We start from the raw sequence: 57,671 nt of genomic DNA, 5'->3' as shown, positions 1-57,671 counted from the left end.
TACTTGGTGCGCTTACGCGTACACATGGTGACCAAAAGTGACGGCTGCCGCGGATCGTGCAGGGAGCAGTGGGGGAAGGCCGCTGCGAAGGGGCGTCCGAGCCACCCGGAATGGTGATGACGCCCGTATTAATTTGTGGCGGTTGTCTCATGTTGGGCTGGCTGAAAGATCTACTTCCGGTAAAGTCGCGAGTCGCGGCGCCCGGCAGGGCCGGTGAGCCCCCGGTGCCGATGCCCGGAGAGGACGCGTCCGCGCTGACCGTCCCCGAACCGGGCGAGGACACCATGTCGCCTGCCGGACGGAGTGAAACCCCCGTGTCGAGCTTTGAGCGGGACGGAATCCATGGCGAGGCCGAGGGGGGACGTCCGGCTCCGGGGGGCCTCCATCGCCGTACCTCCACTGACGGGCCGGAGCGGATACCCGTCCCCCGGTACCGTCCGGGGAGCGGCGACGGCCCGGTGGACGCGCTGGAGGCCGAGAAGTTCCTGCGTCTCTACTACACCGAGAACCCCTCCGCCGGGGACCTATGGCGACGGCTGCGCCAGGTGACGAGCGAGATCGCCACCACCGGCACCTACACCCACACCGCCGACGAACTCGCCTACGGCGCCCGCGTGGCCTGGCGCAACAGCAACCGCTGCATCGGACGCCTGTACTGGAAATCGCTGCGCGTCCGCGACCGCCGCCAGGTCGACGGCGCCGAAGGCGTCGCCGTCGAGTGCGTCGAGCACCTGCGCGAGGCCACGGGGGACGGCCGGATCCGCCCGACGATCACCGTGTTCGCCCCGGACCGTCCCGGCCGTCCCGGCCCGCGGATCTGGAACGGACAGCTGATCCGGTACGCCGGATACCGTGGCGCCGACGGTGACGTCGTGGCCGGGGACCCGGGCAACGCCGACCTCACCGACAAGGCCCGCCGGCTCGGCTGGTTCGGCGGCCGTGGCACCCACTTCGACGTGCTCCCGCTGGTGATCGAGGCCCAGGGCAAGCCGCCCCTGCTCGCCTCCGTCCCGGGGGACGCCGTGCTGGAGGTGCCGATCGCCCACCCGTCGTACCCGTGGTTCGCCGAACTCGGGCTGCGCTGGCACGCCGTGCCGGTGATCTCGAACATGTGCCTGGAGGTCGGCGGCGTCTGCTACCCCTGCGCCCCCTTCAACGGCTGGTACATGGGGACGGAGATCGGGGCGCGCAACCTCGCCGACACCGACCGCTACAACTGCCTGCCGGTGGTCGCCGAGCGGCTCGGCCTCGACACCTCCCACGACCGCACCCTCTGGAAGGACCGGGCCCTCGTCGAGGTCAACGTCGCCGTCCTCCACTCGTTCGAGCAGGCGGGCGTCACGATCACCGACCACCACACCGAGGCGCGCAGGTTCATCTCGCACCTGGAGCGCGAGGAGCGTTCGGGGCGGACGTGCCCGGCCGACTGGACGTGGATCGTGCCTCCCATGTCGAGTTCGACCACGCCGGTCTTCCACCGGTACTACGAGGACACCCAGCTGTCGCCGGCGTTCGTCCAGCATCCCCGTAAGAGCTACTACGACTGGTGAGTCCTCTAGTGTAGAACCTTGTTCGGTAGCGGTCTCTGCTGGAGGTGCCATGTCCGAGCTCGTGCTCTCGTCGCTCGACGGCGGCGTGCTGACGCTGACGTTCAACCGGCCCGACCGGCTGAACGCCTGGATCGACGCCATGGGACGCCGCTACTTCGACCTGCTGGAGGAGGCCGAGCGCGACCCGGACGTCCGGGTGATCGTCGTCACCGGCGCCGGCAAGGGGTTCTGCGCGGGAGCCGACTTCCAGACCCTCGGCGCCCTGCGGGACGGTTCCTACGACGAGGAGCCCGACAAGCGGCCCACCACCCACCCCACCACCATCCGCAAGCCGATCCTCGCGGCCGTCAACGGCGCGTGCGCCGGGCTCGGCATGGTGCACGCACTGGTCTGCGACCTGGTGTTCACCGCCGCCGAGGCCAAGTGGACCACGGCCTTCGCCCGGCGGGGGCTCATCGCCGAGTACGGCCTGGCGTGGATCCTGCCGAAGCTCATCGGGCAGGCCAAGGCGATGGACATCCTGCTCTCCGGCCGCACCTTCACCGGCGCCGAGGCGGGCGAGCTGGGCCTGGCCAACCGCGTGGTCCCGGGGGAGCGGCTGCTGGAGGAGACCCTGGCGTACGCCCGGGAACTGGCGGTGCACAGCTCGCCCGCCTCCATGGCGGTGATCAAGAGACAGGTGTGGGGCGACTGGCAGAAGTCCCTGGACGACTCCGCCTCCGAGGCCGTGCGCCTGATGCTGGAATCCTTCGCCCGCCCCGACTTCGCGGAAGGGGTGGCGAGCTTCGTCGAACGCCGTCCCCCGGCCTTCCCGCCACTGACCTGACCCGTCGCTCGCGTGAGGGCCGGTGTACGCCGTCTGTTCGCCCGTGTGCCACCCCTGCGTTCGCTCTGGAGGGGAGTCATGGTGTTGAATGAGAGCGGTTGTAGAGGTTCGTTAACGTGTAAGCGCCTGCGGAGTTCTGACAGCGGGCGTTCCACCATGCGAAGCCAAGGGCTTTCAAGGGGCGGTCGGTCGCTAGCAACCCGGGGATCCACGTCCGTGGCCTCGTAGATCGTCTCATGAGGAGATCAGTTTTATGGCTCAGGGAACCGTCAAGTGGTTCAACGCCGAAAAGGGCTTCGGTTTCATCGCTCCTGACGACGGCAGCGCCGACGTCTTCGTCCACTACTCGGCGATCCAGTCGAGCGGTTACCGCAGCCTCGAGGAGAACCAGCGCGTCGACTTCGAGACCGTCCGCGGTCCGAAGGGCCCCCAGGCCGAGTCGGTCCGCCCGGTCTGAACCATCGCTCAGCGGGCCGTTCGCGCGACCGCTGACGGAGGCCGTCCGGCCTCCACGGCGCGTGCGGCGGTGCGGTCCGTACCGAGCGGCGGCGGAGCAGGTCGTGCCGATGCCGCCAGTTGAAAGACCGAGCCGAGAGGCTCTTTTGAGCGCGGCGGCGCCGCGCTCAACCTAGGACGCATGTCCGGGCGGTTTGCGTCATCGTGAGCCGCCCTACGCGTCCAGCGATTGGAGGTCCGCGATGGACCTGTCCGTGACCGTCCGCGCCGACGCGACCATCTGCCGGGTCAGCGGGGACGTCGACATCTCCAATTCCCCCCTTCTGCGCCAGCATCTTCTGGCCGCCATCGATCGATCACACGCCACGATCGTCCTGGACCTGTCAGAGGTCACCTTCATGGACGCCAGCGGAGTGAGTGCCCTTCTGGCCGCCCGGCGCCGCTCCGTGCGCCTCGGTGGGGGCGTGCGGCTGGTGGCCCCGTCCTCCTCGGTGTGCCGGGTGCTCGAAGCGGCCGGCCTGCATTCCCGCTTCCCGATCGTCGTGCCGTAGCCCGTCCCGCCCGGGCCCGTGACCCCGGGCCGTGCGGCCGGCCGCCGTGATCGGCGCCTCCTTTCCCGACAGTCCTCGTCGTCATGCCTTACGATTGCCTTGACAATTATCCATGTAATTCCTACCGTCTAAATGGGTAATCTGGGAGGCGACGGTGACGGGTTCGATCTGCGTGGTCGGCACGGGGCCGGCCGCGACGTGCCTGATCGAGCGGATATGCGCGCACGCTCCTCAGGTGCTGGGGCGGCGGCCGCTCGACGTCCACCACGTCGCCACGCCCGGCGACGCCCGGGCCGGCCTGGAGGCGCGGGCACCGGGCGTCCGGGTCCACCTCCACGGGGCCAGGGCGGTCGACCTGGCCGGGCGGTGGCTCGTGCTCGACGACGGCACGCGCATCGGCGCCGACGCCGTGGTCCTCGCCCAGCCGCGCCTGGAGGTCCTCCCGACCCCACGCGAGCAGGAGTTACGCGGCTTCGCCCGCGACCACGGCCTCCACTACCTGCCGTGCGGGCGGGCGGACGATCTCTCCCTCGACCATGTGCCCGGCGGGCAGCCTGTCCTGGTGCGCGGCCTCGGCCCCGGGATCGCCGAGGTGGTCGAGCGGCTCACCGTCCGCCGGGGCGGCCGTTTCCGGCGCGAGCGCGACGGCGAGCCGACCTACCTGCCCAGCGGCCGGGAACCCCTCCTCTACGCCGGCTCCCGCAGGGGCGTGCCGCACCACGCGGCGGCCGGGCACCCCTCGCCGGCCGGGCCCCCGCCGCCCCCGGTGTTCGTCGCCGGCCTCGCCGACCGGGTGCGGGACTTCCGCCGGGAGGTGTGGCCGCTGGTGGCCAAGGACCTGGCGTTCGCGTACTACCACGAGCTCCTCACCGCCCACCCTGAGCGAGCCCGGATGAGCTGGGCCGACTTCGCCCTCGCCTACGCGCCCGAGCCGTGGGACGGTACGGCGATGCGCGCCCTGATCCGCAGGGCGGTGCCCCGTTTCGAGGACCGCCTCAACCTGCCCCGGCTCGATCACCCCCTCGCCGGCATGCGCTTCGGGGACCTGGCGGGGCTGCAGAAATGGATGCACGGCTACCTCGCGGCGCACCTGGCCCGGCGCTCCGACGCCGCCCACAGCGCCGACGTGGCGCTGACGCACGCGCTGCGCGGAGTGCGCGGCGCGATCGCCGGACGGGTGGCGCCGGACCCGTGGTTCGAGGGGTTCAGCGACCACCTCACCGACACGCTCCCCGCCGAACGGCTCGCCGAGATCCGGGCCATCGCCAAGGCGGGGGTCGTCACCTTCCTCGGGGCGGACCTGAGGGTCGATCCCCACGACCCCGCCCCCGCCGACCGTCCTCGGCCCCGCACCCCGGACGGGGCCGGCCGTCCCGGAGAGGGCGTACGGCGGGCGGAGGGGGCGCGGCGGGTGGCCGGAGGCGGGGTCTGGCGGGCCGTCGGCGGGTCGGTGCCGGGAGCGGTGACCGCCAGGGCGTTCGTGGACGCCACGCGCGTGGGGCCCGGCCTGGACCGCACCCTGGACCCTCTGGTGGAGCGGCTCTACGGGCGAGGCGAGTGCGCCGAGGAGCGGGGGCTGCTGAAGGTGCGGCTCCCCGACCGCCGCATCGTCGACCGGACGGGCACGGCGCATCCCCGGAGGTTCGCCTTCGCCCCCTGGACCACCGGCGGCACCGCCCATCCGGCCATTCCCGACAACCGCCTCGTCCACGAGGCCGACACCCTGACCGGCATCCTCCTCACCGAAACCATCCTCCACCTCACCCCCAAAGTCGCCTGAACCCCCATCCAGAGGGCCAGAAGACCACGTTCCCCGCCGTAGGAGGGCGCCGACTTCGCCGTACCTCGCCTCGCCGTACCGGCGCCCTCGCATGGCCATGCAGCCCTGGGGGAATCGAGGGCGCCGCCTGTCCCGCCCGTCGGGTTGTGTTCCCTTGGGATGCTTGCTCCGGCCGTTTGGGGTCAGGTGAGGCGGTGGGCGCCGGGGGCGGGGGTGGCGGGGAGGAAGCGCGGGGGAGCCCAGCCCTGCTGCTCGTAGGCCTTCTCGACCTCGCGGCGGACGTCCGCCATGCGGTCGTCGGCCACCAGGGCGATGGCCGAGCCGCCGAAGCCGCCGCCGGTCATGCGGGCGCCGCGCGCGCCGCCCCGGACGGCCGCCTCGACCGCCACGTCGAGCTCGGCGCAGGAGACCTCGTACTGGTCGCGGAGGGAGATGTGGGAGGCGTTGAGCAGGGCGCCGATCTCCCGGACGGCTCCGGCGCGCAGCAGCCCGATCAGCGCCTCGACCCGGTGGTTCTCGGTCACGACGTGCTGCACGCGCTTGCGCTCGTCGCCCTCGAGCACCGCCAGCGCCGCCGCGAGGTCGGTGACGTCGCGCAGGGCCTTCACCCCGAGCCGCTTGGCCGCGCTCTCGCAGTCGTGGCGGCGCCGGGCGTACTGCCCGTCGGCCAGCTCGTGGTGGGCACCCGTGTCGATGATCAGGATCTGCAGGCCCTCGGCGGCCAGGTCGAGCGGGACGGCGCGGGTCGCCAGGCTGCGGCAGTCCATGAACAGGGCGCGGCCCTCCTCGCTGAGGGCGGAGGCGGCCTGGTCCATGATGCCGCAGGGCATGCCGACGAAGTCGTTCTCGGCCTTCTGCGACAGCAGCGCGAGGTCGAGCCTGCTCAGCCCCAGCTCGTAGAGGTCGTTGAGGGCCATGGCGACGACCACCTCGAGCGCCGCGCTGGAGGACAGCCCGGCCCCCCGTGGCACGTCGCCGTCGATCACGATGTCGGCGCCCCTCACGGCGTGCCCCGCCTGCCGCAGTGCCCAGAAGACGCCGACGACATAGCGGGTCCACCCCTCGGCCCGCTCGTAGTCGGTGATCGCCTGCGGCTCGGAGCCGCCCTGGAGGGAGAGCAGGCCGATGGTGTCGTCGTCGCGACGGTGGACGGCGGCCGTGACCCCCCACGGCACGGCGAACGGCAGCACGAACCCGTCGTTGTAGTCGGTGTGCTCCCCGATCAGGTTCACACGCCCGGGGGCACGCCAAACACCCTCGGGCTCATGGCCAAATGCCGTGCGGAAGGCCTCGGCAGCACGCATGACGGCGTCTCCTCGTATTGGGGGTCGGCCAGTAGCCTACCGAGCCCCGCCGTGGTCACCGCCATGTCAAGCTGGCCCTGTGGACAACCGCGTGACGACCCCCGGCGGTCTCGTGCTGCGGCTCCCCAGCCCGCTCACCGAGGTCCGGGACGACCGGCTGGGCGGCGTCCGCCTGTTCCTGAAGCGTGACGACCTGATCCACCCCGAGCTGCCGGGGAACAAGTGGCGCAAGCTGAAGTACAACCTCGCCGAAGCGCGGCGGCAGGGGCGGCGTACGCTGCTGACCTTCGGCGGCGCCTACTCCAACCACATCCGCGCCACCGCCGCCGCGGGCCGTCACTTCGGCTTCGCCACGGTCGGCGTGATCCGCGGGGAGGAGCACCTGCCGCTAAACCCGTCGCTGGCCTACGCCGTGTCGCGCGGGATGCGGCTGACCTACCTCGACCGGACGGCGTACCGCGCCAAGCAGGACCCCGGGGTGATCGCCCGGTTGAGGGAGGAATGGGGGGACTTCTACCTCGTGCCCGAGGGCGGCAGCAACGCCTGTGCCGTCCGGGGCTGCGCCGAGCTTCCCGCCGAGGTGGACGCGCAACTGGACGAGCTAGGTCACCCCGGGTTCGACGTGATCTGCTGTCCGTGCGGTACCGGGGGCACGCTCGCCGGCCTCTCCGCCGGACTGGCCCCCGGACGTGCCGCGATCGGGTTCCCGGTGCTCAAGGGCGGGGAGTTCCTGGCCGGCGAGGTCGAGCGGCTGCAACGCGAGGCCTGCGGCCGCTCGTGGCCGAACTGGAGCCTGCGGCCGGAGTTCCACTTCGGCGGGTACGCCCGGCGTACGGCTGAGCTCGACGCGTTCGTCGACGACTTCGCCGCCCGGCACGGTGTCCTGCTGGAGTGGGTCTACGTCGCGAAGATGATGTACGGGATCTTCTCCCTGGTGCGGGAGGGAGCGTTCGAGCCCGGCACCCGTCTCGTCGCGGTCGTCACGGGCGGCCCCGAGGTGGCGCCGGACGTGTAGCCCCGCCCGCGGTGTCCGCCGGATCGGGGCCCGGCTACCCTGATCCCCGATCGGAAGGGAATGTGGACGTGACGAAACGAGCTTTGGTGCTGGGCGGAGGCGGCGTCGCGGGCATCGCCTGGATGACGGGCGTCCTCACGGCACTGGCGGAGGGCGGGCTCGACTGCCGTACCGCCGACAAGATCATCGGTACGTCGGCCGGCGCCACGGTCTCCGCCCAGGTGACCAGCGGCCTGTCCTTCGACGAGCTCTACCGGCGCCAGGTCGATCCCGCCCTGCAGGCCAGGGAACTGCCGAGCGGGGTGCCGTTCCAGGAGCTGGTGGCCGTCCTGGAAGGCCTCTACCGGGACAGCCAGGACCTCGGCGAGATCAGGCGGGCCGTCTGCCGGGTGGCGCTGTCGGCCAAGACCGTCTCCGAAGAGGCGCGGCGCGAGGTGATCGCCGGGCGGCTTCCCCGCCACGAGTGGCCCGAGGCCGACATGGTCCTGGTGGCCGTCGACACCGCCACCGCCGAGCATCGCCTCTTCGACCGTTCCTCCGGGGTGGATCTCGTCGACGCCGTCGCGGCCAGCTGCGCGGTGCCGGGCGTGTGGCCCCCGGTGACGATCGGGGACGTCCGCTACACCGACGGCGGCGTCAGGTCGAGTGTCAACGCCGACCTCGCGGCCGGTCACGATCGCGTGCTGATCATCGCGCCTATGGAGGATCCGCAGCTCGCGGAGCAGATCGCCTCCCTGGGCGCGAACGCCGAGGTCGAGCTGGTCACCCCCGACGAGGCGTCCGTCGCCGCCATGGGGTCGGACCCCCTCGACCCCTCCACCCGCACCCCCACCGCCGAGGCGGGCCTCGCCCAGGGCCACTCGGTCGCCGCGCGCCTGGTCAAGTTCTGGAGCTGATCCACAGCCTCGGCCCGCCGGGAGGGGCGCCCCTCCTGCGGGAGACCACCCGCAGAGATCCCCACAGCACGAAAGGCAGGTCGGCGATGCCGTCCGATCGTCGGATCCTCTTCGTCCACGCACACCCCGACGACGAATCGATCGGCACCGGGGCCACCATGGCCAAGTACGCGGCCGAGGGGGCCTACGTCTGCCTCGTCACCTGCACGCTGGGCGAGGAGGGGGAGGTGATCCCCGCCGAGCTGCGGCACCTGGCCGCCGACCGCGACGACCGGCTCGGGGAGCACCGCGTGGGCGAGCTGCAGCGGGCCTGCCAGGCGCTCGGCGTCGCCGACCACCGGTTCCTGGGCGGAGCCGGGCGCTGGCGTGACTCGGGGATGATGGGCGCGGCGACCAACGACGATCCCCACTGCTTCTGGCAGGCCGACCTCGACCTGGCGGTGGCGGAGCTGGTCGGCATCGTCCGCGAGGTACGGCCGCAGGTGATCGTCACCTACGACGACAACGGCTACTACGGCCACCCCGACCACATCCAGGCGCATCGGGTGGCGTGGCGGGCGTTCGAGAAGGCCGCCGACCCGGCGTTCGGCGACGGCGAGCCGTGGTCGCCGTCCCGGTTCTACGCCACGGCGACGCCGCTGTCGGTGCTGGAGCAGGCCGTGGACGCCGGGCCCTTCCAGCGGCTCTCGTCGGTGGAGGAGTTCGGGTTCGGCGTCCCGGACGCCCAGGTGACCACCCGCGTCGACGCCACCGCCCAGGTCGAGGCCAAGATCGCCGCCCTGCGCGCCCACCGCACGCAGATCAGCGTGGAGGGCCGGTACTTCGCGCTGTCGAACGGCGTGGGCCAGCCCGTGCAGGCCGTCGAGTACTACACCCGCCTGGCGGGGGAGCCCGGCCCGGCCGGCGAGGACGGCTACGAGAGCGGCCTGTTCGGCCCGCTGGACCGGCAGGACACCTGACGGGTGCGATCTGGCACGCTGTGCCCGTATGGTCCCTGTGGTGAGAGGTTCCCCCCATGATGTCTGAGCAGGTCGCGCGTGCGGATCTTCCCGTTGAGCTGCGGTTGAGCGGTTACGGGCTAATCCTGCGTGAATGGACCGAGGACGACCTCCCGGCGATGACGAAGCTGTTCGACGACCCGGACGTGGCCTACTGGACGCCCCTCGTCGCCCCGTTCGACATGACCGCCGCGCGCAACCATCTCAGGAGGGTGCGCCGGGGCCGTCTCGCGGGTGAGCGGATCCATCTGGCCATCACCACCGACGGGCGCGAGGCCAAGGGCGAGGTGCTGCTGAGCCGGACCGGCTGGGAGCCGGGGACCGGGAGCCTGGGGTACGCCATCGGCGCCGGCCACCGCGGGCAGCGGCTGGCGGTGCGGGCGGTGGAGGTGATGACCCACTTCGCCCAGACGGTGGCGGGCCTGTCGAAGGTCTTCCTGGAGATCGAGAAGGAGAACGAGGCCAGCGAGCGGGTCGCGCGCGCGGCGGGGTTCCGTCTCACCGACGCGCCTCCCCGCGTGGTCGAGGAGAAGGGCCGGACGCTGAGCCTTTTCGTCTGGGTGCGCTGACCCCGGGTGCGACAAGCCGGTGACCGGCACGCCGCGGCGCGCCGGTCACCGGGGTCACGTGGGGTGAGGAGTACGGCCCGTGGCCGTCCCGGTGCCGGGCGCGGGTCAGTGCCGCTGGTCTTCGACGTGGAACGAGATCCCTCCCTGGGCGTCGATGTCGGCGTCGAGGGACTTGTCGTCGAGCACGGTCGCCGCCACGGGGTCCAGGAACACCTTCGCTCCCTCGCTCTCGACGACCTGGTCGGTGCTTTCGGGCCCGTCCGCGACGGAGAGCATCAGGGAGCTCGCGTCCTCGCCCTGCGACGAGATCCGGATGCCCTTGTCGGCCGATTCGCCCGACCGGGTTTTGAGGTCTCGGATCACCTTGGCGGCGGTGTCTGTCAGCGTGAGCATTGCGTCTCCTCGCCAGGGGTTGATTGTCCCAACAGTTCGGCCGTTGCCAGCTCTGAGGAGATATAAACCGATTTGTCCGGACTTGACGAGTCGAATCTGACTAATGACCCGTTGACCCGCTGTGCCGGACCTCGCCACGCCTGGCGGACGGTGACCCGCCACTTCTCCTCCGGCAGGGGAAATCGTGGCCAAGAGCCTCGGGGGCCGTCATAGTGGAGCGGCGGGGGCGATGGGGAGAACCTGACTAGGGGAGCGGTCATGGTCGTTGTGGGCACCTGGAACCTGGAGAACCTCTACCGTCCCGGCGGCGAGTACGGCCCGCGCGACGCGGCGGCGTACCAGGCCAAGATCAAGGCGATGGCCGGCACGATCGCCGGAATCGCCCCGGACGTCCTCGGCGTCCAGGAGGTCGGCCAGCCGGAGGCCCTGGCGGACCTGGTCGGCGCGCTCGACGGTGAATGGCACTCGGCCCTGTCGGCCTACCCGGACGCCCGCGGCATCCGCACCGGCGTGATCAGCAGGCTCCCGATCACCACGCTGGAGGACGTCACGACGTTCGCCGCCCCGCTGGCCGCCGTGCAGTGCGCGGACGACGGCCCGGCCACCGACCAGACCAGCCGCGGCATGCTCGCCGTCCGGGTCGAGCCGGCCCCCGGCGTCACGCTGGACGTGGCCGTCTGCCACCTGAAGTCGAAGCTGCTGAGCTTCCCCGGAGGCAGGTTCCAGGCGCGTGACGAGGGCGAGCGGGCGCGGTACGGCGCGTACGCGCTGTACCGGCGGGCGGCGGAGGCGACCACGCTGCGCGGCCTGGCCGACCGGCTGACCGGCGGGCACGGGCGGGAGCGCGCGGTGGTGGTGCTCGGCGACTTCAACGACGAACCCCTGGCCGCCACGACCCAGATCGTCCTCGGCCCGCCCGGGTCCGAGCTGGGCACCTCCGGGGCGCTCCGGCCGGACCGGGGCGACGGCTGGCGGCTGTGGAATCTCAACTCGCTCATGCCCGCCGGGGAGGACTACTCGCGCGTCCAGCACGGCCGGGGCGAGCTCATCGACCACGTCATGGTGAGCCGGGCCCTGATCGAGCGGGTCGAGGACGTCCGGGCGGTGGTCGGCCACGGTCTCCCGTCGATCGGCGACGACCCGGCCGTCCGGCGCGACGCCCCCGACTCCGACCACGCCCCGGTCGTCGCCCGACTGCGTCTTTGAGCTGAAGGCCCTATTCCGAAACGTGCTTGCCGATCAGGTTAAAGATCGCTAGTTTTGTGCGCGTTTGTCGGGGGTCGGGGGGCCTTCCCATTTCGCCGTGAGGTTTCCGCAGGCCGGCGCGCGGATCCGGCGCGCGGGACGGCGTCCCTGTGCCTTCAGGGAATCCGCCCTCCCCGTTAGGGCGCCTGACCGGAAGGGCCTTTTCGCGCATGCGATTATCCGCACGTCCGCTTTCACCGCATCGGTTGTTCCTCGCCGTCCTCGCCCTCGCGGCCGTGTTCCGCGCTCTCACTGTGGCCGGATACTCACCGGCCGTCTGGTTCGAGGACTCCTTCGACTACGTCGGCGTCGCCGAACGGATGCAGCCCTACCCCGTCCGGCCCAGCGGTTACTCTCTCCTGCTCTGGATGCTGCGGCCGCTGCACAGCTTCACCGCCGTCGTGGTCGTCCAGCACCTGATGGGCCTGGCCATGGGGGTCATGGTCTACGTGGTCGTCCGCAGGCGGGCCGGCCGGTCGCACCCCGGCTGGGCGGTCCTGGCGGCCGTCCCCGTCCTCTTCGACGCCTACCAGATCTTCTTCGAGCACGCGGTCCTCAGCGACGTCCCCTTCGCGTTCCTGACGGTCGCCGCGGTGACGGTCGTGCTCTGGTCGCCACGCGTCTCCCCGCGCTCGGCGGCGGCGGCCGGGGCGCTGCTGGCCGCGGCGGCGCTCACCCGCTCGACCGGGCTGGTGGGGCTCCCGCTGCTGGCCGGCCACCTGCTCGTCAACCGCTGCGGCGCGCGGACGCTCGTCGCGGCCGCGGCCGCCGTGGCCATCCCGCTCGGCGGGTACGCCGCCTGGTACGGGTCATGGCACGGCTCCCCGGCCCTCAGCGGGGGGAGCGGGGTGTGGCTCTGGGCGCGGACCATGCCGATCGCCGACTGCGAGAGGATCCGCCCGCCCGCGGACGAGGCCGTCCTCTGCCCGCCGCAGCCCGTCGGCGCCCGTCCGAGCTCCCCGTACTTCATCTGGGCCGACTGGTCGCCCCTCCGGCGGGTCCCCGGCCACCCCGTCGCCGTCCCCGCCGACCTGTTCCACCCGGAGATCGACGGCCGGGCCGGCAGGCTCGCGCGGCGCGTCCTGTTCGCCCAGCCGCTCGACTACCTGCTGCTGGCCGGCCGCGACCTGGGGCGGACGCTCAACTGGAAGAGGGGCCCGAGCCCCCACTCCCCCTCGATCGTCTACAACCGCTACGCCTTCCCCAACACCCACGGCCCGCTGCCGGACGGGGTGCGCGTCCCCGGCGCAGGCGTGCAGGAGGACCTGCGGGCGTACGAGGACGGCCCGGCCGGCACGCGGTTCACCGAGCCGGCGGCGGAGTGGATGCGGGTGTACCAGTCGTTCGTCTTCCTGCCGGGGCCGATCTTCGCCGCCCTGGTGGCCGGCGCGCTCCTGACCCGGGCGGCCCTCACCCTCCGCCGCCGTTCCACCCCCGCGGACCGTCCCGCGCCGCCGGGCTCCCTGCCGCTGACCCTGGGCCTCGCCCTCGCGGTGGCACCGGTCGCCGTCACCACCTACGACAGCAGGTACTGGCTCCCCTGCATCCCTCTGATGTGCCTGGCCCTCGCCCTCTCCGCGGCCGGCCTCGCCGGCCGGGCGCCTCAGCCCCTCCGCGCGGACGGAGAGGACTGAAGGTAGGCGAGCACAGCCATCACCCGCCTGTTGTGGTCGTCGGACGGTGGCAGGCCGAGCTTGGCGAAGATGCCGGCGGTGTGCTTGCCGACGGCCTTCTCACTGACATCGAAGCGGGCGGCGATGGCCAGGTTCGACATGCCCTCCGCCATCAGGGCCAGCACCTGCCGTTCCCGCGGGGTGAGCGCGGCCAGCGGCTCGTCGCGGTCGTGACGGGTGAGGAGCTGTGAGATCACCTCGGCGTCCATGGCCGTGCCGCCCTCCGCCACCCGGCGGACCGCCTCGACGAACTGGTCGACGTCCCCGATCCGGTCCTTCAGCAGGTAACCCACCCCGCCGGACCGGTCGGAGAGCAGCTCGCGGGCGTAGAGCTGCTCGACGTACTGCGAAAGGATCAGCACCGGCAGCCCCGGGAGGCGGCGCCGGGCCTCCAGGGCGACGCGCAGCCCCTCGTCGCTGTGGCCCGGCGGCAACCTCACGTCGACCACCGCCACGTCGGGACGGTGACGCACCAGGGCCGAAAGGAGCATGGGGCCGTTGCCGACGGCCTCGGCCACCTCGAACCCGTGCGCCGACAGCAGGCGGACGAGGCCGTCCCGCAGGAGGGCGAGGTCTTCGGCGATCACGACGCGCACGGTATCTCCATCGTCAGTTCGGTCGGGCCCCCGGCCGGGCTGCTCACCGTGAGCGAGCCGTCGAAGGCGGAGAGGCGGTCGCGGATGCCGCGGAGACCGCTGCCCCCGGCCGGGTGGGCCCCGCCGCGCCCGTCGTCCCCCACGGTCAGACGCAGGACGCCGCCGCGCCGACGCAGCCGCACCCACGCGCGGCGGGCGTCGCTGTGCTTGGTCACGTTGGTCAGCGCCTCGGCGGCGGCGAAGTACATCGCGGACTCGACCGGCGCCTCGGGCCGGTGGGGGAGGTCGACGACGACGTCCACCGGTACCGGGCACAGCAGCGCGGCGGCCTCGATCGCCCCGGCCAGGCCACGGTCGGCGAGCACGGGCGGGTGGATGCCGCGGACCAGGTCCCGCAGGTCCGTGAGCGCCTCCCCGGCCGCCTCCCACGCCTCCTCCACCAGTTCCCGGACCTGTTCGGGGTCGCGGGCGCCACGCGCCATGCCGAGGCTCATCCGCACGGCGATGAGCCGGGCCTGCGCGCCGTCGTGCAGGTCCCGTTCGATCCGGCGCAGCTCGGACGCCCGCGCGTCCACGGCCGCGGCCCGCGACGCGGTCAGCTCCTTGATCCGCTCGCTCGGCGACACGCCGGGCCGCAGCAACGCCGAGGTGAGCCGCGCCTGCCAGCGCGGCAGGAGGAGCAGCAGCCCCATCGTGGCCAGCCCGATGGTCACCAGCGACAGGCTGTAGGCCCACGTCACGAGCATGCCGGGCGGCTGGGGACGCCAGATGGGGCCGAAGGCCGACAGCATCAGCCAGACCGTGGCCGCCGCGCCCAGCCCCGTGACACCGTGCGCGAGCAGCCAGGTCAGCTCCCGCCAGGTGGCGCGGTCCATGAGCCGGCCGGTCAGCGGAGGGCGGGCCCGCCCGTCCTCGACGGGCCTCACGCCGTCCCCGCCGAGTGCCTTCGACGCCCACGCCCGATGGAAGCCGGCCAGGGAACGGGCGAGCGCGAGCACGCGGGGGAGCACGACGAGTCCCAGCCCGGCGACCGGGACCAGCGCGGCCCCCGCGACCACCAGGGCGAGCAGCAGGAGCGCGGCCACGCCCGTCACGGCGTTGAACAGCAGCGCGCCCGCCGCGGCGAGCACGCGCCGGAGGAGGCGGCGTATACCGGTCATGGCAGCAGTCTGCCCCGAACGCGCCCCGGGGGCGGTAGGGCTGGACCTACCGCGCGGGTGGTGAAATCCGACCGGTAACGGTGAGCCGTGCCCATCGAGACCTCCCGGTCCCGGCGGGAGGCTCGGAACCGTGATCCACGTGAGCAACCTGACCATGAGATACGGCCGCACCCTCGCCGTCGACGACCTGACCTTCGAGGTCGGGCCGGGGCTGGTGACGGGCTTCCTCGGCCCGAACGGCGCGGGCAAGTCGACCACCATGCGGGCGATCCTCGGCCTGGAGGCGCCCACCTCAGGCCGCGCCCTCGTCGCCGGCCGTCCGTACACGTCCCTGCGGCGGCCGCTGCACACGATGGGCGCCCTGCTCGATGCGGGCGCGGTGCACGCGGGGCGCACCGCCGCCGCCCACCTCGCCTGCCTGGCCCGCGCCAACGGCATCGGGGGCCGGAGGGTCACCGCCGTACTGGAGCAGGTCGGGCTGGCGGAGGTCCGGAACAAGCGGATCGCCGGGTTCTCCCTAGGGATGAGACAGCGGCTCGGCATCGCCGCCGCCCTGCTCGGCGATCCCGGCGTGCTGATGTTCGACGAGCCGCTGAACGGGCTGGACCCGGAGGGCATCCGGTGGATCCGGGACCTGCTGCGGTCGCTCGCCGCCGAGGGGCGCACGGTCCTGCTGTCCAGCCACCTGATGAACGAGATGGCCCTCACCGCCGACCATGTCGTGGTCATCGGCCGGGGACGCCTGGTCGCCGACACCACCATGGAGGCACTGGCCGCCCGTTTCCGGCGTGACGTCCTCGTACGGGCCGGGGATACCGCCCGGCTCACCGGCCTCCTCCGGGCCCGCGGAGCGGCGGTGACCGTCCAGGACGACGGCGCCCTGGCGGTCCGCGGCCTCGGCGCCGCCGAGATCGGGCTCCTGGCCCTCGGGGACGGGATCGCCTTGAGCGAGCTGACGCCGCGAAGCGCGTCCCTGGAGCAGGCGTTCATGGAACTCACCGAGGAGAGCGTGGAGTACGGCGCCCGGACGGCCGTGGAAGCGGGGACCCGATGATCGGCGTCATCGCCTCGGAATGGCTGAAACTGCGTTCCCTGCGGTCCAACCTCTACCTGCTCGCGGTCTCCGTGCTCGCCGTGGGGCTCTGCGCGGGGATCGCTTTCATGATCACGCGGGGCTTCGACAGGCAGACCTTCGAGGAACGGCTGGCCTTCCCCTCCAACGGCGACGGCCTGACCAACGGCCTTCCCGTCGCCTACTTCGTCTTCGGCGCCATCGGCGCCCTGGCGATCACCTCCGAGCACTCCACCGGGATGATCCGTACGAGCCTGGTCGCCGTCCCGCGACGACAGCTGCTGCTCTTCGCCAAGATCCCCGGGCTCGGCGCCGTCGCCCTGGTCGCCGGGCAGCTCCTGGCGTTCGCCATGTACGCCGCCGGCCAGGTGGTGCTGGGCGACCGGGCCGGGCAGATCCTGCTCGACGGGCGGACGCTGGGAACGTCGCTCGCCGACCCGGGCGTGGCGGTCGCGGTGGTCGTCGCGGGGCTCACCCTGCCGGTCGTCACCGTGATCGGGCTCGGCGTCGGGTCGGCCGTGCGATCCACTCCAGGGGCCCTGGTCGTCCTCGCCGTGATCCTTATCGTCCATCCCTTCGCCGCCATGACCGTGCCGGGCCCCCTGCGGTACCGCCTCGGCTCCTACGCGATCCAGAACCTCCCCGCGCAGATCGCGGGCACCGGGGGCGGGCTGCTGAGCCCCGCCGCCGCGCTCGCCGTACTGGCCCTGTACGCGGTCGTGGCCCTCACCGCGGGCAGCCTCGGCATCGCGCGCAAGGGACGAAGGCTCGCGGTGGCCTCCGCCGGGGCCGCGGTGGCCGTCCTGCTGGCGGCCGTGCCCGCCACGGCGGACCGGCCCGCCGGTCACGCGTCCCTGGCGTGGTCCCCCTGCCGCGACGGGGACGGCCCGCGCGAGCTGGAATGCGCCTCGGTCGCGGTGCCGCTGGACTGGGCGGCCCCGTCCGGCCGGAAGATCACCCTTCGCGTCGCCCGGCTGCCGTACACCGGCGCCGGACGGCGGATCGGCACGGTGTTCGCGATACCCGGCGGGCCGGGCGGATCGGGCGTCGGCGACCTGAAGCGGCACGCCGGGAGCTTCACCCGGCTGCGTGACAGGTTCGACGTCGTCAGCCTCGACCCGCGCAACACCACCGACCGGGGAGCCGGCCCGCAGGTCCTGTCCCTGTCGTGCCTCGCCTCCGGCCCCTGGCTGTTCCAGCCCCGGGACCGCGGCGAGTACGCCGAGCTGGCGCGGACGAACCGGGCGGCCGCCCAGCGATGCCGCGCGACCGACCCGGAGTTCTTCGACCACATGGACTCGGCGTCCGTCGCCCGTGACATCGAGGAGATCCGCCGCGCGCTCGGTGAGGACTCGCTGAGCTTCCTCGCCACCTCCTACGGAGCCGAACCGGCGATCGCCTACGCGCGGCTGTTCCCCGCGCGGATCCGCGCGACGGTGATCGACGGTTCGGCGGCGCAGCTCGTCGACAGGTCCCTGCGCGACCGGATCAGAGCCGCGACCCTGGAGGGGCAGCTGACCCGGTTCGCCGCCTGGTGCGACTCCACCACCTCCTGCGCCCTGCACGGCCGGGACGTCCGCGCGCTCTGGCGCGGCCTGGTGACCCGCGCCGACACCTCGCCGGTCCCGGTCAGAGGCGAGCCGTCGGTGTCCTACTCCGGCCTGGACCTGAAGGTGGCCGCCGCGCCCAGCTTCATCTCTCCCGGGCAGGAGCCCGCCTACCCGCGCTGGACGCAGCTGGCCGAGGCGATCAAGGACGCGGTGGACGGCGACGCGTCCGGGTTCGCCGGCTACGTCAGGGAGGCGACGGGAAGCCCCAAGGTGCCGGCGTTCGTCGGCATGAACATGACGCACTGCCTGGACGGCGTCGGGTACGCGAGTTACGACGAGTACACGGCCGCGCGGCGCGCCGACGAGCGCCTGTCACCCGACTTCGCCGGGAACCAGCAGTGGCACCCGCTGGCCTGCGCCGGCTGGCCGGCCCCGGTCGCGAACCCGCCCGCCCCGCTGCCGGCCACGGGCCTGCCGCCGTTCCTGGGGGTGGGCAGCCGCACCGACCACGCCGACACCGAGCAGCTCGTCCGGCAGGTGCCGGGCTCGTCGAGCGTCCGCTGGGACGGGTACGGCCACGGGCTCTACCTGAGCGGCGTGCCCTGCGTCACGGCGTACGTGAACCGGTACCTCACCACGCTGCGACTCCCGCCCGCCGGCACCGTCTGCCGTCCCACCGGGTGAGCCCCCGGGGATTCCCGTGCCGGGCCGGGTGCTGCGACACCCGGCCCGGCCTTGTTCTGCCCTGGGTCAGGAGCCGACGAAGACGGCCACCGTCCGGGCGGGGACGGTGAGGGTGCCGGTCTCCGGGGCGAAGGCCGAGGTCCTGACGACCGGGTCGGTGCCGCCGGCCTGCACGGGGTGGAGGGTGACCTCGGCCCCCTTCAGCGCCGGCACCGTCTGCGAGCGCGTCTCCGGCGTCGCGTTGAGGACGACGGTGATCGACGTCCAGCGCGGGTCGAGGCCGGAGGCGTCCAGGTGCATGGTGACGACGCCCGGCGTCTCCGCCGCGCCGCTCACCGGGAACGACAGCCGCTTCTGCACCTCGGCCAGGGAGCCGAGCGAGAAGGCGGGCGAGGAGGAGCGGATCCTCAGCAGGTCGCCGAACCTCGCCCTCGCCTCGCCGATCGCCGCGCAGTCCGGCCTCAGCGCCGGGTCGGCGAGCAGCGGCCTGGCGTACTCCCACTTGGCGCCGTTGTCGGCCTCGGGCGGCAGGCCGGCGCCGAAGCCGTTGCCGGCCGAGCAGTCCCACAGCAGGCGGTTGAACCAGTCGCCGGAGTCGTAGGAGTTGCGGTCGAGCGACTTCGACCGCAGCCGTTCGGTCCCCGCGTTGAGGAACGCGGTGCCCTGCGACAGCAGGACCGAGGCGAGCGAGAGCGTCTGCATCCGCACCCGGTCGGCCATCGGCGTGGCCTGCGGCAGCTTGTAGGCCAGCGCGTCGAACAGCGTCTCGTTGTCGTGGGCGTCGACGTAGTTCACCGCCTCGCCCGGGGCGGCGGCGTACCCGGCGGGCGAGCCGTTGTAGTCGACCTCCGAGCCCTTGACCTCCTTGCCGCTGGAGGCGGTGAACCGGTAGTCGCGCAGGTTGCCGGTCAGCCCCACCTTCACCAGGTCCTGGTAGTGGAGCAGGCGGGCCCGCTGCTGGTCGGCCGTGCCGTTGGCGGGGGAGCCGTTCGGCGCGCCGGCCAGCCCCGAGCCGAAGCCCTGCACGCGGGGGTCGGCGTCGAACGGCCCGCCGCCGCGCACCGCGTCGCGGAGCCGGTCGTTGAACGTGCCCACGCCGGTACCGGCCATGTTCGCCTGGGTGGCCTGGACGAAGCGGGCGTCGTTCGCCACCTCGCCGAAGTTCCAGCCCTCCCCGTACAGGATGATCGACTTGCCGTCGACGCCGTCGCGGGCGGGCGTGAGCTTGTCGAGCGCGGCCCGCACCGCGAGGATGTCCGCCTTGGGGTGGTGACCCATCAGGTCGAAGCGGAACCCGTCGACCTTGTACTCCCTCGCCCAGGTGACCACCGAGTCGACGACGAGCTTGTCCATCATGGCGTGCTCCGGCGCGGTGTTGGCGCAGCACGTCGAGGTGGCCACCGTGCCGTCGTCGAGCAGCCGGTGGTAGTAGCCGGGCACGATCCGGTCGAGCACCGACCCGGGGTCCTGCCCCGCCGCGTAGGTGTGGTTGTAGACGACGTCCATGACCACCCGCAGGCCCGCGCGGTTCAGCCCGGCCACCATCGAGCGGAACTCCACGATCCGCCGCGTGCCGTCCGGTTCGGTGGAGTACGACCCCTCCGGCACGGTGTAGTGCACGGGGTCGTAGCCCCAGTTGAAGGAGTCATCGGCGGCCGTCCTGGCGACGCACTCCTGCTGCCGCTCGGAGTCGGCGGGCATCGACGCCAGGTCGCACTGCGGTTCGGCGCGGCCGGCCCGCCGCTCCGGCACGCTGCCGAAGTCGAACGCCGGCAGCAGGTGCACGTGCGTCAGCCCGTCGGCGGCGAGCGACCGCAGCTCCTTCATCCCGGCGGAGTCACGGCCGAACGCCGCGTACGTCCCGCGCTCGGCCGCCGGGACGGTGGTGTCGGAGGCGGAGAAGTCGCGTACGTGCAGCTCGTAGATCGAGGCCCGCTCCTGGGGCACGGCCTTCGGCTTGCGCAGCGCGGCCCAGCCGCCGGGGCGCAGGGCGTGGTCCGAAAGGTCCACGATCTGGCTGCGGACGGAGTCGGCGGCCAGCGACAGGCTGTAGGGGTCGGTGACCTCGTTCGTCACGACCGTGCCGGCCGCCGGGGCGTAGACCGTGACCAGGAAGGTGTAGTACCGGCCCTTCCAGGTGGGCAGGCCCCGCACCGACCAGACGCCCGTCGCGTCGTCGCGCCGCATCTCGTGCACGCCGCGCCGCCCGCCGGACGGGGTGTCGTACAGGGCCAGTTCCACCTTCTGCGCGGTGGGCGCCCACACCGACAGCGTGGGCGAGGCCGAACCGGCCGTCAGCTCCGACGCCGCCGAGGACGACGGCCACACCGGACCGAGCCGGGCGCCCGCCGCCTTGGCGTACAGGTCGTCCAGCACGCCCGGGATCTGCACGCCGGTCGCGGTCAGCAGCCTCCCCGAGGCGTCCCGCTCGACGGCGACGACCTGGCCGCGCAGGGCCGTCGTGACGAGGTCGGCGTCGCGCGGGTCGACCTTCAGCGCGGCGTACGACGCCAGGTGCGGCCATTTCGCCTTCTGCGCCTCGGTGAGCCCGTCGCCGGGAGTGAGGCGGATGAGACGGATGTCGCCGGTCAGGTCCCCCTTGTCGTAGGCGATGTCGCCCTTGAGGGAGAACGCCAGCGCGTAGTGCAGGGACGGCGAGGGGTCGACCTTCCAGGCCAGGGTGTCCCGGTCGATCCACTGGGCCCTCGCCTTGGACAGGTCGGCGTCCGCGCCGCGCGCCGGAGGCTGCGGCAGCAGGTACCCGTCGGTCGCCGCGAGCTTCCAGGCCTCGTGGCCGGTCGTGGTCAGGTCGAGCGACTGGTCGTCCGGCTGGTCCTTGTCGTCGCCCTTGTGGATGATGTAGCTCAGGCTCGTCGCCCCCTCGGCCAGCGGCACCCGGTAGTACGCCCCGAAGCCGTCGACGCCCGCCGCCTTCAGGGGAGTGCCCCACTCGGTCGGTCCGGCCGCCCCGGTCCACACGTGCAGCCCCCAGCCGTCGTAGTTCCCGTCCGCGCGCCGGTAATGCAGGATCGCGACGTTCTCCGCGGCGGCGCGGCTCGGATGCACCCTCGTCTCACCCGAGTTCACGTACGCCTCGGGCTGCGACGCCGGCGTGAACGACTGGTCGGGGCCGGGGTCCTTGGTGTCGCCCCGGTGAACGATGTAGTTGAGCGGCACGGAGGGGTCCTTGAGCGGGACCTTCCAGAACGCGCCGTAGGAGTCGACGCCGTCCGGCGGGCGGGGGCCGGCCCAGTCGGTGCCCGCGCCGTCGGCCAGGCCGTCGCCCCACAGGTGCAGGCCCCAGCCGTCGTAGGCCCTGTCCGGCCTGCCGTAGTGCACGGTCGCGTAGCCCTGGGCCGCCGCGCGGGAGGCGTACGTCTCGGCCCTGCCCTCGGTCAGCCACACCTCGCCGTTCTTGGCGGGGTTGACGGTGCGGTCGCCGCCGTCCTTCTCGTCGCCCTTGTGGGCGATCAGGCCGACGCTGGTGGCGCCGGGCCTGAGCTTGATCCAGGCGAACCTGCCGAAGGCGTCCTCGCCGGTCAGCGGGAGCGGGCCGCCCCACTCGGTGGGCTGCTCGACGTCCCCCCAGACGTGCAGGCCCCAGCCCTCGTAGTCCGCCCGCCGGTAGTGCACGACCAGCCGGTCGCGGGTGACGGCGCCCGGTTCGCCGGGGGTGGGCACGGCGCCGGCCGTCGCCGTCTCGCTCGCCGAGGCGTACCGGCCCGCCGAGTCCTTCACCACCGCCCGGTAGGTGATCTTCGTGCCCGCCGCGATGCCGGTGAGGTCATGGAACACCCGGAACATCCGGTTTCCGCCGGTGACGGTGGGGGCGTCGTCGGTGCCGATCACCTTCCAGCCGCCGTCACCGACCTTGACGGCGAACGTCACCTGGTCGAAGCCCGTGCCCGGCACGGTCGCCGTCACCGGGATCCGCCCGTCCTCGGCGGTTCCCCGCACCTCGGCGCCGGGCAGCGTGATCGAGACGGCGGGCGTGGCGGCGGGTGCCGCGAGCCGGGCCGCGGCGCGGTAGACCACCGCCGACAGCGGCGGGACGGTCACCTTCAGCGTGCGGTCGGCGGCCGTGGTGACCGCGTCGGCGGCCTCGCCGTACACGCGGGCGAACGGCATCCCGGCGCTGTACGTCGGGACGGCCGCCGTCACCGCGCTCTTCCCGTCGTTCAGGGCGACGACGTACTCCACCTGCTCCTTGGCGCCGATGCGGCTGAAGGCGTACAGGCCGCCCTCGGCCAGGCGCTCCACCTGCGCGCCGTCCGCCAGCGCCGGGTGGGCGTCCCGGAGCTTCGCCAGCCCCGCGATCCCCTGGTAGAGCGGGTGGGAGGGCACGAAGTTGTCCTGCGCGTGGGTCGCGGTGGTGCCGATCAGGACGTCGGACAGGTAGCTCGCCGTCCGGGAGGCGAACATCGTCTGCCGGGCGTCCTTGTCGCCGCCCTTGCCGGTGAACCCCTGCTCGTCGCCGTAGTACACCACCGGCTGGCCCCGCGTGAGGTACATCAGCTCGTGGGCGAGCAGGTCCCTCTTCAGCAGCTCGTCGTCGGACGCGCCCCGGGCGTCCTGGGTGACGAACCGTCCGATGCGGCCCATGTCGTGGTTGCCGAGGAACGTCGGCAGCTCCGACGCGCCGCCGTCAGCCCGGGTGTGGTAGTCGTCCCCCGCGTACAGCTGGGACAGCCGCCCGGCCCCGGCCGTGCCGCCGGCGAACGAGCGCGCCGCGTCCTGGAACGGGAAGTCCAGCGTGGCGTCCATGCCGCCCCGAGTGGAGTATCGGCTGGTCACGGCAGGGTCGCCGGAGTACACCTCGCCGAACATGAAGAACCGGTCGTTGCCGAGCCGCGCCGCGTACCCGTGCAGGGCCGGGGTGAACTTCTGCCAGAACTCCATGTTGACGTGTTTGGCGGTGTCGATCCGGAAGCCGTCGATGCCGGTCTCCCGCACCCACGTGCGGTAGATGTCCGTCATGCCCTTGACGACCTCGGGCCGCTCGGTCCACAGGTCGTCCAGACCGGAGAAGTCGCCGTAGGTGTCGGTCTCGCCGCCGCTGAAGGTCGAGTCGCCCCGGTTGTGGTACATCGTCGGGTCGTTCAGCCAGGCCGGAGTCTTGACGCCCTTCGGCGCCACCGGCGTGTACGGGAAGGAGTCGGCGTCGACCTGGGGGAAGGTGTCCTTGCCCGCGTAGTCGTGGTCGTCGAACGGCCTGCCCTGCGTGTCGACGTACGGGTAGGCGCCCTTGGAGCGGTAGGTGGAGGTCTGCTCCTTGTGGTCGACGACGTCGGCGGTGTGGTTGGTGATGATGTCGAAGAAGACCTTCATCCCCCGCCGGTGCGCCTCGCGGACCAGCTGCCTCATCTGCGCGTTCGTGCCGAGGTGCGGGTCGATCGAGGTGAAGTCGGTGATCCAGTAGCCGTGGTAGCCGGCGGAGGCGTTCGCGCCCGTGCCCTGGACCGGCCGGTTCCTGAACGCGGGCGTGAGCCAGATCGCGGTGCTGCCGAGGTTCTTGATGTAGTCGAGCCTGCTCATCAGGCCCGCGAGGTCGCCGCCCTGGTAGAAGCCCTTGTCGGTGGGGTCGAAGCCGGTGGTGAGCCGGTCGCCGGACAGGCCGCCGGTGTCGTTGCGGGTGTCGCCGTCGGCGAACCGGTCGGTCATCACGAAGTAGAACCGCTCCCGTGACAGAGCGCCCCGTGGGGCGTCCCGCGCGAGCTCCTTGTCGGACGGATCGGCCGTACGGCTCAGCGCGGACACCAGCGGTTCCGCCGGTCGCGCGGCCGGGGAGCCGGGTGCGGCCAGGGCGGACGCGGGTGGCGCGGTACGCGAGGTGGCGAGCGGTCCGGCGCCCGCCTCCGGGGCGCCGGCTCGCGCCGTGGCGGGGGACGCGGCGAGCGGCGCGGCGGACAGGACCGCCGCCAGGACGGCGACGGCCGAGCGCCCGCGTACCGGTGACCTTCTCGTGGGCCGTGGGGGGAGCGGCCAGACCACGGGGGCCTCCAGAGGGGATGGTTCACGGGTGTTGCCCGGAAGTTACTCACCGCATCGGATCTATGCAATGCCTTACTGAAATTTCCTGAAAATTGCTAACCGTCTGGGTTCGCCGGGTACGGCCGGGGGATTCGCTTCGTCGAAGGGGATCCGCGCGGGTGGTGGGGGAGCCGTCCGCGCTCCGGGGCGCGCCGAGGAGGACGAGATGGGTGTTGGCCGGACGGCTCCCGAGCTCATGGGCGAGACCGACGTCCTCGACCTGCTGGTCCGGCAGCACCACATGATCGCCGAGCTGTTCGAGGAGACCGAGCGGTCCGTCGGCCTCGCGCGCGAGCGCGCGTTCGAGCGCCTGGTACGGCTGCTCGCGGTGCACGAGAGCGCCGAGGAGGAGATCGTCCACCCGTACGTCCGGCTGAAGCTCGGCGGCGGCGACGGCGTGGTGGACGGACGCCTCGACGAGGAGCGGCAGGGCAAGCTGCTGCTCGCCCACCTGGAGCAACTGGGGCCCGACCACCCCGACTTCCTGCGCAGCCTGCGGGCCGTGCGCGCCATGATCCTCGCGCACGCCGAGGCCGAGGAGCGTGAGGAGTTCCCCGTGCTCCGCGCCCGCAGCAGCGAGGCCGAACGCCGCGCGCTGGCCGCCGCGGTCAAGGCGGCGGAGGCGACGGGCCCGACACATCCGCATCCGGGGGTCGAGTCGGCGACCATGAACCTGCTCCTCGGCGTCCCCCTCGCCCTCGTCGACCGCACCCGCGACGTCATCCGCAAACTCACCGGCAAACGCCCCTGAGCAGCACCATGTCCACGTGGCCTAACCGGTTGGCCTGATCTCGTCCCGCGGAGTGGTGTGATTTCTCGCTCGCCTCGTTTGGTTCGCGCCGGTAGGTGGCTCGGTCAAGGTCGTGCATGCAGGACGACATATCCGTCTTGGGAAAAGACCTCACGGTATCCGCGTTGTCGCAGCAGTTCGACGTCCGCGGCTTGCTCCTGGATCGAAGCGAATTGCGGCTGCTTGTCCTTGAGGTCCGCCAAAATCCACGGGGCACGTTCGGGACGCGCTGCGGTCTTCGCGGCCCAGGCTACGACCTTTGTCCGAGCCGACATGTTGGGGCCCAGGGCGCTGGCTGCTTCCACCAGGACGTTGTCCGGAATCCGACGGATGGCCTCGCTGGCCGCCGCGAATCGGGAACCGGCCTTGTACCAGCTCAGCGTGAACAGATTGGCGAATGCGAAGTACGGCACAATGCCCAGTGCCGCGACCGCCACGACGGCAGCCCAGGATGAGGTGAACCGCTCCAGTCGCCGGCCTTGCACCGCCCGGCGAAGCCGCACGGCGCCGTCGACGGCGGCACAGAACAGAGCCATCACGATCGCGGCGTTGTAGTGGTAGCGCGTGCCCCACCAGCCGGCAGCGCCGGGATCCGTTGCGAGCATGCGTTCGGCCAGCAGGGCCGCGGGTGCCAGGACGTACGGCGACAGCAGCGGGAGGAAAAGCAGCGGGGCGAAGAGCAGTAAGATGGTCCACAATTTCGTGTCAGGCGCGGAAAGCACGCTCAGGATCTCCTGAGGCCGAGTCGCAATGCGGGTGATCGCCTCACCGGGATTCCTGCCCCACCCGCTGTAGTACCAGTAACGGGCGGGGCTGCCACCGAATGCGGGCATGATCACGCAGCTGGTCAGCCACAGGAATCCCGCCCCCGCAACGATCATCACAGCACCCGTACGGCGCCATTCGCGGATGAAGAGTAGAGCCATCCCGAGACCGACGACAAAAACCGCTAGGTCCTCCTTGACCGTCAGTAGGACGGCTGCCGCCGCCAGCGCATGCCATTGACGCCCTGCCTGCAGTCTTTCGAACAGGACTGCGGTGATCAGCGGCACGAAGGCGTATTCATGGAAATGAAAGTTCACCGCCTCGGCGATGGGCCAGGACAGGATGTAGGCGATGCCCAGCAGATATGCGGTTCCGGTGCCGAGCGCACGTCTGACATGGACCCAGAAGGGCACCACCGCCAGGGAGAAAAGGGCTGCCTGCGCCACGATCAGCGTCTCGGGACCGTCATGCACCCAGTACAGCGGGGCCAGCAACACGAGGATCGGCGAGAAGTGATCTCCCAGCAGAGAGAATGTCGTTCCGAGTGCCTCCCAGTTCCCCTTTGTAAAGGATAGGGGAGCCCCGAAGTTCGCGTATCCTCGCACACCCTGGTCAAAGATGACCAGATCATAGATTCCTGTCCGAAATGTATAGAACTTGATCAATCCGAGCAGTGAATATCCCAGGAAGGCCATGACGGTAATGGCTCCCACAGCGTGGCCGTGCCGCAGCCTCACGGGGGATCGAAGGAGAGACATGAGGCGGATCATGCCATGACTTCTTGGTGTCCGCGGACGTCAATCGAGATGAAACAGGGGTTCTCGGCCCGCCTGCTCCCGACGGCAGGCCAATGCCGGAGGTGCCTGCGGTGGGCCGGCCTGCGACGCGCTCCCAGAAAGAGAAGGATCGTAGCTGGTTTGATTCATCCCATATGGAAAGGTTGGGTGCGCCATGGACAGCGCACCCAACCTAGGGCAATCAGGCCCTGCGCATGGTGTGCGCAGTGGCGCCCTTACCGGACGGACAGTAGGCGCTGAGTCCGGTCCGGTCACCGAAGGCCTTCGCGCCGGCGCTCCAGTACCAGACCCCGTTGGTGCACTTCACGCCGACCTGATACTTCTGCGGGCCGGTGCCGTCGCACCAGCCGGTGGCGTATCCGGTACCGCTACCCTGGTAATGCTGGATGTCGCAGTAGCCGTTCCAGTCAGCGTGAGCCGCAGGGGCGATCAAAAGAGCTCCCGCCACGGCGGCCGAGGCCAGGCCTCCGAACAGAGCTGCGCGCATACGCGTACGCATAGTACCCTTCCTGTTGCATCTACGGATGTTCCGTGGGCGGGGGCGTGCGAGGCTTTCCCGCCCACGGCAATACTTTACTGTCGCTGATCATTTAACAAGTCTTGATATTCTCACTTACGGCTGCTTATCATCACGGACTTGTCAGCGATCTTTACCGTCTGTATCGGGAAGAGTTCATTCCGTCAAATGTGATGTCCGGTAGAGCTCATTGAGCAGAGGTCATTAATCGGCGCTATTGAATGAATTCGCCAGGGATTTAGGCGTGACGTCTGCCCGGCGACGGCTTTGTTGCAAGCACCCGCAACGAGCCCGGTCAGCGACCGCGGCGGTCCGACTCCGGTTGAAATCGGGGTGCCGCTCCGACGTGGCAGGGGTGGCCTTGCGAGGGTGCACCACCGATCGTCAGCGGACGACCCCCGCGCGGGGCCATGTTCGGCTCGTGTTCGTAGCGGACGTCGGTGACCTCACCAGCCGGGCCGTACGCGGCCAGGGCGTATCAGGGGCGAGCCGGATCGTAGTGCGGCACAGGTCGGTCGTCGCGGTCATGGCCATGCTGGTGAGCATGAGGATCTTCACGGGTTGTCTTTTCGGGTACGAGAAGGCGGGCGGGCGTCGGGTGGGATGTGGACGCGGATCTCGCCGCCCAGCTGGGCATCGCACAGCAGTTCCAGGTCGTCGCCGCTCCAGAAGCGGCCCGGGTCGTACCAGTTCGGGTGGCGGTCGGTGGGCAGCAGGCCCATGGCCTGGTAGGTGGCGGCCACGACCTCCGCGCAGTAGGCGGTCTCCAGCGCCGCGTTCCGCGCCGCGCCCCGGACGAACGGCACCCGGCCGCGCATCCAGCGGCCGGCGAGGCGGGCCGTGGACGGGAACGGCGTGCCGTCGAGACGCGCGATGGCGCGCAGCAGGCCGTCCTCCATCTCACGGGTGACCGGACGGTCGAGCTGGCGCAGCCAGGCGCGCTGCCCGTACTTCGTCGCCCAGACGACCACCGCGTCGCGCAGGTCGTGCAGCTGCACGCCCCGCTGGTTGGTGCCCGTCCACATGTCGGGCAGCGAGCGTCCGAGCTCGGCGTGCCACATCAGCGGCGGCAGGTCGTCGATGACGACCGACATGCCGACGTGGTTGACCGGACTGTTCGTCGTCATCTGAATGGCCCGGTCGGGCACCGTGCGGCCGCGGAACAGCCAGATGTCGCCGGTGCGTGTCAGGTCGAGGGCCTCGTCGAGGCTGATGCTTACGCCAGACATTCTCGTACCCTACGGACATGCGGTGGTGGAAGATACTCGGTCTGGCGGCTTTCGCAGGGGTGGCGGCGACGGGAGTGGTGGTCGTCCGCGCGGAACGGCGCCGCCGCGCGTACACGCCCGACGAGATCCGCTCCCGGCTGCGCGAGCGATACGCCGAGGCCGTCGCCGCACCCGTGGTGCCGGCCGAAACCCCACGTCGGCGCCTTCTTCCCTGGAGACGCGCCCGCTGAGGCGACCGCGCGGGACACCCGCGCGGGCTCGGTTCCGGTGAACGGTCGAACGACTTCGGCCGGCGCCCCGTACCTCCCGGTGACGGTCACGTGATGCCGGGCGGCCGCCACGCCGCCCGGCGCCGGATTCGATCAGGAGCCGAGAGGGAGTACGAATGTATCGAGACCAGCGACGACGGGAGCTCAAGCAGGTTCTCGGGGCCCTGGCGGCCTGTGGGGCGATGGTCGGCATGGTGGCCGGCTGTGGCGCCGACCGGCCGCAGGAGAAGCTGCTCGGCGCGTCGTCCTTCGCGGCGGGCGCCGCCGCCCAGGCGTCGTGCCCCAGCGTGGCGGAGCAGCTCACCGACCTGCCGTCGGCGGTGATCAGCGGAGTCGCGCGGAACCTCGGCCAGATCGAGATCCAGGTCGCCGCCGCCGACCGGCGCCTCGAGGCGCGCGCCGGCGCCGACGATCCCGTGGCCGCGCGGAACGCCGTCCTCGGGACCCTCGCGAACCAGCGTTCCGTCCTCATCCAGAACATCGTCCGCATCCTGGAGAACGCCGGGCAGAAGCCCGCGGGGCTGGACGCCCTGGCCGACTGCACGCTGAACGGCGGGGCCGCCGACGCTCAGACGCTCAGCACGCCGCCGCCCGCCGACACCGCGACCGCCGCACCGACCGACACCGCCGCACCGGACGGGACGGGTGCCCCGGACGGCACGGGCGGCAGCGGTGGTACGGATGGCAGCGGTACCGGCGGCAGCGGTACGGACGGCACCGGCACCGGCACCGGCGGTACGGACGGGGGCGGCACCGGCACCGGCGGTACGGACGGGGGCGGCACCGGCACCGGGACCACGGGCGATCCCGGCGGTTCGGTGAACGCCGCCACCGCCGCTCCGAACGCCTTCACCGCGCCGAGCGGCAGCCCCACCCCCCTGCCGACCTCCGCCGACCCCTTGGCCACCCCGGCGACGACCAAGAAGGCGAAGCCGAAGAAGACGCCCCAGGCCGGCGCCACCCCGCAGCCGTCCGGCGCGCCCCGGCAGACGCCCACGGTGAAGAAGGCGGCCAAGCCGACGGGCACCGCGCAGCCCTCCGGCGCCGCGAAGCCGACGAGGACCGCCAAAGCCGACAAGACCGCCACCTCCGGCGGCTCGGTCAGCATCGTGGACACCGCCAAGCCCAAGGCATCCCCGAAGTCCCGGCAGTCGAGCACGCCGGCCGCCTCCGCCGCCCCCGTGGACACCTCGGTCCCGAGCACGGGCCCGTCCGACACCGCGACGGCGGCTCCGGCCGACACCGCGGCTCCGCCCGCCACCGCCGCGCCGACGGTGGCGAGCCTCAGGGCGGCGTGCCCGACGGTGGCAGACGCCGTCCTGGACACCCCGAAGGAGATCCGTCTGGACCTGGCCCGCGACATCGGGCTGCTGGAGCTGCAGATCGCCTCGGTGAACCGGCAGCTGGCCGACGCGACGGGCAAGGACGGCGGCTTCCAGGACCGGCTGCTGGCCGCCCTGCAGAAGAAGCGCGCGGTGGTCGTCGAGCGCATGGCCACGGTGGTCAACCGCGCGACCGGCGCTCCGGTGGACTTCTCGTCCCTGATCGCCTGCACCGTCGACGACGGCCAGGGCACGTTCGCCACCAGCACCGCCGCACCGGCCCCCACGGACGCCACCGCACACGCCTCGACGGACGCCGCCGCCCCGGCCTCCACGGACAGCACCGCACCCGGCTCGACCGACGCCGCCGCCCCGGCCTCCACGGACACCACCGTGCCCGCCTCGACGGACGCCCCCACCACGGCGCCGGCGGACACCGGCGGATCCACCGGCTCGCCCTCCGACACCGCGTCGCAGTCCGCGACGGACACCTCGTCGTCCGGAAGCTACTGACGGGCGAGCCGCCAGACCGCGTGTCATACCAGGCGTTCGGCCTCGCACCGGTTCCCGGCGCTCCCCCTCCTTCCGTCGGCTGTCGTGGTGTGAGTTCGGCGCCGATGCGATGAGTAGTCGTACGGCGAATCCGGCGCCGCCGTACGGCGGATGACCGGTGAACGCGCCTATATGTCATCAAAAGCAGTGAGTTCCGTCGAGTGTGAGGCCGCTTTCCGGCTTCTGGTATCAGTCGAAGAGACGTGTCTCGGTCTGAAACCCTCTATAGGATGCTTTGCCGTTATGGATGGCAAATCGAATGGACTACGCTGCTGGTCAGTGGCCCGCTGGATATGACTGTTATCGACTTTTCATCACCCCGCATATGCCCTGTTGCCGGACCAAACGCCCGGAGATTCGCCAGGTGCGACAGAAAGCGGATGGCATTCTTGCCAGCCCCATCTCGTCGTCGGAAAGTTAGGAGCGCCAGCCGAATCCATGGCTTATGGAGGAGTTATGAGCAGACCCGACATCGGGTATCGAAGACCTCTGAGAACGGTGGCCCGGCGCATGCTGTGCATCGCTCTCGGGATGCCGGTCCTGGCATTCATGGCCGTGCCCGCCGCCATCGCCCTCGCGCTGCCCACTCCCAGGGCCTTCGTGTCGAACCTCGACGTGGAATGCTTCCGGACCGATCCGTACCAGCCTCCGCCCACCACGCTGACGTTGAGGCACCTCAACCCCGTGCTCGGCACCCTGCCCACGGAAACGGTCACCCTCGGCCCGCGCGAGCAACTGTGCGCCTCGGTCGTCAAGAACACCGTCGTCCCGCCGCCCGGTGTCATCGACTTCCTCAGGTTCGTCGACCTTTCCTGTTACCGGATCAGCGGGAACCCGGTGAACAGGGCACTCGTCCTCAGCCACCTCAACCCGCTGTTCCAGGGCCTGCCGAGGCAGCCGATCCTCATGAACGCGCCGCAGCAGCTGTGCGTCCCGGTCGCCAAGAACGGCGTGGTCCCGCCTCCGGAGGTGCTCGCGCTCGTCCGGCACATCGACCTCAAGTGCTACGCGTTCACGCCGGACCCCGCCCTGAACCGCAAGCTGGTCCTCCGGCAGCTCAACCCGGTCCTGGCGACCAGGATCCCGCCGGCGCCCGTTCAGGTGACCTACGCCCGCCAGCTCTGCGTGCCGGTCTTCAAGGCCGGGGACACCATCCCGCCGGGTGTGCTGAACATCGTGCGATGGGTCGACCTGGAGAAGTACGACATCCTCGCTCCCGCCATCGCGCCCGTCACCCTGACCCTGCGGCATCTCGACCCGGTGCTCGGGAACCTTCCGCCGGAGAAGGCGACGCTCACCGGAGCGCGGCAGCTCGGCGTCCCGGTCGCGAAGAACGGCCAGCTCCCGCCGGGCTGACCGCACCCCGCCGTCCCCTGACGACCGGCGGTCGCCCGACGGGCCGCCGGTCGTCCGCTCTTCAAGGGAACCGTGGCGATCTGTCCAGAAACGGGGGTGCTGTCTTACGATTGCGGGACATCTGGAGCCGAGGTGACCTGGGGCGGCGAGGGGTGTGCCTGCTGGGGCACGATTGGGCAACCTGCCTGCGGAGATGACGAGCTTCGTGGGGCGGCGCGGCGAGCTGGCCGAGGTCGCCCGGTTGCTCGGGCGATCCCGCCTGGTCACGCTCACGGGGATGGGCGGCGTGGGGAAGACGCGCCTGGCCGTGCGGGCCGCCCGTCGTCTGGAGTCGCGGTTCCCCGACGGCGTGTGGTTCGTGGAGTTGTCGGCGTTACGGGAGCCGAGGCTGCTGGGGCACGCCCTGTGCTCGGTGCTCATGGTGGACGGGCAGAACGGCCGGGCGCGGCTCGCGGTCCTGGAGGAGTTCCTCGCCGAGCGCCGCGCGCTCGTCGTCCTCGACACCTTCGAGCACCTGGCGGACGGGTGCGCCCCGATGCTGGAGTCCCTGCTGCGCGCCGCGCCGGGCCTGCGCGTGCTGGTGACGAGCAGGCGGGCCCTCGGGGTGCCCGGTGAGGCGTGCCTCCAGGTCGAACCGCTGCCCGTGGAGGGGACGGCCGCCGGTCCGGACGGCCGGGCTCCCGAGGGGGCGGTGGCGCTGTTCGCCGAGCGCGCGGCGTCGTCGGCGCCCGGGTTCGCCCTGTCGCCCGAGGTCGCGGTGCTGTGCCGGCTGCTCGACGGCATCCCGCTGGCGATCGAGCTGGCCGCCGTACGGCTGCGGGCGATGTCGGTCGAACAGATGATCAGCCGCATGGACCGGCGTTTCGACCTGCTGTCCGACGGCGGCCGCAGCCCGGTGCCGCGTCACCGGACCCTGCGCACGGCCATCGGGTGGAGCCACGAGCTGTGCCGGCCGCTCGAACGCCTGCTCTGGGCGCGCCTGTCGGCCTTCCCCGACGACTTCGACCTGGAAGCCGTCCAGGCCGTGTGCGCCGACCAGGACACCGGCACGGGCCTGCACCGCGAGCTGGTGGAGGACGTCCTGATCGCCCTGGTCGAGCAGTCGATCGTGCTGCGCGTCGACACCGGCCGGGCGATCCGGTTCCGGATGCTCGACACCCTCCGCGAGTACGGCGCCGAATGGCTGCGCGAGCTCGGACAGGACGCGGCGCTGCGGCGGCGCCACCGCGACCACTACCTGGGGCTGGCGGCCCGGTTCGACGCCGAGTGGTTCGGCCCCGACCAGGTCGCCTGGCGGGCCCGCATGAGCGCCGAGTCGCCGAACCTCCGCTCCGCGCTGGAGTTCTGCCTGGGCGACCCGGACGAGCATCCCGCCGGCCTCGAACTGGCCGGACGTCTGGCGTACTTCTGGATCGCCTGCGGTTTCGTCGCCGAGGGCCGCCACTACCTGCGGCGCGTGCTCGCCCTCCGCCACCCGCCGGGGCCGGGCCTGACGCGGGCACTGTGGACCTGCGCCTACCTCGCCGACTTCCAGGGCGACCTGGACGAGGCCAACGACCTGGCGACCGAGTGCCTGTCGCAGGCGTTCTCGCAGCGTGACGGCGAGGGGGTCGGGTGGGGGACGGTGTGCTGCGCCAACACCGGCATGCACTGGGGACAGTTCGCCGAGGCCCTGGCGATGTACGAGCGGGCCCGTGAGACGCACGAGGACGGCGGCGACCGCAAGGCCGGCGTGGCGTACGCGCTGGCGTGTCAGGCGTACGCGCTCGCGCGGCTCGGCAGGTACGAGGAGGCCCTGGCGTGCCTGCGACGGCAGCGGGCGCTGTGCGAGTCCTGGGGGGAGATCTGGCTGCGCTCGGCGGGCGACTGGGTGCGCAGCCTGATCGAGCTCGCCCGGGGCGATCTGCTCCGGGCCGACCGGTACGCCCGGACGTCGCTGTGTGCCAAGCACCTGCTGCACGACAGCCTCGGCATGGGGATGGCCCTGGCCGCCCTGGCCCGTACGGCGGCGGGCCTGGGCCGCATGGAGCGTGCGGCACGGCTGCTCGGCGTCGGCGCTCTGGTCGAGCGCAGTTTCGGGCTGCGGCTCGGCCGCCCGGAGCCGGACGGCCTGCGTGAGCAGGCCGAGGGCCTCGCCCGGGCGGCCCTGGGCGAGGCGGCGTTCGAGTCCGCCTTCGCCGCGGGCCGCGCGCTCGACATCGACGCCGCTATGGCGTTCGCGCTCGCCTCCGAGGAGGCCGCCGCGGGGTCGCGTACGGAGGCCTGACCCCGGGTCCGCGCCGGTCAGTGGGCGGCCCAGTGGCGGCGCAGGTGAGGCACCAGCTCGCCCGCACGCTGGTCGGGGAAGAACAGCTTTGCGCCCTCCAGCTCCACGACCTCGGTGGCCCCGGGAATGGCGCCGAGCAGCCAGTAGGCCCACCGGACGTCGAAGAAGACGTCGCCGGTGCCCCAGACGACCAGCGTCGGCACGTTCAGCCGCCTCAGGTCGTCCTCGATGGAGAGCAGGTCCTCGGGGCCCATCGACGTGAGCATCTGCTCGAACCGCCTCGCCGACTCCATCGTGCCGAAGACCGGCCGGACGAACGCCTCGCGGTAGTCGTTCACGGTCGCGTCGTCGAACAGCTCGGGGCGCTCGAAGCCCTCGCCCAGCCCCGCGGAGGTGCGGATCAGCGCCGGGTCCTCCACGAGTGCCGAGCCGAGTGGGGCCAGCTCTCCGGCGGCGGCCAGCTCGATGGTGCCCTTGAACGCCTCCGGCGGGATGTTGTCGTGGGTGTCGCAGTTGGTCAGTGTGAACGTGCGGAGTCGTTCGGGGTGCCGCGCGGCGAAGATCTGGGCGATGGCGCCGCCGGTGTCGTTGGCGACCAGGTCCACGCCGGTGAGGCCGAGTGCGGCGCAGAACTCCTCGACGACGTCGGCGACCGCGCCGAGGGAGAGGTCCGGGCGTGCCTGGCTGCGGCCGTGCAGCGGAAGGTCGAGGGCGACGCACCGGGTCTCGGGTGACACCTCGGCGATGACGTGGCGCCACAGGTAGGAGGAGGTGCCCACGCCGTGCAGGAACAGCGCCGTGCGGGTGGCGTCCCGGCCGGCGGGGGAGCCGGTGTCGACGTAGGCGAGGTCGGCGACGGTGCCGGCGGAGGCGTAGAACTCGTCGGGGGTCACGGGTGGCTCCTCAGATCGTAAACCGACCGACTGTCGGTCGGTTACGGCGAGAAACATAACCGACCGATCGTCGGTCTGTCGAGCGAGATATAAATGGACCCCATGAACCGCAAGCGGGGCGCCGCCACGCGCGAGCAGCTCATCGGCATCGCCACACGCCTGTTCGCCGAGCACGGCTATGAGGACACGCCCATCGAGGCCGTGCTCCAGGAGGCCGGCATGAGCAGGGGCGCCCTGTACCACCACTTCGCCGGCAAGGAGGCCCTGTTCGAGGCGGTGCTGGAGGCCGTCGAGGCCGACACCAGCAGGAAGACCGTCGAGGCCACGCGCGGCGCCCCCGACCCGGTCGCCGCCCTGCACGCCGGGGCCCTCGCCTGGATCCGCCTCGCCGGCGATCCGGTCGTGCGGCGCATCCTGCTCATCGACGCCCCGTCGGTCATCGGCTGGGAACGCTGGCGCGAGATGGAGGAGCGCTATGTCTTCGGGCTGCTGCGTGCGGCCCTGCACGCGACCGGGGCCGTCCCGTCCGAGCTCCTCGATGTGTTCGCGCACTCGCTGCTCGCCGCGCTGAACGAGATCGCCCTGCTCATCGCCCGGTCGGACGATCCGGCGCAGGCCACCCGAACCGCCGAGACCGCCGTCGCGGAACTCCTGCGCCGGCTCCTGGCCTGAGGCGGAGGGCGCCTCGAACATGTGTTGACATAGATGCCAAAAATGACATTATTCAGCCATGCGAGAGGAAGCCGAGCGGCTGCTGCTCATCGAGGACGACTTCGAACGGTTCCGCGCCGCCACGCGCCTGCTGGTCGACCTCGACGACCTCATCCTGGAGATATCGCGCATCAGGAACGAGAGCGCCTCCCGGCTGCAGATCAGCGCCGCCGCGCCGCCAGCGCGGTCCGACGACGCCCTGCCCGACGACGCCCGCGCCCTGCTCGAGTGCATCAGGCGCATCGGGGGGCGGCGTTTCCGGCGGCGGGACGTGTTCCGCCGCCTCGCCCGCCGCTTCAAGACCGTCTCGGCGATGGTGCCGGCCCTCGACCTGCTGGAGGCCGCCGGGTACATCCGGAAGATCGAGTCGAGCGCGGAGCCGGGCCAGCCGGGTCGGCGGCGCTCACCCGAGTACGAGGTGCGGTTCCAGTGAGACCGTCGCGTAGCTCGTACGCGACCGGCGGAAGGTGGTGGGGATGAGCGGCGGGGGACTCGTCCAGGGGCGTACCGCGCTGGTCACCGGGGCGGCGCAGGGCATCGGGCTCGCGATCGCGCGCATCCTGTGGGAGCACGGGGCGAAGGTGGTGCTGGCCGACCGCAACGCCGGGCTGGCCGCCCAGGCCGCCGAGGAACTCGCGGCAGGGGAGCGGGTGTCGTCGTTCGGCTGTGACGTGACCGACGAGGAGGCGGTGGCCGCCGCCGTCGCGCACGCGGCCGACCGCTTCGGCGGGCTGGACATCATGGTCAACAACGCGGGGATCACGCGGGACGCCACGCTCGGCAAGATGACGCTGGCCGACTTCGAGGCCGTCGTCGACGTCCATCTGAAGGGGACGTGGCTCGGGGTGCGGGCGGCGGCCGCGGTGATGCGCCCGGCCGGAGCGGGATCGATCATCAACATCTCCTCGCTGTCCGGCAAGTCGGGAAATTTCGGGCAGACGAACTACAGTGCCGCCAAGGCCGGCATCATCGGGCTCACCAAGGCCGCGGCCAAGGAACTGGCGGCGCGCGGTGTGCGGGTGAACGCCGTCCAGCCGGGGCTCATCCGTACGGCGATGACGGCCGCCATGCCGCCCGATGTCTTCGCCGCCCGCGAGGCCGACATCCCGATGAAGCGGGCCGGCGAGCCTCACGAGGTCGCGGGCGCCGTGCTCTTCCTCGCCTCCGACCTGTCGAGCTACATGACGGGCGCCGTCCTGGAGGTCGGCGGCGGGCGGCTGATGTAGCCGCTCCCCGCACCTCTCACCCGGCGGGACGAGGATCGGCCGGCGGGACGAGGGAGCCAGGGTCGGCCGGCGGGACGAGGGAGCCAGGATCGGGCGGCGGGACGAGAGAGCCCGGATCGGGCGGCGGGACGAGAGAGCCCGGATCGGACGGCGGTAGGGGGTCGGCCACCGCGATCGGCGCGGGGACGTGCGCCAGAGCCTCGTCCAGGGTCTCGTAGGTGTCGAACGCCCTGCGCAGCCCTGTGATCGTCAGCACCCGCAGCAACGTGCCCTGGACGCCGCTGACGAGCAGTGGGTGCCCGCCGGCCTCGCTGCGCCGGAGCGCGGCGATCAGCTCGCTCAGGCCGACCGAGTCGCAGAAGGTCACCTCGGCCATGTCGAGGATGACGGCGCTCATCCCGGGGGTGGTCCACACCTGCTGCATCTCGCCCCGCAGCACCGGCGTGGAGTGGTAGTCGAGCTCGCCCCGGATGTGGACGACCACCGTGTTGCCCCGTAGCTGGGATGTGACGCTGAGCCCCGGCTGCGGATCGATCCCAAACTGCATGATCAGCTCCCTCGGCCTGCGGGTTTCAGGGCAGGCGCGCCTCCTTTCCTACCAGTTCCGGGAGACAACTAACGCCGTGGCCCACCTACACCGGCCCTCACCACGCCCTGTACCGGCCTCACCGGCCGCGATCGGCGGAGGTGAGTACGCGCGCGGGCCGGCGGTGAGTACGGCGTCGCTTCCGTCCCGGGCGCGTGGTCGGCGAGGATGAAGATCTCCCGCACTCCCGCCGGAACCGGAGGTCAGGTCACGATGGCTCGAATGTCGGTGGAACCCCGGGTCGCCGTGTGGGGGCTCGTCCTGCTCGCCGCGGGGGTGGCCGCCGCGGTGCTGTGCTCCCTGACCGCGCCCCCGCTTCCGGTGGGCCTGCCCAGGGAGTTCGTCGACTCGCCGTACCTCCTCCCGGCGTTCGCCGCGCTGACCGTCCTGGCGGGTGTCGCGGGGTGGTGGGCACCGGGGGGCGGCGCCCTGTGGGGCGTGCTGGTCGCCGTGCCCTTCTGGGTGCTCTTCTTCGTCAACGCCGCCAGGCTCCACCCCTTCGGGGGCGCCCAGGGGCTCTGGCCGGTCGGCCTGATCTACCTGGCCTTCCTCACCGCCTTCCCGGTCGTCACCGCCTTCCTGACCTCGATCATCGCCGCCCGCAGGCGCTGACCCCGGTGTGACAGGACGAAAGCGGATTTCAGGCCGTCTCGATGAGCAGCGCCGACACGCGGGACGCCGAGGAGGTGTCCCCGATCGCGGTGAACAGGCCGGACGCCTCCTGCCAGGCCCGTGCGGCGGCGGACGGGTCGTCGTTCGCGGCGTAGGCCTCGCCCAGGACGGTGAGCGTGCGGGCCAGGTACGCCAGCCATCCTCGCCGCCGCCACAGCTGGACCGACTCCTCCAGGCCCGCCACGGCCCGTGACACCTTCCCCTCGGCGAGGTCGAGACGGCCGAGTACCCACAGGGCGTCGGCGAGGTGATGCGACAGCCCGCAGCGGCGGCTGAGGTCGACGGCGGCCTCGGCGGTGGTACGGGAGCGGGGGTCCCCGTGCGCGACGTACAGCCGGGCCAGCCCGCTCAGCGCGGTGGCCTCCGACAACTGGTCGCCGAGCTGCCGGCAGATCGCGAGCGACCGACTGAGGTTGTCCCGCGCGGACGCGAACAGCCCGGCCTCCACCTGGGCGAGCCCGAGGAACTGCAGCGCCGTGGACTCGAACCGGGGGTTGCCAAGCGCCTCCGCCAGCTCCATCCCCTTGCCGAGGTACCTGATCGCCTGGTCCGGGCGCCGTTCACCGTGGGCGACGGCCAGCGCGAGGTTCGCCCTGGCACGCCCGCCGAGGTGCCTGGTCTCCTCGGCGACGCGCAGGGCGGTCGCCGCGGACGCGAGCGCCTCGTCGGCCCGCCCCTCGGCGACCAGACCCCAGGCCCGCATGACGTAGGCGTCGGACAGCGCTTTCCGCTCACCGGCCTCGGCGAACATCGCCAGCAACCGCTCGGCCCCCGCCCGCATCGTCGCCATCGCGCCACCCGGCTGGCCGGTGTCGAGCCAGGTGGTGACGTCGAGCAGGCCGCGGAGCATCACCGCCTCGCCGAGCAGGTCGCCGGTGTCCCGGCACACCCGCATGACCCGCTCGTGCGTGGTGCGCCACTCGTCGAACAACCCGCGCAGATCGAGATGATGCTCCAGGCAGGCGGCGAGGTCCCAGGCCAGGTCGACCAGGTCGTGGGCCTCGGCCAGGCCGTCGCCCGTGTGCCGTTCCACGAGCTCGCAGGCCTGGAAGACGGCCGAGCGCAGCGCGGCCCGCTCGGCGTCGAACCACGCCTGCGGGTCCTTCAGCAGGTCGGACACCATGCCGGACGGCAGCCGCCAGCGGGCCGCCCTGCCGTGCACGGCGGCGTAACACGAGCCGGGTACCCGCGGCATGGCCTCCTCGGCCAGGGCGAGCCAGCCGCCGAAGGCCCTGGCGAGCGCCGCCATGCGATCCTCGGCGGACTCCTCGATCTCGGCGCGCTCCCGGGCGTACAGGCGGACCAGGTCGTGGAAGCGGTACCGCAGCCGTCCGGTCGCGTCGGCGCCCCCCACGGTGAGCAGCTGGGCGTCCACCAGCGCCTCGACCAGCCGCTCGCTCTCCTCCTCCGAGCAGTCGAGGAGCGCCTGCGCGGTCCAGGCGGCGACGTCCGGGGCGTTCAGCAGGCCGAGCAGCCGGAACGCCTGGCGGGTGCGATCGCTCAGCCCCACGTAGCTGAGCGCGAGGCTGGCCCGGACGGCCAGGTCGCCGGTGGCGAGATGGTCCAGCCGCCGCCGCTCGTCGCCGAGCTGCCGCGCGAACCAGGCGAGCGACCACTGCGGGCGCGCGGCGAGCCGGGCTCCGGCGACGCGGACGGCGAGCGGGACACACGCGCACAGCCGTACGATCTCGGCCGCCGCGCCGGGTTCGGCGGAGACGCGGGCGCGCCCGGCGGTGCGGGCGAGCAGCTCGCGGGCGGACTCGGGCTCCATGACTTCGAGGTCGAGCAGGGTGGCGCCTTCGAGTCCCGACAGCCGGGCCCTGCTGGTGACGACGACGGCGCAACCGGAGGTTCCGGGCAGCAGGGGCCTGACCTGCGGTTCGGAGGCCGCGTTGTCGAGGATGATCAGTACGGTCCGGCGGGCGAGGTGGCTGCGGTACAGGGCGGCACGTTCCTCGAGGGCCTCGGGGATGCCGATCCCGGGGACGCCGAGCGCGGTGAGGAAGCCCGCCAGCACCCGCGCCGGGTCCGCGGGCCGCTCCTCCACCCCGCGCAGGTTGGCGTACAGCTGCCCGCCGGGGAACCGGTCGGCGATGCGATGCGCCGCGTGCACCGCGAGGGTGGTCTTCCCGATGCCGCCCATGCCCGCCAGTACGGCCACGGGCGGGCCGTCGTGCCCGTTCTCGTGGGCCAGGACCGAGATGAGCTCGCTGAGGTGCCCCTCCCTGCCGGTGAAGTCGGAGATGTCGGGCGGCAGTTGCGCGGGCTGGGCGGCCTGGGGCGGCGGGGCGGGGGCGGGAAGGCCGCGGCGCGAGGAGGGGCCGGGCCCGAGGTGCCCCGACAGGATGGTCTGGTGCAGGTCCCGCAGCTCGGGCCCCGGGTCCAGGCCGAGCTCCGAGGCGAACATCTGCCGTGCCTCGTGGTAGGTCGCCAGCGCCTCGCTCTGCCGTCCCACCTTCGACAGCGCCAGCATCAGCTGCGCGCGCAGCCGCTCGCGGAACGGGTGCTCGCCCACCAGGCCGACCAGCTCGCCGATCAGGTCGGTCTCCCGCCCGAGTGCCAGGTCGGCCTCGATGCGGTTCTCCAGCGTGGTCAGCCGGATCTCCCCGAGCCGTCTCGACTCGTCGGCCAGCTCGGCCCCCGCCTCCAGCCCCGCGTAGGCCGGCCCGCGCCACAGCCCCAGCGCCTCGCGCAGGGTCGCCGCGGCCGAGCGGTGGTCGCCGGCGGCCAGGGCCGTGCGCCCGAGGTCGGCCAGGGACGTGAACAGGTGCAGGTCCAGCTCGCCGCGGTCCAGGTGGAGGGTGTATCCGGCCTGGTTGCGGGTGATCCGTTCTCCGCCGAGGACGCGGCGCAGCTGGTGGACGTACAGGCGCACGTTGTCGGCCGCGGTGCGCGGCGGCGCATCACCCCACAGGGCGTCGATCAGGGCGGCCGGCATGGTGGGCCGGTTGGCGTGCCGCAGGAGCGTCGCCAGCACGAGCCGCTGCTTGAGGCCGCGCAGCGCCAGCGGCACACCGCCGTCCACGACGTGGATCGGTCCCAGGACGCCGAACTCCATCGGGCACTCCGCGCCATAAATGATCACGTTCGATCACAATGTCCACGATTCGCCACCGAACGTCAACATCCATGGACCGGGTCCGTCAAGGACATGGCCACCGGCCGGACCCGTCGGGGACGGAGTCCGGCCAGGGCCTGGAGCGGTCAGGTGATCAGACCTTGCCGAAGTACCACACCGCCAGGAAGTACTTGTAGGCGATGCCTCGGCAGACTCCCTTGAAGAAGTACTTGGAACAGACGCCCCAGTACAGGACGTAGTAGAAGACGTAGTCGACTTCGTGCTTGTTGCGCAGGTAGTGCGATCCCAGCAGCGCGTAGCCGTAGTCGTGCATCATGCAGGCGCTGCGGAAGTCGAACCCCAGAGGCCGGTCGGGTGAGCTGGTGCAGTAGTCGTAGTACACGCCTCGCACCCACCAGCCTCCGGGGGTGCGCACCCAGTACACCGGCCGCCAGGAGCCGTGGTACTTGATGCTGTACATCCCGCAGTGGTTGAAGGCGAAGTGCCAGAAGTTCGTGCACCACCACCACTTGCGGCCGTCGAGGTCGGCGTTGCTGGTCGGTGACTGCCCGGCGTAGTCGTAGGCGTTGTCGCCACCGCCCGGCACCGGGTCGGTCTGCAGGAACCGGCCCAGCTTCGGCTGGTAGAGACGGACCCCCATCAGCAGTGAGCCGTCCGGGGTGCCGGCCTCGCGTTGCGCCGCGCCGTGCCAGCCGTACCGGGCGGCGGGCTGCCCCGCCCGCGGGTTCCCGAACTCGTCGAAGTCCAGCACCGTCGGGGTACCGGTGGCGAGGTCGTACACCACGTTGACGTCGTCGTGCAGGTTGGTCAGCTGCAGCCGCACGTCACCGCTCGCCGAGGTGGTGGCCGTGAAACCGCCGCTGATGGCGCTGACGTCACGGGTGACGGCCCCGGTGGCGGTGTTCTCCACCGTCCAGGAGGGGGTGTCGTCGTCGGCGTCGAAGTGGTCGATCCGCTTCAGAGCGGTCGTCCACGTGCCGCCGCCGAGCTGCTCGACGGTGGTCTGCCGGCGCCGCAGCTGCGGGTCCAGCTCCCAGGTCTGACGCATGTCGCCCGCCGCCGAGACGATCGAGCGCGCCAGGTCGGTGCTGTAGTACTCGTACTTCTCCCCGGCCGGGGTCCGCTTCGTCCGGCCGAACTCGTCGTAGGAGTACCCCGCGTCCACCAGCCGGTCCCCGGTGTCGTAGGCGTGCGCGCCCACCGACCCGCCGGGCCCGGAGCAGGGCACCGAGCCGTAACCGGTCCGGTTGGAGTTCGCGTCGTACCCGTAGGTCCGCCTGACGCAGGCGGAGCCGAAGGTGTCGCTCAGCTCGCTGATCCTGCCCGCCGCGTCGTAGCCGATGGTCTGCGCCGACACGCCGTTGTGGCTGAGCTGCTGGCCGTGCACCGACCAGGTCACGCCGTCGTCCAGCAGGCGTGTGCCCGCCGAGGTCTGGTACCCGCGCCACCTGGGCGACCCGGTCTGGTCGCGGATCACCGAGTAGGACACCCCGCCCGGCAGGTCCTCGCGCGCCACCGCGCCGTCGGCGTCGTACTGCGCCGCGAACGAGCCCGCGACCGAGTCGGTCATGCCGGTGACCAGGCCGCGCGGCTCCTTGGCGGTGTCGTAGACGTACGTGGTGGAGGACGGCACGCTGTCGGACCGCTTCACGACCCGGTCGAGCGCGTCGTACTGGACCCTGGTGACGCCGCCGTCGGCGTCGGTGTAGGAAATCTGCCGGCCCAGGGCGTCGTACTCCCTGACGATGGCCGTGCCGTTGGACGCCGTCGTCCGCACAGGGTTTCCGTTTGTGTCGTACTCGGCCGACACCTCCGGCACCGCCTCGCCCGCGCCGCCCGTGACGGTCGTCCTGGAGACCCGCCCGTTGTCGTCGTAGGTCGTGGTGGTGGTCCGGGTGACGCCGTTGGCGGTCTCGGCGACCGAGGCGATCTCGCCGCCGGTGGTGTAGGTGTACACCTTGGTGACCAGCTCACCGGGGTTGGCGCCGCCGCCCGAGGTGGCCGACTTGGGTCCGGTGCGGCACAGCAGCCCGGCCCACTCCGGCTTGGCGCCGCAGGTGCCCGACCCGTCGGCGGTGTAGTACTCGCGGTAGGTCGTGCCCGCGTCCGTCCCGTTGGACTTCGGCATCCGCGTCTCGATCGTGCGGCCCTCGCCGTCGTAGGCCGTGATCTTGGTGATGTCGAGGCCGCCGGGGTCGGTGACGGTCCTGGTCGCCAGGCCCTTCACCCAGTCATAGGAGTACTTGGTGGTGCGGGTGTCGGCGTCGGCGGTCCTGCCCGGCAGCGACGCGCCCACGGTCTCGGTGGTGACGAGGTTCTCCACCTTGGCCGAGCCGTCGGTGGGCCGGCCCTCGTCGAAGACGCTGGCGGTGTGCCGCCGCGCCGGTACGGCCGTGCCCGCGGCGATCTCCGGCAGCGATCCCTGCGCTGCCGCCGCGTGCTCCAGCGTCACCAGGTGCAGCGGGCCGAACTCCGCCTCCAGCCGCTGGCCGTCGGCGCTGTGGACCGACTCGGTGGACAGCACCCGGGCGCGCTGCGCCGTCGTGCTGTTGAGCAGCCCGAGGTCGGACAGGTCCTGCCCGGCACGGGCGCCCTGGCCGAGCGCGAGCGCCCGGTTGGCCGCCGAGAGCTGCCGCACGATGTCGCCGTTGGCGTCGTACTGGGTGGCGCTGACGTACCCGCCGGGTTCGGCCTTGTTCACCTCGCGCCCGGCGGCGTCCAGGTAGTGCACGGTGGCCCGCCGGTAGTCGCCCGAGGCCAGGGCGCCCCGACCGGTGGCGGACGCCGGCACCTGGTCGGCCGGGAACACGGCGGTCGCGTCGGCCGGGGCGTCGCCCTGGTCCCACGCCGCCACGTCGCCCTCACCCATGGCGTACGGCGCTCCGGTGCCGCTGACCGGCACGTCGTACACGACCGAGCTGGTCGCGGTGCCGCTCACCTGGGTGGCGCTGCCCGGCTGCAGGGCCGGACGGGAGGCCGCGAGGAGCATGCCGTCACTGGTGGTGTCGGCGTTGCCGGCCTTGCCGTAGGTGAACGTCCACGGCAGCTCGCCCGGCGGGGTCGTCTTGACCACGCGTCCCGCCGTGTCGTAGTCGTAGGTGGTGACCGCCGGGCCCTCGGCCGCCTCGCGCAGCTGCCCGGCCGCGTCGTAGCGGTACTCGGCCTTCACCTTCTCGGCCGAGCCGCCCTCCCACAGGCTGATCCGCTTGAGCTGCCCCGCGACGTCGCCGAGCTGCGAACCGGCGGCCGTGGTCGCCGTGGCGTAGGTCAGGTTCAGCACCCGGCACCCCTTGGGCAGGGCGGCCACGGAGTCGACGTCGCAGGCCGTCTGCGAGGAGAGCGCGCTGGTCGGGGCGATGATCCGTGTCGGCCGGGCCACGGTCGTCCCGTCCGTGCCGCTCACCCGGTCGTAGACGAACACCGTGCTCGCCTTGGACACCGGCGGGTACACCCCGCGCACCACGTAGCCGGTGGCGGAGGGGGCGACCTTCTCGAAGACGGTCTGGTCACCGGTGTTCTTGTCGGTCAGCGTGTAGCGGTCGCCGCCCGAGGCGTACGTCAGCTCCAGCTGGGGGGCGTCGGGCTGCGGGGTGAAGGAGCCGTCGGCGTTCTTGGTGAAGCCGGTGGCGGCGAGGTCCTCGGCGGTCGTGAGCTCCACCGACGTCGCCGAGGTGACCTTCAGGCCGCTGTAGGCCGAGGAGGACGTCTGGGCGAGCCCGCTGGCCGTCCAGGCGGACCCGAAGATCGGCGCCATGCCCTCCTGCGCCGCGCCCGCCTTCGGCTGCCGGGAGGAGAACGAGCGGATCACGCTCACCCCGAACGCCGTGGCCTCGATCGCGGAGAACTGGAAGTCGCCGGTCTGCAGGTTGACCACGCCGGGGCCGAGGGGCTGGGTGGCGGCCCCCTCCGCGTCGCGGTCCACCGTCAGCTGCACCGCCTTGGAGTACGCCGTGCCGGTGGAGGCGGCGAACTCCGCCCGGATGTCGACGGTGCCGTCGGTGGTGAGGGTGTGCGTGGCGTCCCAGGTCAGCTCGGGTGAGCGGCCGGAGGTCATGGCGACCGGCCAGGTCACCGCGGCCCCGCTCGCCTTGACGCGAACGTCGGCGGCCGGGATCTGGTGCCAGCTGTCGGCCGAGCCCCTGCGGTAGGCGAAGGTGACGGCGTTCATCCCGTCGTCGGCCTGCGCGGCGAGCACGACACGCCGCCAGGCGACCTGCCCGTCCGACGGCGAGGTGACCGCCGAGTGCCCGGCGTAGAACGTGTAGGTCGTCACGGGCGAGGTGTTACCGGCCTTGTCCGTCAGCCAGGCGGTCATCGTGTGCGGGCCGTTGGCCGCCGGGGTGAAGGCGACGGTGAGCGGGGTGCCGGAGTTGGCCGCGGACTGCTGGGTGCCGTTGTCGAACGACCACAGCAGCGTGCTGACGTCCGTGCCGGGTGGGGTGATGGTGAACCGGCCCTGCCGCCCGGCGCCGCCCGCCCAGTCGTCGGCCGGGTAGTCGGTGCTGTCGACGGCGGGCGGTTTCGGCGGGGCGGTGTCGACGGTGAAGACGAACCAGCCCGACCAGGCGCTGTAGTCCACGCCGTCGTAGGTCCGGACACGGAAGTGCTGGGTGCCGTTCGCGAGGTTCGCCGAGGGCGTCCACGAGGCGGTGGCGCCGGAGGACACGTTCGACACCGAGCCCGAGCTGAGCTTGGTGACGTGGTCGGGGGCCCAGACCTCGAAGTCGGCGCGCAGCGCCTGGCCGTCCGGATCGGACACCGCCGACTTGAACGTCGGCCTGGCCGAGCCGACCACGGCGGGGCTGGTGCACACCGCGCACGGGGTCACCGACTGGGCCGTCGGCGTGGCGGGCACGGTGTTGTAGGTGATGGAGATGTTCGGGTTGTTCTCGAACCGCTTCCACGAGTAGTTGTCGGTTTCGCTGGTCGCCTTCAGCATCAGCGTCAGCGTGGTGCCGCCGCTGTCCATGACCCCCTGCAGGGCGCTGGTGACGTCCCAGCCGACCCACGCCGACGGGCAGCTCGACGCGCCGCCGAGGCCGCTGGACGACCAGCCGTAGGCCACGTTCTTGGAGCCGATCGACAGGTTGGAGGCGGGCTGGTTGTTCCAGTTCGTGCCGGAGGTCACCGCCGCCGTGCGGTGCAGCTCGACGGGCTTGGCGGTGCAGCTCCAGGCCCAGATCTCCTTGGCGTTGAACGTCGCCGAGACGATGTGCTTGCGGGTGCCCATGCCCGACAGGTTCATGTTGAAGAACGACCGCACCTTGTGCGACCCGCCGTCGGAGGTCCCCACGCGGGCGTTGTCGGTGGAGTTCCAGTAGGTCGTCGTCGGGTAGGCCGACTCGACGTAGGTCCAGCTCGACCTGGTCGAGGTGAACCCGGGATCGATCGTCACCGGGTAGGTGGTCGCCGGGTCCTTCAGCATGGCGAGGTCGGGGGTGACCTCCAGGGCGCCGCCCTTGACGGCCGCGCCCATGAGCGTGCGCCTGCCCGGCCGGGCGGCGGTCAGGCCGGCCTGGGGGGCGCCGGCGCCGGGACGCGCCGCCGCCTGCTCCTCGGCGTGGTCCCACATCTCGGCGGCCGAGGCGACGAATACGGCCTTGCCCTTGGGGGTGAGGACGCTGATCCCGCCCTGCCTGCCGGCCGAGAGCGTGCCGGAGCCGATCGCGGCGGGGAAGCGGACCCGTTTCAACGCCGGGTCGTCCGCCGCCGCGCGGTCCTTGACGACGAGTTTCTGCGCGAAGCCGTCGACGTCGGCGGTGACCACGAGGTCGACACCCGGCAGCACGTCGGGGTAGGTCGCCGAGGAGCCGTTCAATGCCGGGGCCGGGAGCCTGCCGAACGGCGAGCCGAGCCGTAGCCGCGTCCCGTCGTCCATGGCCGTCACCAGCGGGCCGTCGCCGCCACCGGAGAACCGCACGTCCATCGCCGCGGCCTTCGGTGCGATCGAGCCGTCGGGCCCGGCCACCAGTGTGGTGTCCACGGGCGTCCACCCGCCGTCCCGCCGCACGCGCACCGGACGGTAGCGGTGCTCCCGGGTCGTCGTCCCGTCCGGGTTGACGTAGAACTCGTCGGTCTCCGTCGTCAGGTCGCTCACCTTGATGCGCTTGCCGCACAGTCGCACGGCCAGGCGGACCGAGGCCTCTCCTTGCATCTCGTCGGGGCAACCGGTCTTCGCGGCCCTGGTCACGGGGGGAGCCGCCGCCGCACGGCCCGGCGGCGCCGAGGCCTGCGCCGGGACGAGGGCGGTGGCCGCCAGGGTCAGCACTACCATCGGCGTCAGCGCACCGAGCCGCCGACGTGTCCTTATCGACACGACACATACCTCCATCGGCATGGAAGGTTCTTCAAGCGGCCTCAGAGTGAGCGCGGGGCGTTCATGCGCCGTATAGCAGTCGTATATTTCAGCTTTTGTCGGAATTTCGGGGCGGGCGGGGTGGCCCGCCTCCCGGTAGGTCCTTGGCGAACCCCTCAGGGACGCTCACAATCGGGCCTATGGCTGACGGCCCTTCGTACATCGGTGCCCGCACCCCTCGCCGCGAGGACGCCCGGCTGCTGACCGGGTCCGGGCGATTCGTCGGCAAGGTCCGCCTGCCGGGCATGGTGTACGCGGCGGTGGCGCGCAGCCCGGTCGCGCACGCGCGGCTCACCGGGTGCGACGGGACGGCCGCCCGCGCCGCCGGCGCGCTCGACGTCGTCACCCCCGGCGACGCCGACGGGGTGCGCCTGCCCTGCGTGACGCTCGCCCCCGGCCAGCGCCACCTGTCGTACCCCGTGCTGGACGAGATCGTCCGGTACGCCGGGCAGCCGGTCGCCGTCGTCGTCGCCGGCACCGAGGCCGCCGCCGAGGACGCCCTCGGGCTGCTGGAGCTGGAGTTCGACGAGCTGCCCGCCGTGATCGGGGCCGAGCGGGCGCTCGCCGACGGCGCGCCCCTGCTGTACCCGGAGTGGGGCACCAACCTGGTCGCCGACTTCACCCTCGGCGACGCCGACTGCGAGGAGGCGATCGCGGGCGCCACCCACGTCGTGGAGATGGAGTTCACGATCGGCCGGGCGACGCCCGCCCCGATCGAGCCGCGCGGGGTGGTGGCGTCGTACGCCGACGACGTGCTCACCCTGTGGGCCGCGACGCAGGCCCCCCACCACGTGCGCGACCACGCCGCCGAGGCCCTCGGCCTGTCGTTCGACCGTGTGCGGGTCATCGGCTGCGACGTCGGGGGAGGGTTCGGCGCCAAGGAGCACCTCTACCCCGACGAGGTGCTGGTCTGCCTGGCCGCGATGCGCCTCGGGCGGCCGGTGAAGTGGACCGAGCCCCGGTCCGACCATCTCGCCGCGACGCTCCCGGCGCGCGACGCCGTCCACCGGGCCCGGCTGGCGCTGGACGCCGAAGGGCGCTTCCTCGCCCTGCACTGCGACATCGTCGGCGACCTCGGCGCGCACCCGTCCAACGTCGGCATCTCCCCGCTGGCGGTGACGGCCACCACGCTCCCCGGGCCGTACCGCTTCGACAAGGTCGGCGTACGGCTGCGCGCGGCCGTCACGACCACGACGCCCACGGGTTCGTACCGGGGGTTCGGGCAGCCGGAGGGCACCTGGACGCGGGAACGGCTGGTCGACGAGGCCGCCCGGCGTCTGGGGGAGGACCCGGTCGAGCTGCGGCTGCGCAACATGATCGGGCCCGGCGAGCTCCCCTTCACCTCGCGCACCTGGCAGACCTACGACTCCGGCGACTACCCCCGGGCGCTGCGCGTGCTGCGCGACCTGGTGGAGGAGGGGACGGCGGCGCGGGACGGGCGCCGGCGCGGCGTCGGGTACTCCTGCCACGTGGAGGCCACCGGCCTCGGGCCGTCCCAGGACATGAAGGCGATGGGCATCCAGGCGGGAGGCTACGAGACCGCGACCGTGCGCATGGAACAGGACGCCTCCGTCGTGGTGTGGTCCGGGGTCGCGGTCATCGGCCAGGGCATCGAGACCTCCCTCGCCCAGCTCGCCGCCGACCGGATGGGCGTGCCGCTGTCGAAGGTGCGGGTGGTGCTGGGCGACACCGCCGCCACGCCGTACTCCTCGATCGGGTCGATCGCGAGCCGTTCACTGACCATCGGCGGCGCGGCCCTCACCCAGGCCGCGGAGCGGCTGCGCGAGAAGATCGTGGCCATCGCCGCCCACCAGCTGGAGGCGTCCGCCGACGACATCGAGATCGACGGGCAGGTCGTGCACGTGAAGGGCGACCCGGAGGCCGGCCGGACGCTGGCGGAGATCGCCACCTCGGCGTGGCGGGGCTGGGACCTGCCGGAAGGCGTCTCGCCCGGCCTGGAGGAGCGGGCGACGTACGACCCGTCGGCCTACACCTACGCCTACGGCGCGCACGCGGCGGCCGTCGCCGTCGACCCGGACACCGGGGCCGTCGAGGTGGAGGGGTACTGGGCGGTCAACGACTGCGGAGTGGTCGTCAACCCCGACATCGTGGAGGGCCAGCTTTACGGCGGCATCGCGCAGGGCATCGGCATGGCGCTGACCGAGGAGGTCGCCTACTCCGCCGAGGGGCAACCGTCGGCCGAGTACCTGTGGCCCACCACGCGTGAGGTGCCGGACATCCGGCTGGAGCTGCTGGAGACGCCGTCCCCGCTGACCCCCGGCGGCATGAAGGGCGTGGGGGAGGCGGGCACGATCAGCCCGCCGGCGGCCATCGGCAACGCCGTCGCCGCCGCGCTCCCCGAGATCGCCCACCGCGTCGTCGCCACCCCGATCACCCCGTCGGCGATCTGGTCGGCCCTGCAGGAGGGCTGAGGAGGCCCGCGAGGCACGCGCTCCCGGTCAGCGCCGCCGAGTGCGCAGGTGGATGCGTTCGCCCTGCTTTCCGAAGAGGCTGAGCACTTCGACGCTGCCGCGCCCGGCGGAGCCGAACCAGTGCGGGATCTGGCAGTCGAACTCGGCCGCCTCCCCGGCTCCCATGACGAAGTCGTGGTCACCCAGCCTCACGCGGAGCCGGCCGCGCAGCACGTAGAGCCATTCGTAGCCCGTGTGGGTCCGCAGGTGGGGTTGTTCGTCGTGCGCCGGGATGGTCATCTTGTACGCGCGCGGTTCCCCCTGCTGCCGGGACAACGGGATCAGCACCCGGCCGTCCCTTCCGGTGGGCTGCTGCGGCACGCGCGGGTCGAGTATCCGGGGTGCGGCGACGATCTCGTCGAGGGGGATGCCCAGCGCCGCGGTGATCGGCAGGAGCAGTTCGAGGCTCGGCTTGCGCTGGGCCGATTCCAGCCGGGACAGCGTGCTGGTCGAGATGCCGGTGGCCCGCGCGAGGTCGGCCAGGCTGACGCCCTTCTTCTCGCGGGCGCGCCGCAGCCGGGGGGCGATCTGTTCTAGCACGGCACTGACGCTCGGTTGCCCGTCCATGGGACGCAGTCAACCAGTGTGTCCCGGAAACGGCAACGGGGTTTGTCGATTACGGGCACGTCTCCGCATCCTCTCGGTGGAGGTGATCCGAATGGACGCGACAACGGATCCGGCGAGCGGATCGATGTCAGAGGTGCTGTGGGAAGCGAGCATCATCGGCGGTGGGGCCGCCGGTCCGCCGGCGGGGGCCGTGCTCAGGTCCGCCGCCGTCTCGCGTGACGGGCTCGACGCCGGGGGTGCGATCTGATGGCCGGCACCACCGTGGAGACGTCCCGCGTCACGTCCTCCGGCCGGTTGCCCGCGGGGGTGTACCTGCTCGGCTTCAGCCTGTTCGCGATGGGAAGCGCGGAGTTCCTGCTGGCCGGCGTACTGCCGGCGGTGGCCGCCGATCTGGACGTCACGCTCTCCTCGGCCGGGTTCCTGATCACCGCTTTCGCGCTGGGGGTCGTGATCGGCGGGCCGCCGTTCGCCGTGCTCAGCCTGCGCTGGCCCCGCCGCACCGCGCTGGTGGCGACCCAGGGCCTCTTCGCGGCCGGCGTCGTCGCCGGGCTGCTGGGCGACTACCAGGTCCTGCTGCTGACGAGAGTGGTCTCCGGCATCGCCTACGCGGGCTTCTTCGCCGTCGCGTCGGTGACCGCGATCAGCCTGGTGACGCCGGACCGGAACGCCCGCGCCTCCGGCGTCGTGGTCAGCGGGCTCAGTGTGGCGATGGTCGCCGGCGGCCCCGCGGGCACGCTGCTCAGCCACTTCACCCAGTGGCGCGGCGGCTTCTGGGCCGTTGTGGTCCTGACCGTCGCCGGGGGCGTCGGGTGCCTCCTCGGCCTCCCCGCCGCAGGCTCGGACGGCGGCCGGCCCCCTCAGCCGAGTGTCGCCCGGGAGCTCGCGACGATGCGGAGACCGATGCTCTGGGGCATCTACGCGATCACGATCCTGACCACCGCGGCGTACATGATCACGTTCAACTATCTGGCGGCCATGCTCGCCGGCGTCACCGCCGTCCCCGACGTCTGGATCCCGGCGATCCTCGCGCTCTTCGGGGCCGGCGCCTTCGCCGGCCTGTCCATCGGCGGCCGCGTCTCCGACCGGCGCCCTCATCTCGCACTGCTCACCGGCGCGTCGGCGATCGTGATCCTTTCGGTCGTGCTGGCCGTCGCGATCCGGCAGGTCTGGGCGGTCGTGCCCACGGTCTTCCTGATCGGTGTGGCCGCGTTCGTGCTGAACCCCGCCCTCTACGGGCGCGTCTTCGCCATCGCGGCCGACGCGCCGACCCTCGCCGGCGCCACCACCGTGTCGGCGTTCCAACTGGGCATCAGCGTCACCCCCGTCGTGGCGGCCGCCTCACTCACGCAAGGGGCCGCCCTGACCTCGGTCTGCCTGATCGGGGCCGCCCTCGCCGCGGCCGCCGTGCCCTTCATCCTCCTCGACCGGGCACGACAGGCCCGCCCGGCGTGACGCGCGGGCCGTCAGGTAGGCGTCGAGGTGGGCGGCGCCGGTCAGCATCGCGAGGCCGCGGGCGGTGAGGCGTCCGCGCCACTCGCTCAAAGTGGCCTCCAGCGGTTCGACCCCTCCGGCCGCCCGCACCCGCTCCAGGAGCGCGGCGATCTGGCTCAGCAGATATCCGCCGCGCCTGAGCTGGTGGGCCAGCCGGGCGTCCCGCACGTCGTCCGGCGTGTAGACCCGGTACCCCGTCGCGGGGTCGCGCCGGGGGCGGACCAGACCGGCCTGTTCCCATTTGCGGAGGGTGGCGGGCCGGATGCCCAGGTGCCGGGCCAGCGGTCCGACGAACGTCACCCCGGCGCCGGGCGGCGCCTCCGGCGCGGCGGGCGGTGCCAGGTCACCGAGGGCCTTCTCGACGGCCGAGAGCGTCTGCCGGTCCTCCAGGAGCTGGGCGTGGCTCTCGTCGACCAGCGTCAGGGCGTCCTCGACGGCGTCCCTGTTGACCGCGCACATGATCGCCGTCGCGGTCTGGTGGCCGTGCGCCGGCACGAGCGCGGTGAAAGCGCGCAGGGCCAGGGCGTGCAGAGGCGTGTAGACGCGGTACCCGTACGGGGTGCGGTCGGACGGCGGGAGGATCCCGGCCTCTTCGTAGTTCCGCACCGCCTGCGTGGACAGCCCCTGCGCCCGCGCCAGGTCGACCGGCCGCAGCCGCTCACGGGTCACGCTCTCCTCCTGTTGAAGCTTTCGTGCCACGGAGGCCGAGAGAAGCAGTCGAAGTTTATACAGAAGGTTCAACGATACGGTAGAAGCCATTCCTGGACGCATCGAATCGGAACGAGGTGGGCCATGACTGCCGGCCTTTCCGCCCACGACGCCGGGTGGGCCCTCGACGACCACGCGGCCTCCGTGGTCTCGGAGTTCCTGCGGTCGCTCCCCGTACGGCCCCGTCTCCTCGCCCTCGGAGAGCCCGCGCACGGCGAGGAGGCGTTCCCCGAGGTGCGCAACCAGCTGTTCCGGCAGCTGGTGGAACACGAGGGGTACCGGTCGATCGCGATCGAGAGCGACTGCCTGGCCGGGCTGGTCGTCGACGAGTACGTGGCGGGAGGCGCCGGGTCGCTCGACGAGGTGATGTGGCGCGGCTTCAGCCACGGGATGAGGGAGTCGGAGGCGAACCGCGAGCTGGTCCGCTGGATGAGGGAGTACAACCGGGACCACCCCGCCGCCGGCCGGCTCCGCTTCTTCGGGTTCGACGCCCCGATCGAGATGACCGGCGCGAGCGGCCCCCGCGGCGCGCTCACCGCCCTGCACGACTACCTCGCCGCCCACCTGGACGCGGCCCTGATGCCGTGCGACGCCGCGACGATCGACCGCCTGGCCGGCGCCGACGAACGGTGGACCGACCCCCGGGCGACCACGGACCCCTCCCGGTCGGCCGGTTCCTCCCCTGACGTGGGCGAGCTCCGCCTGATCACGGACGACCTGCTGACCCTGCTCGTGTCGCAGTCCCCGCGCCTGGCCGCCGCGACCTCACGGGACGAGTGGTGGCGCGCGCGGCTGCACGGCCGTACCGCCGCGGGCCTGCTCCGCTACCACGTCGCGATGGCCGATCCGTCCCCGGCCCGCCTGGGACGGCTGATGGCGCTGCGCGACGCCATGATGGGCGAGAACCTCGAGGCGATCGTGGAGAGCGAGGAACGGCGCGGCCCGACGCTGCTGTTCGCCCACAACCGCCACCTGCAGCGGAACGAGAGCCGCTGGCGGCTGCCGCCGGGGTGGGGGCCGCTGGAGGGCCGGGTCCTGACGTGGTGGAGCGCGGGAGCGATCGCCGGTGCCCGGCTGGGCGACGGGTACGCCTTCCTGGCCTCGGCCCTGGGCTCCGCGCCGCACCGGGGGCTCGGCGTTCCCGCCGCGGACACCCTCGAAGGAGTCCTGTCCGCCCTCCCGGCGGACCGCCACCTCCTCGACACCCGTCGCCTGGCCGCCGCCCTCGACGGCACCCGTCTCGTCCCGCGAACCGATGGTTTCTCCGACCACGGCTACTTCCCGCTGGACCCCGCCGAGCTGAGCGAGGCGGACGGCATCGTCTTCATCAAGGAGACGGCCGCGCATGGTTGACTTCCCGGCGGGGCCCGCTCCGGAGTGGGCCCCGCCAGAGAGCCTGGCTCAGTCGCCCGCGCCGAGGTTGGACATGAACGCGGACGGGTACCGGTCGCCGCGGGCCGCGCCCGGTCCTCGCCCAGAATCGCGCGGCCGTCCTGCTGACGGGCGACCACACCGGCTTCTCCGGCGACCGGCGCTACCCCGTATACCGCTGGTTCACCGAGCCCTCCGCGCGTGCCGTTCGCCCGCCCGAGGAGCAGGAGCATCAGGCCCGTCAGCTCGTGGCCGACCTGCGGGCCGCCGTCGGCCGCCGGTCCGGCGATCCCACGGTCACGGGACTCGTCGACCGTCTGCAGGCCGCGAGCGTCGATTTCCGGCGGCTCTGGGCGGAACACGAGGTGGCGGTCCGGCGCGCCGACCACAAGACCATGCTGCACCCGCGGGTGGGTCGCCTGCTGATGGACTGCGAGACCCTGGTCACCCCCGACCAGGGTCAGCAACTGCTGGTGCTCACCCCGGCGGACGCCGAGACCCGCGAGCGGCTGGAACTGCTGCTGGTACTCGGCATCGAAGAGTTCCCCACAAGGGCAACGGCCGCCGCGGATCTCTCGGCGGTGAAGACGACGTCCGAGCAGGAGTAGTAGGTGTCGGGGGTGCTGGAGTTCCGCCAGATCGTGTAGATCAGGTGCCGGCCCGTCTTGCCGGACGGCAGCCGGCCCTTCATGGTGTACGACCCGGCGGTGAGCTTCGGGTCGGTGACCTGGAGGAACGGCTTCTTCTCCAGCGCCGACCAGGTCAGCGGCCGCGCCGGGTCGTAGCCGTCCTTCGTGACGTACATGCGGAACGTGCCCGTGTGCGGGATGGTCGCGCGGTACCTGAAGGTGTACGCCGCCCCCGAGCGCAGCGTCGTCGCCGGCCAGTCGCGGCGCGGCAGGTCGAGGCCCGCGAACCGCGCGAGCCCGCCGCTGCACAACTTGCCGTCGGGGATCACCTCCCGGTCCCGCCCCGCCACCCCGGGCACCCTCAGCTCGTCCCAGCTCCGCAGCGCACCCGGCGCGCTCTTGGCGACGGCCGCCGCGCACGCCTTGGACGTGGCGGCCTTCCCGCCCTCGGGCCCGCAGGCCGCCGCCCTGCTGACGGGGGAGACGAGGGCCCCGTGCGCGGCGGCCGGGCCGTCCACCCGGTACAGCAGCGGCACCTGGGCGAGGCAGAAGGCGGCGCCCACCAGGGCGGCCTTCCGGATCACACCACTCCGGCGGCCGCCGGAGTCCGTCGTCGTCGCAGTGGCCGGGCGGAAAGGCGTAGGGCTCGTCACCTAGACCGATACGCGCCCGCCCGGCACGCGGTTCACCCGGCGGCCGGAGCCGCCGGGTGAACGGTTCCCTGGGGCGGGGCTAGACGGTGACGCTCCACCAGTCCAGCGTGCCTTCGTCACCGGCGTAGACGTCCTCGATGTCGAGGACCCATCGGCCGGTGGCCGGCAGTCCGCTCACCTGCAGGGAGAAGGTGCGGGTGCCGAACACCGAGCAGGAGGTGCCGCCGTACGGCTGGAGCCGGTACCACTGGCCGTTGGGCGCCTTGATCCAGATGTCCAGGTCCTCCGCACAGGTGTGGTCGCTGGTGACCGTCACCTTGACCGGTGTCGTGGCCGTGCCCGACGCGGTGGAGTCGATGGGGCTCTGGATCTCCCCGTAGTCCTCGATCGCGTAGTCGGTGTCGTTGCGGAAGGTGCGGCCTGTGCCACCCTGCACGGTCAGCGTGAACACGCTGGTGTGCGTGGCGGCCTCGCCCGTGCCGGTGACGGTGACCGGGTAGGTGCCCGCAGGGGTCGCCTGCGTCGTGCTGATCGTCAGCGACGAGGAGCCGCCGGAGGTCACCGAGGCGGGGGCGAAGCTCGCCGTCGCGCCGGACGGCAGGCCCGACGCGGTGAGGTCCACCTTCTGCGCGGTGCCCGCGGTGGTGGCCGTGGAGACCGTCGTGGCCGCCGGCTGGCCGGGCTGGACGGTGCCGGAGGCCGGGCTCACCGCGATCGAGAAGTCGCGCGAGGACGAGGTGCCCACGGCCAGCTTCCACAGGGCGTAGGCCGCGGCGTCGCCCGCGCGGTCCAGGATCGTGTCGTTGATGTTGCCGCTGGTGTCGCACGACTGGTGGTAGCAGGAGTCGTAGGCGCGCCCGGCGGTGCCGCCCCACTTGGCGGCCTGGGCCGAGGTCTTGGTGGCGCTCGCGCCCGCCGCGACCCCGGAGGTGGCGATGCCGGCGTTGCGGAAGGAGGCGTCGTCGGACCGGTTGGCGCCCTCGGTGTTCTCCTCGGGCTGGAGGTTCAGCCGGTCGTAGAACGCCTTCAGCTGCGCGGCGGCGGTGGTGGTGATGTTGTTGATGAAGTAGCCGCCGTTGGGCGAGCCCACCATGTCGTAGTTGTGGTACACCTTGATCTTGCTCCGCTCGGTGGAACTGAGCGAGTTGACGTAGAAGTCCGAGCCGTTCAGGCCCTGCTCCTCGTCGGTCCACCAGCCGAACCTGACGTGCTTGGCCATCGCCGGGTTCTGGGATGCCAGGGTGAGCGCGACCTCCAGCAGCGTGGCCGAGCCCGAGCCGTTGTCGTTGATGCCGGGTCCGGCCGAGACGCTGTCCAGGTGCGCGCCGGCCATGAACACCTGGTTGGCGTCGCCGCCGGGCCAGTCGGCGATCAGGTTCGGTCCCGCGCCCGACGAGCAGCCCGAGGTGCAGGCCTGGCGGACGACGGTGTAGCCGGCCGCCTTCAGCTTGCCTTCGATGTAGGAGACCGAGGCGGTGTAGCCGGAGCCGCTGGACCTGCGGGTGCCTCCGTTGGCGGTGGCGATCGACTGCAGCTGCGCCAGGTGCGCCTTGATATTGGACAGGCTGATGTCCGGCGGGTCGGACGGGCCGGGGCCGCCGCCGCCCACGGTCAGGGTGTAGCCGGCGGTGTGGTTCGCCGAGGCGCCCGTACCGGTGATCGTGACCGAGTACGTCCCGGTGGGCGTCGAGGAGCCGACGCTGATCGTCATGGTCGAGGACGCGCCCGAGGTCACCGAGGACGGGTTGAAGCTCGCCGTGGCGCCGGACGGCAGGCCCGAGGCCGCCAGGTTGATCGTCTGCCCGCTGCCCGTGGTGGTCTGGGTGGTGATCGTGGCCGACACCTGCTGGCCGGGCTGCGCCGTACCGCTGGTGGGGCTGACCGACATCGAGTAGTCGTCACCGGGCGCGGTGCAGGAGGGCTCGCCCGACTGGGCGGGGACGGCCACGGCGCTCCAGGCGGCCTTGGTGGCGGCGCATTCGGGGCTGCCGGCGCCGTAGAGCTCGACGGCGGCGGCGAGGGAGGCGGTGCGGATGTTGGCGTACTTC

42 protein-coding genes and 1 pseudogene are annotated in these 57,671 nt (G+C 72.2%); 27 read left to right on the top strand and 16 right to left on the bottom strand.

Annotation, left to right across the window (positions count from 1 at the left end; all coding sequences use genetic code 11):
* Positions 1–458: 458 nt before the first annotated feature.
* The 5 genes from KIK05_RS39270 to KIK05_RS39250 all read left to right on the top strand — a co-directional run bounded on the left by KIK05_RS39270 (position 459) and on the right by KIK05_RS39250 (position 5,163).
* Positions 459–1,550, top strand: coding sequence for a nitric oxide synthase oxygenase (locus tag KIK05_RS39270; protein WP_308250308.1), 1,092 nt, complete (start codon positions 459–461; stop codon positions 1,548–1,550).
* A gap of 49 nt (positions 1,551–1,599) precedes the next feature.
* A complete protein-coding gene (locus tag KIK05_RS39265) occupies positions 1,600–2,376 on the top strand; it encodes an enoyl-CoA hydratase-related protein (RefSeq protein WP_214415958.1) in 777 nt (258 codons plus the stop codon).
* A 253-nt stretch (positions 2,377–2,629) separates the two neighbouring features.
* Positions 2,630–2,833 carry a cold-shock protein gene (locus KIK05_RS39260; protein ID WP_214415957.1) on the top strand — a complete coding sequence of 68 codons (204 nt, stop codon included), beginning with the start codon at positions 2,630–2,632 and terminating at the stop codon, positions 2,831–2,833.
* Between the two features lie 241 nt (positions 2,834–3,074).
* Positions 3,075–3,383: an STAS domain-containing protein gene (locus KIK05_RS39255; RefSeq protein ID WP_214415956.1), complete on the top strand. Its 309-nt coding sequence runs from the start codon at positions 3,075–3,077 to the stop codon at positions 3,381–3,383.
* A gap of 154 nt (positions 3,384–3,537) precedes the next feature.
* A complete protein-coding gene (locus KIK05_RS39250) occupies positions 3,538–5,163 on the top strand; it encodes a Rossmann-fold NAD(P)-binding domain-containing protein (RefSeq protein ID WP_214415955.1) in 1,626 nt (541 codons plus the stop codon).
* A 182-nt stretch (positions 5,164–5,345) separates the two neighbouring features.
* Here KIK05_RS39250 and galK read toward each other — a convergent pair whose 3' ends face one another.
* Positions 5,346–6,467 (bottom strand): galactokinase, encoded by a 1,122-nt coding sequence (gene galK, locus KIK05_RS39245; RefSeq protein WP_214415954.1) that lies wholly within the window; start codon positions 6,465–6,467, stop codon positions 5,346–5,348.
* A gap of 79 nt (positions 6,468–6,546) precedes the next feature.
* On the opposite strand from galK, the gene KIK05_RS39240 reads away from it, so the two are divergent.
* From KIK05_RS39240 to KIK05_RS39225, 4 genes are all read left to right on the top strand, one after another.
* A complete protein-coding gene (locus tag KIK05_RS39240) occupies positions 6,547–7,482 on the top strand; it encodes a 1-aminocyclopropane-1-carboxylate deaminase/D-cysteine desulfhydrase (protein WP_308250307.1) in 936 nt (311 codons plus the stop codon).
* Between the two features lie 68 nt (positions 7,483–7,550).
* Positions 7,551–8,378, top strand: a complete 828-nt coding sequence (locus KIK05_RS39235; protein ID WP_308250306.1) for a patatin-like phospholipase family protein — start codon at positions 7,551–7,553, stop codon at positions 8,376–8,378.
* An 86-nt stretch (positions 8,379–8,464) separates the two neighbouring features.
* A complete protein-coding gene (gene mshB, locus KIK05_RS39230; protein WP_214415952.1) occupies positions 8,465–9,337 on the top strand; it encodes an N-acetyl-1-D-myo-inositol-2-amino-2-deoxy-alpha-D-glucopyranoside deacetylase in 873 nt (290 codons plus the stop codon).
* A 56-nt stretch (positions 9,338–9,393) separates the two neighbouring features.
* Entirely contained in the window at positions 9,394–9,945 is a 552-nt protein-coding gene (locus KIK05_RS39225; protein WP_250564194.1) for a GNAT family N-acetyltransferase, read from the top strand.
* Positions 9,946–10,050: 105 nt separating this feature from the next.
* On the opposite strand, the gene KIK05_RS39220 is transcribed toward KIK05_RS39225, so the two are convergent.
* Positions 10,051–10,338 (bottom strand): Fe-S cluster assembly protein HesB, encoded by a 288-nt coding sequence (locus KIK05_RS39220; RefSeq protein WP_214415951.1) that lies wholly within the window; start codon positions 10,336–10,338, stop codon positions 10,051–10,053.
* Positions 10,339–10,596: 258 nt separating this feature from the next.
* Between KIK05_RS39220 and KIK05_RS39215 the strand changes: the two genes are divergently transcribed.
* Both KIK05_RS39215 and KIK05_RS39210 read left to right on the top strand, forming a co-directional pair.
* Positions 10,597–11,544: an endonuclease/exonuclease/phosphatase family protein gene (locus KIK05_RS39215; RefSeq protein WP_214415950.1), complete on the top strand. Its 948-nt coding sequence runs from the start codon at positions 10,597–10,599 to the stop codon at positions 11,542–11,544.
* Positions 11,545–11,789: 245 nt separating this feature from the next.
* Complete coding sequence (locus KIK05_RS39210; protein ID WP_214415949.1) at positions 11,790–13,217, top strand: hypothetical protein; 1,428 nt, start codon at positions 11,790–11,792, stop codon at positions 13,215–13,217.
* On the opposite strand, the gene KIK05_RS39205 is transcribed toward KIK05_RS39210, so the two are convergent.
* Positions 13,187–13,852, bottom strand: coding sequence for a LuxR C-terminal-related transcriptional regulator (locus KIK05_RS39205; RefSeq protein ID WP_214415948.1), 666 nt, complete (start codon positions 13,850–13,852; stop codon positions 13,187–13,189). The two genes, KIK05_RS39210 and KIK05_RS39205, sit on opposite strands and share 31 nt — an antisense overlap.
* The gene (locus KIK05_RS39200) at positions 13,840–15,012 is read right to left on the bottom strand and encodes a sensor histidine kinase (protein WP_214415947.1); all 1,173 of its coding nucleotides are present in this window, start codon (positions 15,010–15,012) and stop codon (positions 13,840–13,842) included. The genes KIK05_RS39205 and KIK05_RS39200 overlap by 13 nt, the downstream gene beginning before the upstream one ends.
* Before the next feature lie 130 nt (positions 15,013–15,142).
* Between KIK05_RS39200 and KIK05_RS39195 the strand changes: the two genes are divergently transcribed.
* Complete coding sequence (locus tag KIK05_RS39195) at positions 15,143–16,066, top strand: ABC transporter ATP-binding protein (RefSeq protein WP_214415946.1); 924 nt, start codon at positions 15,143–15,145, stop codon at positions 16,064–16,066.
* Positions 16,063–18,318, top strand: coding sequence for an alpha/beta fold hydrolase (locus KIK05_RS39190; protein ID WP_214415945.1), 2,256 nt, complete (start codon positions 16,063–16,065; stop codon positions 18,316–18,318). Before KIK05_RS39195 ends, KIK05_RS39190 begins: the two co-directional genes overlap by 4 nt.
* A 66-nt stretch (positions 18,319–18,384) precedes the next feature.
* Here KIK05_RS39190 and pulA read toward each other — a convergent pair whose 3' ends face one another.
* On the bottom strand, positions 18,385–24,309 hold the full coding sequence (gene pulA / locus KIK05_RS39185; protein WP_308250305.1) for a pullulanase-type alpha-1,6-glucosidase: 5,925 nt from the start codon (positions 24,307–24,309) through the stop codon (positions 18,385–18,387).
* A 205-nt stretch (positions 24,310–24,514) separates the two neighbouring features.
* Between pulA and KIK05_RS39180 the strand changes: the two genes are divergently transcribed.
* Positions 24,515–25,099: a hemerythrin domain-containing protein gene (locus tag KIK05_RS39180; RefSeq protein ID WP_250564193.1), complete on the top strand. Its 585-nt coding sequence runs from the start codon at positions 24,515–24,517 to the stop codon at positions 25,097–25,099.
* A 104-nt stretch (positions 25,100–25,203) separates the two neighbouring features.
* Here the strand turns inward: KIK05_RS39180 and KIK05_RS39175 are convergent, their stop codons facing one another.
* The 3 genes from KIK05_RS39175 to KIK05_RS39165 all read right to left on the bottom strand — a co-directional run bounded on the left by KIK05_RS39175 (position 25,204) and on the right by KIK05_RS39165 (position 28,446).
* Complete coding sequence (locus tag KIK05_RS39175) at positions 25,204–26,598, bottom strand: DUF2079 domain-containing protein (RefSeq protein ID WP_214415944.1); 1,395 nt, start codon at positions 26,596–26,598, stop codon at positions 25,204–25,206.
* A gap of 283 nt (positions 26,599–26,881) precedes the next feature.
* Positions 26,882–27,187, bottom strand: a complete 306-nt coding sequence (locus tag KIK05_RS39170; protein WP_214415943.1) for a hypothetical protein — start codon at positions 27,185–27,187, stop codon at positions 26,882–26,884.
* Positions 27,188–27,771: 584 nt separating this feature from the next.
* Entirely contained in the window at positions 27,772–28,446 is a 675-nt protein-coding gene (locus tag KIK05_RS39165; RefSeq protein ID WP_214415942.1) for a hypothetical protein, read from the bottom strand.
* 17 nt (positions 28,447–28,463) lie between these two features.
* On the opposite strand from KIK05_RS39165, the gene KIK05_RS39160 reads away from it, so the two are divergent.
* The 4 genes from KIK05_RS39160 to KIK05_RS39145 all read left to right on the top strand — a co-directional run bounded on the left by KIK05_RS39160 (position 28,464) and on the right by KIK05_RS39145 (position 34,211).
* Positions 28,464–28,676 (top strand): hypothetical protein, encoded by a 213-nt coding sequence (locus KIK05_RS39160; protein WP_214415941.1) that lies wholly within the window; start codon positions 28,464–28,466, stop codon positions 28,674–28,676.
* Positions 28,677–28,831: 155 nt separating this feature from the next.
* Positions 28,832–30,550, top strand: coding sequence for a hypothetical protein (locus KIK05_RS39155; protein ID WP_214415940.1), 1,719 nt, complete (start codon positions 28,832–28,834; stop codon positions 30,548–30,550).
* A 495-nt stretch (positions 30,551–31,045) separates the two neighbouring features.
* Entirely contained in the window at positions 31,046–31,945 is a 900-nt protein-coding gene (locus tag KIK05_RS39150) for a hypothetical protein (protein ID WP_250564192.1), read from the top strand.
* 193 nt (positions 31,946–32,138) lie between these two features.
* The gene (locus KIK05_RS39145; protein ID WP_214415939.1) at positions 32,139–34,211 is read left to right on the top strand and encodes an ATP-binding protein; all 2,073 of its coding nucleotides are present in this window, start codon (positions 32,139–32,141) and stop codon (positions 34,209–34,211) included.
* 17 nt (positions 34,212–34,228) lie between these two features.
* On the opposite strand, the gene KIK05_RS39140 is transcribed toward KIK05_RS39145, so the two are convergent.
* Positions 34,229–35,104, bottom strand: a complete 876-nt coding sequence (locus KIK05_RS39140; RefSeq protein ID WP_214415938.1) for an alpha/beta fold hydrolase — start codon at positions 35,102–35,104, stop codon at positions 34,229–34,231.
* A 102-nt stretch (positions 35,105–35,206) separates the two neighbouring features.
* On the opposite strand from KIK05_RS39140, the gene KIK05_RS39135 reads away from it, so the two are divergent.
* Genes KIK05_RS39135 through fabG form a run of 3 tightly spaced genes read left to right on the top strand, consistent with a single transcriptional unit; the run spans position 35,207 to position 37,041 of the window.
* Positions 35,207–35,776, top strand: a complete 570-nt coding sequence (locus tag KIK05_RS39135) for a TetR/AcrR family transcriptional regulator (RefSeq protein WP_214415937.1) — start codon at positions 35,207–35,209, stop codon at positions 35,774–35,776.
* A 58-nt stretch (positions 35,777–35,834) separates the two neighbouring features.
* Positions 35,835–36,248, top strand: a complete 414-nt coding sequence (locus tag KIK05_RS39130; RefSeq protein WP_214415936.1) for a hypothetical protein — start codon at positions 35,835–35,837, stop codon at positions 36,246–36,248.
* A gap of 43 nt (positions 36,249–36,291) precedes the next feature.
* Positions 36,292–37,041 carry a 3-oxoacyl-ACP reductase FabG gene (gene fabG, locus KIK05_RS39125; protein WP_214415935.1) on the top strand — a complete coding sequence of 250 codons (750 nt, stop codon included), beginning with the start codon at positions 36,292–36,294 and terminating at the stop codon, positions 37,039–37,041.
* 16 nt (positions 37,042–37,057) lie between these two features.
* On the opposite strand, the gene KIK05_RS39120 is transcribed toward fabG, so the two are convergent.
* Complete coding sequence (locus KIK05_RS39120; RefSeq protein WP_214415934.1) at positions 37,058–37,588, bottom strand: STAS domain-containing protein; 531 nt, start codon at positions 37,586–37,588, stop codon at positions 37,058–37,060.
* 261 nt (positions 37,589–37,849) lie between these two features.
* Here KIK05_RS39120 and KIK05_RS39115 point away from each other — a divergent pair, with 261 nt between their 5' ends.
* Positions 37,850–38,239, top strand: a complete 390-nt coding sequence (locus tag KIK05_RS39115) for a hypothetical protein (protein ID WP_214415933.1) — start codon at positions 37,850–37,852, stop codon at positions 38,237–38,239.
* A 28-nt stretch (positions 38,240–38,267) separates the two neighbouring features.
* Here KIK05_RS39115 and KIK05_RS39110 read toward each other — a convergent pair whose 3' ends face one another.
* Positions 38,268–41,357: an AfsR/SARP family transcriptional regulator gene (locus KIK05_RS39110; protein ID WP_214415932.1), complete on the bottom strand. Its 3,090-nt coding sequence runs from the start codon at positions 41,355–41,357 to the stop codon at positions 38,268–38,270.
* Between the two features lie 154 nt (positions 41,358–41,511).
* Positions 41,512–47,652, bottom strand: coding sequence for a phospholipase A2 (locus KIK05_RS39105; protein ID WP_214415931.1), 6,141 nt, complete (start codon positions 47,650–47,652; stop codon positions 41,512–41,514).
* Positions 47,653–47,873: 221 nt separating this feature from the next.
* Here KIK05_RS39105 and KIK05_RS39100 point away from each other — a divergent pair, with 221 nt between their 5' ends.
* The gene (locus KIK05_RS39100; RefSeq protein WP_214415930.1) at positions 47,874–50,165 is read left to right on the top strand and encodes a xanthine dehydrogenase family protein molybdopterin-binding subunit; all 2,292 of its coding nucleotides are present in this window, start codon (positions 47,874–47,876) and stop codon (positions 50,163–50,165) included.
* Positions 50,166–50,192: 27 nt separating this feature from the next.
* Here KIK05_RS39100 and KIK05_RS39095 read toward each other — a convergent pair whose 3' ends face one another.
* Positions 50,193–50,744: a helix-turn-helix domain-containing protein gene (locus KIK05_RS39095; RefSeq protein WP_443729136.1), complete on the bottom strand. Its 552-nt coding sequence runs from the start codon at positions 50,742–50,744 to the stop codon at positions 50,193–50,195.
* Positions 50,745–50,862: 118 nt separating this feature from the next.
* Between KIK05_RS39095 and KIK05_RS39090 the strand changes: the two genes are divergently transcribed.
* Together KIK05_RS39090 and KIK05_RS39085 are read left to right on the top strand one after the other, a co-directional pair.
* The gene (locus KIK05_RS39090) at positions 50,863–51,018 is read left to right on the top strand and encodes a hypothetical protein (protein ID WP_214415928.1); all 156 of its coding nucleotides are present in this window, start codon (positions 50,863–50,865) and stop codon (positions 51,016–51,018) included.
* Entirely contained in the window at positions 51,018–52,223 is a 1,206-nt protein-coding gene (locus KIK05_RS39085; RefSeq protein WP_214415927.1) for an MFS transporter, read from the top strand. The genes KIK05_RS39090 and KIK05_RS39085 overlap by 1 nt, the downstream gene beginning before the upstream one ends.
* Here KIK05_RS39085 and KIK05_RS39080 read toward each other — a convergent pair.
* Positions 52,110–52,961, bottom strand: a complete 852-nt coding sequence (locus tag KIK05_RS39080) for a TioE family transcriptional regulator (protein ID WP_372455650.1) — start codon at positions 52,959–52,961, stop codon at positions 52,110–52,112. The two genes, KIK05_RS39085 and KIK05_RS39080, sit on opposite strands and share 114 nt — an antisense overlap.
* A gap of 93 nt (positions 52,962–53,054) precedes the next feature.
* Between KIK05_RS39080 and KIK05_RS39075 the strand changes: the two genes are divergently transcribed.
* Positions 53,055–54,323, top strand: coding sequence for an erythromycin esterase family protein (locus tag KIK05_RS39075; protein WP_214415925.1), 1,269 nt, complete (start codon positions 53,055–53,057; stop codon positions 54,321–54,323).
* A 140-nt stretch (positions 54,324–54,463) separates the two neighbouring features.
* Positions 54,464–54,802: pseudogene (locus KIK05_RS47610) on the top strand (MmyB family transcriptional regulator); the annotation flags it as partial.
* On the opposite strand, the gene KIK05_RS39070 reads toward KIK05_RS47610, so the two are convergent.
* Positions 54,802–55,554 carry a lytic polysaccharide monooxygenase auxiliary activity family 9 protein gene (locus KIK05_RS39070; RefSeq protein ID WP_308250303.1) on the bottom strand — a complete coding sequence of 251 codons (753 nt, stop codon included), beginning with the start codon at positions 55,552–55,554 and terminating at the stop codon, positions 54,802–54,804. The pseudogene KIK05_RS47610 and the gene KIK05_RS39070 sit on opposite strands and share 1 nt — an antisense overlap.
* Before the next feature lie 148 nt (positions 55,555–55,702).
* Positions 55,703–57,671: M28 family peptidase (locus KIK05_RS39065; RefSeq protein ID WP_214415924.1), on the bottom strand; the 1,969-nt coding region annotated here is incomplete at its 5' end.

This window comes from Sphaerisporangium fuscum (assembly GCF_018531465.1).
GTDB lineage: Bacteria > Actinomycetota > Actinomycetes > Streptosporangiales > Streptosporangiaceae > Sphaerisporangium > Sphaerisporangium fuscum.
This window is presented reverse-complemented; position numbering and strand designations above follow the sequence as displayed.

Excerpts from the sequence above, each read along its gene's own strand:
- KIK05_RS39265 (WP_214415958.1), top strand. The coding sequence starts at position 1,600 with ATGTCCGAGCTCGTGCTCTCGTCGCTCGACGGCGGCGTGCTGACGCTG.
- KIK05_RS39260 (WP_214415957.1), top strand. The coding sequence starts at position 2,630 with ATGGCTCAGGGAACCGTCAAGTGGTTCAACGCCGAAAAGGGCTTCGGT.
- KIK05_RS39255 (WP_214415956.1), top strand. The coding sequence starts at position 3,075 with ATGGACCTGTCCGTGACCGTCCGCGCCGACGCGACCATCTGCCGGGTC.
- galK (WP_214415954.1), bottom strand. The coding sequence starts at position 6,467 with ATGCGTGCTGCCGAGGCCTTCCGCACGGCATTTGGCCATGAGCCCGAG.
- mshB (WP_214415952.1), top strand. The coding sequence starts at position 8,465 with ATGCCGTCCGATCGTCGGATCCTCTTCGTCCACGCACACCCCGACGAC.
- KIK05_RS39225 (WP_250564194.1), top strand. The coding sequence starts at position 9,394 with ATGATGTCTGAGCAGGTCGCGCGTGCGGATCTTCCCGTTGAGCTGCGG.
- KIK05_RS39220 (WP_214415951.1), bottom strand. The coding sequence starts at position 10,338 with ATGCTCACGCTGACAGACACCGCCGCCAAGGTGATCCGAGACCTCAAA.
- KIK05_RS39215 (WP_214415950.1), top strand. The coding sequence starts at position 10,597 with ATGGTCGTTGTGGGCACCTGGAACCTGGAGAACCTCTACCGTCCCGGC.
- KIK05_RS39200 (WP_214415947.1), bottom strand. The coding sequence starts at position 15,012 with ATGACCGGTATACGCCGCCTCCTCCGGCGCGTGCTCGCCGCGGCGGGC.
- KIK05_RS39190 (WP_214415945.1), top strand. The coding sequence starts at position 16,063 with ATGATCGGCGTCATCGCCTCGGAATGGCTGAAACTGCGTTCCCTGCGG.
- KIK05_RS39180 (WP_250564193.1), top strand. The coding sequence starts at position 24,515 with ATGGGTGTTGGCCGGACGGCTCCCGAGCTCATGGGCGAGACCGACGTC.
- KIK05_RS39175 (WP_214415944.1), bottom strand. The coding sequence starts at position 26,598 with ATGGCCTTCCTGGGATATTCACTGCTCGGATTGATCAAGTTCTATACA.
- KIK05_RS39170 (WP_214415943.1), bottom strand. The coding sequence starts at position 27,187 with ATGCGCGCAGCTCTGTTCGGAGGCCTGGCCTCGGCCGCCGTGGCGGGA.
- KIK05_RS39165 (WP_214415942.1), bottom strand. The coding sequence starts at position 28,446 with ATGTCTGGCGTAAGCATCAGCCTCGACGAGGCCCTCGACCTGACACGC.
- KIK05_RS39160 (WP_214415941.1), top strand. The coding sequence starts at position 28,464 with ATGCGGTGGTGGAAGATACTCGGTCTGGCGGCTTTCGCAGGGGTGGCG.
- KIK05_RS39155 (WP_214415940.1), top strand. The coding sequence starts at position 28,832 with ATGTATCGAGACCAGCGACGACGGGAGCTCAAGCAGGTTCTCGGGGCC.
- KIK05_RS39150 (WP_250564192.1), top strand. The coding sequence starts at position 31,046 with ATGAGCAGACCCGACATCGGGTATCGAAGACCTCTGAGAACGGTGGCC.
- KIK05_RS39145 (WP_214415939.1), top strand. The coding sequence starts at position 32,139 with ATGACGAGCTTCGTGGGGCGGCGCGGCGAGCTGGCCGAGGTCGCCCGG.
- KIK05_RS39135 (WP_214415937.1), top strand. The coding sequence starts at position 35,207 with ATGAACCGCAAGCGGGGCGCCGCCACGCGCGAGCAGCTCATCGGCATC.
- KIK05_RS39130 (WP_214415936.1), top strand. The coding sequence starts at position 35,835 with ATGCGAGAGGAAGCCGAGCGGCTGCTGCTCATCGAGGACGACTTCGAA.
- fabG (WP_214415935.1), top strand. The coding sequence starts at position 36,292 with ATGAGCGGCGGGGGACTCGTCCAGGGGCGTACCGCGCTGGTCACCGGG.
- KIK05_RS39120 (WP_214415934.1), bottom strand. The coding sequence starts at position 37,588 with ATGCAGTTTGGGATCGATCCGCAGCCGGGGCTCAGCGTCACATCCCAG.
- KIK05_RS39115 (WP_214415933.1), top strand. The coding sequence starts at position 37,850 with ATGTCGGTGGAACCCCGGGTCGCCGTGTGGGGGCTCGTCCTGCTCGCC.
- KIK05_RS39110 (WP_214415932.1), bottom strand. The coding sequence starts at position 41,357 with ATGGAGTTCGGCGTCCTGGGACCGATCCACGTCGTGGACGGCGGTGTG.
- KIK05_RS39105 (WP_214415931.1), bottom strand. The coding sequence starts at position 47,652 with ATGGTAGTGCTGACCCTGGCGGCCACCGCCCTCGTCCCGGCGCAGGCC.
- KIK05_RS39100 (WP_214415930.1), top strand. The coding sequence starts at position 47,874 with ATGGCTGACGGCCCTTCGTACATCGGTGCCCGCACCCCTCGCCGCGAG.
- KIK05_RS39090 (WP_214415928.1), top strand. The coding sequence starts at position 50,863 with ATGGACGCGACAACGGATCCGGCGAGCGGATCGATGTCAGAGGTGCTG.
- KIK05_RS39085 (WP_214415927.1), top strand. The coding sequence starts at position 51,018 with ATGGCCGGCACCACCGTGGAGACGTCCCGCGTCACGTCCTCCGGCCGG.
- KIK05_RS39075 (WP_214415925.1), top strand. The coding sequence starts at position 53,055 with ATGACTGCCGGCCTTTCCGCCCACGACGCCGGGTGGGCCCTCGACGAC.